Below are 55,375 nucleotides of genomic sequence, written 5' to 3'. Positions count from 1 at the left end.
CCAGCGTGTACCAGAGCGCGTGGCTGCGTGCGCGCTGCGCGCTTTCGCCGCTCTGCGCCAGGCTCAGCACCTTCAGCGAGAGGATCGGCAGCACGCAGGGCATCAGGTTCAGTACCAGGCCACCGGCCAGCGCCAGCAGCAGGACCCAGACGAACGAACGATCAGGATTCGGCGTCGTCACCGGCGGACGCGTGCGCAGCGCATTGTCGCCCTGTGCATCGGTGGCGAATTCACTGCTGGCGGTGGCGCCACCTGCGGCGGCCGGTGCCGCTGCATCCGTGTTGGGCACGGTTGGCAGCAGGCGTAGCGGGGCGCCGTTGGCGGCTTCGCGCGGTGCACCGTTTGCAGCAGGCAGCGGGTTGATCACGTCATTGCGCGCTGGCGCCTGGTCGGCGCTGGCGCTGACCTTGCCGGCCGGAATCGACAGCTTCACCCGGCGGGTCATCGGCGGGTAGCAGATGCCATCGGTCTGGCAGCCCTGGAAGGTCACCACCAGGGTGCTGTCGACGGCATCAGTGACAGCGCGGCGCAGCGGCAGCGGTACTTCCACCTGGTTGAAGTAGACCGAGACATCGCCGAAGTGCTCGTCGCGATGCGATTGCGCGGCTGGCCAGCGCGGCTTGCCGGCCAGCACGCCGGCGCTGCCTTCCAGCTTCAGCGAGGTGCGGTCGCGATACAGGTAATAGCCGGGCGCTGGGCTGAAGCGCAGCAGCAGCGTGTTGCCGTCGCTGGCGATGGCATCGAAGCCGAACGCCTGTTCCGACGGCAGCGGCAGGGCCTGGCTGTTGTTGGCCGCGCCCGGCAGGCGCAGGCCACCGCTGTTGCCGGCACCGGCCAGCGGGTTATTGAACGGGCTGGCCGCACCGGCACGCGCGGCAGGCACCGCCGCCGCACCGGCGCCCGGCAGGGTGACCTGCACCACGCGCTTCTGCGGCGGGTAGCAGACACCGGCATCGGCGCAGCCCTGATAACGCACTTCCAGGCTGATGGTGCCGGCAGCGTCGGTCGGCGTGCCGGGCAGGGTGGCCAGCAGGCGCTCGCGATAGGTCTCGACCTCGCCGAAGAAATCGTCGTGGTGCTTGTCGCCCTTGGGCATCTGCAGCGCGCCGGCATTGAAGGCCGGGTCGGCTTTGACGCTGGTGCGGTGGCGATACAGGTAATAGCCTGGCGCGATCTTGAACTGCAGCTGCACCTGGCCACGTTCGGGGGCAGTGGCGGTCAATGCGAACGCCTGGTCCACCGGCAGCAGGTCTTTCTCATCCAGGGCGAAGGCGGGCAGCGAAAGGCACAACAGGGCGCACAAGGCAGCGCCACGCGCAAACAGAGTCTTCAATCAGTGTCCTCCCGGGTCTGTGCCCGGATCCAATCCAGATACGCCGGCAGGCCGGCCCGGGTTTCGACCGCGATGCACTCCGGGAGTTCATACGGATGCAGTTCGACGATCCGGGCGATTGCGTCATCGACGCGGCTCGCGGTGGTTTTCACCAGCAGCTGCAGCTCGGCGTCGGTGGTCACCTCGCCCTGCCAGCGGTAGGTCGACTGCGCGCCATCGAGGCGGGTCACGCACGCGGCCAGGCGCTCGCCGACCAGCGCGTGCGCGATGCGCTCGGCACTGGCCCGGTCCGGGCAGGTGGTCAACAGCAGCAGGACGGGATCGACGGTCGACATGACCATCGAGTATAGGGCCGCCACCGGGCCAGGGCCCGGCGGCGGCCGTGGACCGCTGCGTTGCGCGGTCAGTTGGCCAGCTGGCAGGTGGCCGGCTTGGCCGAGGTGAACAGGGCCGGGGTGGCCCACTCGGGGTGGTCGATGAACGGGTTGCGGTTGCCCTGGAAGCTGTAGACTACGTCATTGCGCGCACGCTCGGCATCATCCGGCGGGTCGGACAGGTGCCAGTCGATCAGGGTCGACAGCAGGCCCATGTAGGCCGGTGAGCTGCTGGTCTTGACGATCTTGCTGCGGTCGTCGGTCAGCTCCAGGTCCGGCTCGGACTGGCCGGTCGCCGCATCCTTGCCGCCCTCGTAGCGGATCGCCATGTACATCACCGCACGCGCCATGTCGCCCTTGCGCTTGCCCCACACCTCGAAGGTGCCGGTGTTGCCGTCCGGCGTGCGCACCCAGTTGGAGTTGCCCGGATAGCCACCGCTGCCGCCACCCTGGCCGTTGTTGGCCTCGGTGGCGCGCTCGCCGCAGCTGGCGTCGCACTTGCCGAACGGCTTGTTGCCACGATCGGCGTTCCACTGCGCGTCGGTCAGGTACAGCATGTGGGTGTCGGTATACGGGGCGTACGGCAGGCCCTTGTCGCCGGTGGTGGTGGCAAAGCCCAGCGAGTTCGGCCAGGTGTGCTCGCGGTTGTAGGTCAGGCCGCTGCCGGTGCCCGCACGATCACTGACCTTGGCGTAGCTGCGGTTGCGGTAGGCATCGAGGATGCGGTTCGGGTTGTTCGGATCCTCGTCGGCGATTTCCAGGATGGTCCAGGTATTGGTGCCCGAGCCGCTGTACGGGTAGGCGGTATGGCCCTTGATGGTGGCGTGCAGCGAGCAGCGCAGCTGGCTGGGGCTGCTGGTGTTGACCCTGGAGTAGTAGCCGGCCGGCACGCCCGGGTTGCCCGGGTCCGGATTGCCGCCGGTGCTGGCCACGGTGAAGGCGATGCGGCTGTCGGCGGCCGGGTGTGCGCCCTGCAGGTCGGTGATGCGCGCGGCGCGGATGTCGAAGCGGCAGGCTTCACCGGCCACCAGCGCGGTGTTGGTGGACAGCTTCACGCTGCGGCCGCTGGCCGGGAAGGTCAGCGGCACGCTGCCGGAGGTGCCGCAGCTCAGCGCGAACGCGCCGCTGGCCAGGTTCACGGTTTCGCTGAACACCACTTCCAGATCGGCCGCAGCCGGGAAGGTGCTGCTGCCCTGCGCCGGGGTGGTGGTGGACACCGACGGCGGCGTGTTCGGGCCTGGCGTGCCACCGCCGCTGAAAGTCTGGCCGTTGTTGCAGCTGCCGAAGGTCTGGCCGGCCGATTCGGCCCAGGTGAAGTGGGTGTACTGGCTGCCGCTGCCGGTCAGCTGCAACGAGGTGCCCGGCGCGGTGCTGTTGGTCTCGGCTACCGGGATGTTCTGGCTGGTCATGCCGGCGGCGGGGCCACCGGAGGCGGTGATGGCGCCCTCATAGCTGAGGAACTGGACCACTTTGCCACTGGCATCGACCAGGGCGATGCCGTCGGTCGGGCCGTTCTGGATCCCGTTGGTCGGGTAACTGACCACGGCGATGGTGGCGCTGCCGCAGCCGGCGGCGGTGCCGGCCGGGACCGGGTTGTTGGCATAGACGGTGGCGGCGGACGGATTGCTGCCGTTGTAGAGGTACAGGCGGTAGCCGGACAGGTCCTCACCGGCAGTGGCTACGACCTCGATCGCTTCGCCGACGTCACCGGCGGCGGTGCTGTCGTCGTAGTGCAGTTCGTTGATGAAGACCTCGGCCTGGGCCGGCGCAGCGGCCAGCGCCAGCAGGCAGGCTGCGGCAAGCGGGGACAGCAATCGCATCGACTCCTCCTTGTGATTGGGAATGCCGGACCGAGCCTAAGGCCGATCCAGTGACACTTTGTCGTAAATGAACGTCAGATGTCTGACAGTGCGACGCTTGTCACCGAAATTGATCTGGACCGACGCCCTGGCCGAGGCGCGCGGGTGGAAAAATTTTTTCATTCCGCCCTTGAAAGGGGGCGGCGGGGCTCCATCTCTGCCCTGCTCCCGACGTTGTCGGGTTTCTTCACGTGCGGTTCTGGCACTCGCCTGGGGCGAGTGCTAACATCGCCGGACTTTTTTAGACCAATCAATCACTTAAGAGGTCTCCTATGAGCATCAAGCCGCTGCACGACCGCGTTGTGGTCAAGCCGATCGAAGCCGACGAAATCTCCGCCGGTGGCATCGTCATCCCCGACTCGGCCAAGGAAAAGTCCACCAAGGGTGAGGTCGTGGCCGTCGGCCCGGGCAAGCCGCTGGACAACGGCAACGTGCGCGCGCCGTCGCTGAAGGTCGGCGACAAGGTCATCTACGGCCAGTACGCCGGCAGCTCGTACAAGAGCGAAGGCGTCGAATACAAGGTCCTGCGCGAGGACGACGTGCTCGCCGTCATCGGCTGAGCCCCGGCGCGACCTGTTCCATCCCCTGATTCCAACACCCAGCCGCCGGGCATGGCCCGGCGCTACCAGATGAGGTAACTGCACATGGCTGCCAAGGATATCCGTTTCGGTGAAGATGCCCGTTCGCGCATGGTGCGCGGCGTCAACGTTCTCGCCAATGCCGTCAAGGCCACCCTGGGCCCGAAGGGCCGCAACGTCGTGCTGGAAAAGAGCTTCGGCGCCCCGACCATCACCAAGGACGGCGTCTCCGTCGCCAAGGAAATCGAACTGGCTGACAAGTTCGAGAACATGGGCGCGCAGATGGTGAAGGAAGTTGCTTCGCGCACCAACGACGACGCCGGCGACGGCACCACCACCGCCACCGTGCTGGCCCAGGCCCTGATCCGCGAAGGCGCCAAGGCCGTGGCCGCCGGCATGAACCCGATGGACCTCAAGCGCGGTATCGACAAGGCCGTGTCGGCCGCCGTCGCCGAGCTGAAGAACATCTCCAAGCCGACCGCCGACGACAAGGCGATTGCCCAGGTCGGTACCATCTCGGCCAACTCGGACGAGTCGATCGGCCAGATCATCGCTGACGCGATGAAGGAAGTCGGCAAGGAAGGCGTCATCACCGTTGAAGAAGGCTCGGGCCTGGACAACGAGCTGGACGTGGTCAAGGGCATGCAGTTCGACCGCGGCTACCTGTCCCCGTACTTCATCAACAACCAGCAGTCGCAGACCGCTGACCTGGATGACCCGTTCATCCTGCTGCACGACAAGAAGATCTCCAACGTCCGCGACCTGCTGCCGGTGCTGGAAGGCGTCGCCAAGGCCGGCAAGCCGCTGCTGATCGTGGCCGAGGAAGTCGAAGGCGAAGCGCTGGCGACCCTGGTGGTCAACACCATCCGTGGCATCGTCAAGGTCGTGGCCGTCAAGGCCCCGGGCTTCGGCGACCGTCGCAAGGCGATGCTGGAAGACATGGCCGTGCTGACCGGCGGCACCGTGATCTCCGAAGAAGTCGGCCTGTCGCTGGAAAAGGCCACCATCAAGGACCTGGGCCGCGCCAAGAAGGTGCAGGTCTCCAAGGAGAACACCACCATCATCGACGGCGTCGGCGACAAGGCCAACGTTGATGCCCGTGTGGCGCAGATCAAGACCCAGATCCAGGACACCTCCTCCGATTACGACCGCGAGAAGCTGCAGGAACGCGTGGCCAAGCTGGCCGGCGGTGTTGCCGTGATCAAGGTCGGCGCCTCGACCGAAATCGAGATGAAGGAAAAGAAGGACCGCGTCGACGACGCCCTGCACGCCACCCGTGCAGCCGTTGAAGAAGGCGTGGTCCCGGGCGGCGGTGTTGCCCTGGTCCGCGCGATCACCGCGCTGGCCGGTCTGAAGGGCGCCAACGAAGACCAGAACCACGGCATCCAGATTGCCCTGCGTGCGATGGAAGCCCCGCTGCGCGAGATCGTTGCCAACGCCGGTGACGAGCCGTCGGTCATCATCAACAAGGTCAAGGAAGGCACCGGCAGCTTCGGCTACAACGCGGCCACCGGCGAGTTCGGCGACATGCTGCAGTTCGGCATCCTGGACCCGACCAAGGTGACCCGTTCGGCGCTGCAGAACGCCGCCTCGATCGCTGGCCTGATGATCACCACCGAAGCCATGGTGGCCGAAGCTCCGAAGAAGGACGAGCCGGCCATGGGCGGCGCCGGTGGCATGGGCGGCATGGGTGGCATGGGCGGCATGGACTTCTAAGTCCCCGCTGTCACCCTGCAATGAAAAACCCCGCCGGAAGGCGGGGTTTTTTTGTGGCCGGTCGGAATCAAAGTAGATCCACGCCATGCGTGGATGCCGCTCCCAGGCGGGGATCTACGCGCGGCCCTCGCGCCGCTGCAGCCACAGGTGGGCCACCAGCAGGGCCAGTGCGCCTCCCGCGATCATGCCCTGTACCCACGGCAGCTCCGTGATCGACGCAAGCAGCAGGCCCGCCGCCATGCCGATCAGACTGGCGCCGGCTCCCACCCGCTGACGTCGCTGCCGATGTGCCGCCTGGCGATGGCGTGCAGCGATGCACAGACGTCGTGCACCCGGCTTCAACACCGCTTCGGCAATGGCATCGATCTCTGGGCGATTCATCCTGTCTCCTGCATTGCATCCGTGTCTGCATGCTGCACGACTGCGGGACCTGTGTGCAACGGTAACGCTTCGATCATCTGACAAACGCCTTCGCCGCGCCGTACTCCCACTGCCACGGCACGCCGGTGTCGCCCAGCACGAACGCCACCAAGGCCGGGAAGGCCGCCTCTGCCCGCACATCGTTGCCCAGGATCACCACGCAGCGCTGGTGCTGCTCCATGCATACCAGCGTATTGCCCACCGCATCGTCGTGGCCGCCCTTGTAGAAGCCTGCGCCCTGCGGGCCGAGAAACGTCACCACGCCCAGGCCAGCCGCCAGGTCCTTGCGCTGCTGCGCCTTCGGCAGCTCCGGCTGCAGGGTGGGGAACTGGCTGGCGGTGGTGATCTGCAGCTGCGGCCGCACCAGCTCCCTGCGCATCGCCGCTGACAATCCATCGCCGCGCACGTAGCCAGCGGCGAAACGGGCCATATCGGCGATGGTGGTATCCATCGAACCAGCCGCACGCACGCGGCTGCGTTCATCGTGCGGCTCTGTATTGCCTTCGGCGGTCCAGCCATCGGCCAGGTTGCCGGCGAAATCCGCGCGCCACAGCATGCTGGTGCGCGCCATGCCGAAGCGATCGAACACGCGCTGCTGCATCAACGCACCCACATCCTCGCCCAGCCGCCCGCGTTCGATCACGAACTGCAACAGGATCAGTCCTTCTCCGGAATACCCATATCGACTACCCGGATCGAAGTGGAACTTCAGGCGCCCATCGGGCTCCAGAACGCCGAAGTTGGCAAAGCCACTGGAATGGTTGAGCAGCAGGCGCGGGGTGAGCTGGCGCCAGCGGGCATCTCCGGCCAGCACACTGTAGTCGGCGTACTTCTTCGGTTCCGGTGGATAGTCCGGCAGCGGTTTGTCCAGGGCGGTAGCGATGCTGGCATCCAGATCGATCCGCGCGTCCTGCGCCAGCTGTGCGACCAGATGGCCGAAAGCCATCTTGGTCAGTGACGCAGCGTACATCACGGTGTCGGTGCGCAGCGGCTCGCCTGCGGCGTTGCGTTCACCGTAGGCGGCCACATGCACCACCTTGCCGCCATCGATCACCGCCAGAGCCATGCCGCGCGCGTGGGCGGCATGCATCAGGCGCTGGGCTTCGGCATCGATGTGGGCCGGCGTGGGTACCGGGGGCGGCGCGGCCAGCACGGCCAGCGGGAACAGCGTCAGCAACAACAGGGCAACACGGCGCATGCGTGGACCTCCTGGCGGGACGTGGCGCGATGCTACCGCAGCTTCGGCTGCTTCCACCCCTTGTGCCAGGAGCGCGCCCTGCGTGGATCGGCGGCTGGCCCGGCCAGTCTTGCATTCTGTTGTGGCGTGAATATGATTAGGCGCCTAAACAGAACGGAAATCATGATGCTCGAGGCAAAGCATGGCGCCCTTCTGGACGAGGCCCGGCGGCGCGGCCACGCCAATGTCGCCCAGCTGCATCTGTGCTTCCAGTTGCTGTCGCTGTCCTCGACAATCGATCGCGACTGCGCCGCCCGGCTGGCACCACACGGGCTCAGTGAGGGTCGCTTCATCGTGCTGTTCCTGTTGCATGGGGCCGGCGGCACGTTGCCGCCCCACGTGCTGGCCGAGCGCGCAGGCGTGACCCGCGCCACCATCAGTGGCCTGTTGGATGGCCTGCAGCGCGAAGGACTGCTGCAGCGTCGCTGCGATGCCGAGGATGGCCGCCGCCTGCAGATCGTACTGACGGGACCGGGTAAGCGCTTGGCCGAGACGCTGTTCGACCAGCACACGCAGTGGATCGGTGGCCTGTTCAATGGTCTGGACTCCGATGAACAGCAGCACCTGTCGCGATTGCTGCATAAGGTCTGGCAGCACACCGATGCCGGACGAGAGCCTGCGGCATGAGCCCGGCGATTGCGGCGGAACGGCTGCATGCCCTCAACACTGGCAGCGTCGCCGCCACCCATCTGGCCGAATGCCTGGCAGTGGATTTCGCCGCGCTGCTGCAGGTGGTAGCGCCTGCGCTTGCACCGGAAGCGCTGCAACGCATGCAGGATGCTTCAGGCAAGGGCATCACACTGCGCATGGCCTTGGCTGCGCAACTGCTGCGTGAGGCGGGGCAGGGCGATCCCGTGCAATGGCAGGACCATGCGTCCGACACCGTGCGCGGCTGGGCCTGCTACCTGATCGGCAGCGATGCCCGCGCGACGTTGGCAGAGAAGCTGCAGCAGATGCGCACGCTGGCCGACGATCCACACTTCGGTGTGCGCGAATGGGCGTGGCTGGCGCTACGCACGGACATCGTTGCCGCGCCGATGCAGGCGCTTGAGTACCTGCAACCGTGGACACAGGAAACTTCGCCGTACCTGCGCCGCTTCGCCTGCGAAGCACTGCGTCCGCGCGGTGTCTGGGCCACACATATCGCGCTGTTCAAGCAGCACCCTGAACATGCATTGCCGATGCTGGAAGCACTGGCTGACGACCCGGAACGCTACGTGCAGGATTCGGTCGGCAACTGGCTCAATGATGCCGGCAAGACTCAGCCGAAGTGGCTGCGCGTGCTGTGCACGCGTTGGCAGCACGAGCGCCACAGCGACGCCAACGCCTACATCCGCAAACGCGCACTGCGCTCGCTCCGGTAGTGCCGGATGCTGGCCGACAACCCCGCAACCCCGTCAACCTCAAGGAAGAACCACCATGTCGCACACCTTCATCGAGCTCTATACCGCCACGCCGGCCTGGACCACACTGCCGCCCGAGCAGCGGAATGCCTTCTTCGCCCGTATTGGCGCCGGCATGCAGCAGTTCGATCCAGCCCGCATCACGCCGCTGGCGATGGGCCGCATTGCCAGGGACGTACCGCATAGCAGCGATGAACAGTTCTATGCGGTCTGGCGCTGCGCGAGCCGCGAGGAGGTCGATGCGCTGGTGGCTGGCATTGCCGCCACCGGCTGGCATGAGTACTTCACCACCACCCATGCGGTAGGCGCGATGGACAGCATGGCCCAGCACTTGGCCGACCTGGCCGCCTTGTAGCGGGGCGGCAGACGCCGGCAGATCCCGGTCCTCGGCATGGGTGGCACATGCGCCTGTCACCCGGACGCGGTAAACAGGACATTGCCCATGTCCATCCGCAGGGAAGTCGATCATGCAGAGCACGCTCCAGGTCACGCTGTTCGGCCCTCTTGGCGACAGCCCGGCGTTGCAGTTGCCGGGGCTCGAGGGGCCGTCGGTGGCCATCCAGGAATCGGCCCTGCGGCGGTTGGTTTCCGACCTCTACACCGCGCGTTCCCTGCTCAACCCCGAGCAGCTGGACGAGGCCCGGCAGGAACTGGATCGCGTGCTGGAACGCTGGGCCGACATCCATGAGGGCCTGCTGCTGGACGTGGAAGTGCATGGCAAATGAGCGACTTTGCGTGGTTACCGCCGCGTAGGCCGGGCTGGCGCGCATCTCGCTGAACCGCGTCCCCAGTTGCGTATGAAACATTTTGCACTGCGCAAAAGCTGTGCTATCAATAGATCCCATGAACGCAGCCCCCACCAGCTTTTACTGGTATTACTTTCCGAAGCCACCGGCGGAGGAAGGATTGCGCTCACCCTGAAGAAAGCTTCAGACGCATTCCCGAAAGCCGCCAGCGAACCTGGCGGCTTTTTTCATGCCGCCACGCTGGGGACCCCCAACGTTCCGGAGATCTCCCGCAATGCCCCCGCACACCGACGACCTGCGTATCCGCACCATCGAACCGCTGACACCGCCAGCCCAGCTGCTGGCGATGCTGCCCTGTGACGATGAAGCCTCCGACACCGTCAGCGCCTCGCGCGCGGCCCTGCACCAGATCCTGCATGGCCGCGACGACCGCCTGGCAGTGGTGGTAGGCCCGTGCTCGATCCACGACCCGAAGGCCGCCATCGAGTACGCCCAGCGCCTGAAGCCGCTGCGCGACGCGCTGGCCGGTGAACTGGAAATCGTCATGCGCGTGTACTTCGAGAAGCCGCGCACCACGGTGGGCTGGAAGGGCCTGATCAACGATCCGGACCTGGACGGCAGCTTCAGGATCGACAAGGGCCTGCGCATCGCGCGCGGCCTGCTGCGCGACATCAACAAGCTGGGCCTGCCGGCCGGTGTCGAGTTCCTCGATGTGATCTCGCCGCAGTACATCGCCGACCTGGTGGCATGGGGCGCGATCGGCGCACGCACCACCGAAAGCCAGGTACATCGTGAGCTGGCGTCGGGGTTGTCGTGCCCGGTCGGCTTCAAGAATGGCACCGATGGCAACGTGAAGATCGCCGCTGACGCGGTGGGTGCTGCGTCCAATCCGCATCACTTCCTGTCGGTCACCAAGCAGGGCGGCACCGCCATCGTGTCGACCACCGGCAACCCGGATTGCCATGTGATCCTGCGCGGCGGCAAGCAGCCGAACTACGACGCGACCAGTGTCGCCGAGGCCTGCCAGGTGCTGGCCAAGTCCAAGCTGCCGACGCGCCTGATGATCGACGCCAGCCACGCCAACAGCCTGAAGAACTCGGAAAACCAGCCAAAGGTGATCGAGGACATCGCCGTTCAGCTGGAAGACGGCGAACAGCGCATCGTGGGCGTGATGATCGAGAGCCATCTGGTCGGTGGCCGCCAGGAACTGGTGGAAGGCCAACCGCTGGTCTATGGGCAGAGCATCACCGATGGCTGCATCGACTGGGACACCACCGTGACGGTGCTGGAGCGGCTGGCCGCGGCCGTGCGCGCCCGCCGTGAAGTGAAGGTGTCCGAAGCCGCCTGATGGAAGCCGCCTGAGTGCGGCACGTGTGTGGATGGCGGCCAGCGCCTGCGGGGGTGCGGCCGCGATCAGGGCCGGTCGGAGTTGGAGACCGGCCCATCTGCACCGGCGATGCGCCTGGCGCTGCGCATGAGCGACAGCGCCAGGTACATCGCCGGGGTGGTGAGAACGATGGATGGGGCCTTCATGTAGCGTCGAGCCCGCGAAGCGCGGGGCTTTGTAGAAGATCCGCTCCACGTACGCTCCAGGTCACGTCACAATGCCACTTCCTGTTTGGTGGCCGCAGCCATGAAAGAACTGATCATTCCAGAAGCCGCACAGCGCGATGAGGATTCCATCGAGATGATCCGCGTGTGGATTGCCGAACGGGGATTGCATGCTTCGCTGAACGTTGGCCTGTATGGCGATCGTCCTGGCATTCGAGAGGAGCATGCGTGGGGACGCATCCTGGCAGACGTCGCCCAGCATGTCGCAGATGCTCTGGTCGTGAGTGGCGGGATGGACCGCGGCGCGGCGATCAACGCGATCAAGGATGCATTCGATGAAGAGCTGCGGGCGCCGTCCAGTGGGCGCTCGGGGGGATTCGTGGTCCGCCACTGAGGGACCAGATGGGCGCCGTGGCGCTGGAGACAGCGTCCCAACGCAACACGGCAACAAGCGCTGGGCGACGTGGAGAACGCGAACCTCAATGCACTTCGTCGTGATAGACGAACTTCGGCATTTCCCAGCGGTAGTGGATCGCCAGCAGGCGCAACGCGAAGCCGCCGCCGAGGCAGCACAGGATCGCGGTGGCGTCGGCCACGCCCCAGTGCAGCAGCAACAGATACGCCGCGCCGGTCAGCAGCGCGATGATCGCGTACAGCTCCTTCTGGAAGATCAGCGGCACCTCGTTGCAGAGGATGTCGCGCAGCACGCCGCCGAAGGCACCGGTCAGCATGCCGGCGATCAGCACGATCGGCATCGCATGGCCGGCCTCACGCGCGATCGAACACCCGATCAGGGTGAAGGCGATCAGGCCCAGGCCATCGAGCACCAGGAAGGTGCGGCGGAAGTGGTGCATCCAGCGCGCCACCCAGGTGGCGATCAGCGCCGCGCACACGGTGAAACCCAGGTACTCGGGATGCTTCACCCAGCCCAGCGGGTAATGGCCAAGCAGGATGTCGCGCAGTGAACCACCACCGAGGGCAGTGACGCAGGCGATCATGACCACGCCGAACAGGTCCATGCGGCGGCGGCCGGCGGACAGTGCGCCGGTCATGGCTTCGGCGGAAATGGCAATCAGGTAGATGACGGACAGCAGCATGGGACAGGCTCCGGGCGCGGTGGGGCCGGCCATGCGCGACTACCGCCACTGCCTGCGCAATGACGGGATGACGATGACCGGTGCCGCTCCCGCTGTCCTTTTGCCTGAGAGTTCAGCGGCATGGGCCGCGTGCCCCTTCGGCGGATCGTCCCAGGCGTGCCCGGTGACCTCTCTCCAGCTCGGCGAGTCGAATGCATGGTTGGTGGGATTCCAGCCCACCGGCCTGAGCGATCATGGGAGCCTGCGCCTTCGGCGGGCGCCAGCGCGGCGCCTCTCTCCTGCATTCGGGCGCCAGTATATCCGCTGCAGTGCAGCACGGCATAATCCGGGCATGACTCCGTCCCTCCGCCCCTGGTTCCTGTACCTGCTCGAATGCCGCGACGGCAGCTATTACGCTGGCATCAGCACCGACGTGGACGCGCGTTTCGCCGCCCACCAGGCCGGCAAGGGCGCGCGCTACACCCGGGCGCGGCCACCGCTGCGCGTGCTGGCCGTGCGCGAGTACCCGGACCGGGCCGCCGCGTCACGGGCCGAATGGCAGCTCAAGCAGCAGCCGCGCGAACGCAAGCTGGCCTGGCTGCAGGCCCCGGATCCTGCGCTTCTGTAGAGCCGAGCCCACGCTCGGCTCCGGGTTCTGTAGATTCACGCCATGCGTGGATGGGCTGCCGGGCCATGCGATGATCGCTCCGCGCCAAGCGCTGGAGACCCGGATGTCCACCTTTGCTTTTCAGCACGACTGTCGGTCATTGTCGTCGCTGTGGTACCCGAAACCGAAGGCGCCGTGAACGATGCGCGCCGCCGGCAAAGCATGGATCTCCATCGTCGTGCTGGTCGCCGGCATCGCGCTGTTGCCTGGCCTGCTGTACCTGCTCGGGCTGGCATTGGCAGGCGGTCGGCCGAAGCCGGCCGGCCGTGTGCCCAGTGGTGTGGCTGCGTGCAGCAGTGAGCCACGGGCGGGATACCACGCGATGAACCCCTGGCGCTTCACCGCCCAGTTCTTCGACAAGGACGTGATGAAGAAGGTGCCTGAAGTTGAGCGTGAGGCCTTCTGGATTGCCCGGCGCCACCTGTGGCGGCAACCGCAGCGCGGCATGCTGCGCTGGCATCTCAGTAGTACCGCATTGACGATCTGGATCACCCGGCATTGGAGTACCGCGCAGATTGCCGACACCGCGAGGAAGGAGGACCTCTGTCGGACCGGGTCGAAACGGTGGGTGTCCGGTGGCCCGATGAACCGGTAGATCCGACGCCATGCGTGGAGGGTGTTGACGGGGTCAGAATCCTTTCCTGCGGAAAGGGATCCGACCCCGCTGCGTGCAGCCCTACCGCTTCGGCTGCCGGTCGTCGCGGTCATCACCGAAGATGATTCGCGCACTGCGCTGGTAGCTCCAATACGCGACCGCCCAGTTCAGCAGCACCACGATGCGGTTGCGGAAGCCGATCAGGAAGAACACGTGCGCGGCCAGCCAGAACCACCACGCCAGCACGCCCGACAGCTGCAGTCGGCCCAGGTGCACGATCGCGGCCATGCGGCCGATGGTGGCGAGGTTGCCGTAGTCCGCGTACTTGAACGGACCGGGTTCGGGCTTGCCGTGCAGGCGCGCGCGGATGACCTCGGCCACGTACTTGCCCATCTGCTTGGCCGCGGGCGCCACACCGGGTACCGGCTTGCCGTCGGCCTGGCTCAGTGCGGCCAGGTCGCCGGCCACGAACAGCTCTGGGTGATCGGGCAGGGTCAGGTCCGGTTGCACCGGCACGCGGCCCGCGCGGTCCAGCGGCACGTCCAGCGTGCGCGCCAGCGGTGAAGCGGCCACGCCGGCGGCCCAGACCACGGTGCGTGCCGGCACGAACTGGTCACCGAGCGTGAAGCCCTGGCTGCCGATGTCGCTCACCGGGGTACCGGTCAGCACTTCCACCCCCAGCTTCTCCAGCTGCCGACGCGCCTTCAGCGAAAGCACTTCCGGGAACGAGGACAGCACGCGCGGCCCGGCCTCGATCAGCCGCACTTTCGCACTGGCCGGATCAATGTGGCGGAACTCGTTGCGCAGCGTGTGGCGCGCGATCTCGGCCAGCGTGCCGGCCAGTTCGACGCCAGTGGGACCACCACCGACGACGGCGAAACTCAGCCACGCCGCCTTCTTTGCCGGGTCCGGTTCGGCCTCGGCACGCTCGAACGCCAGCAGCAGCTTGCGGCGCAGCGCGATGGCATCGTCCAGCGTCTTCAGGCCGGGCGCATCATCGGCCCATTGGTCGTTGCCGAAGTAGGCGTGGGTGGCACCGGTGGCCAGCAGCAGGCTGTCGTAGTCCAGCGTGCTGCCATCGGCCATGCGGATCTGCCGCGCCTGCTTGTCGATGGCCACCACTTCGCCGAGGCGGACTTCCACATTGCGCTGGTGGCCGAGGATGTGGCGCAGCGGTGCGGCGATATCCGGTGCGGACAGGCCGGCGGTGGCCACCTGGTACAGCAGCGGCTGGAACAGGTGATGGTTACGGCGGTCGACCAGGGTGATGCGTATGCGCTCGCGGGCCAGGGCACGGGTGGCCCAGAGACCGGCAAAACCGCCGCCGACAACGACCAGGTGGGGAACGCGCTCGCGACTCATCGACTCACTCCAGTGGGGGCATCGGGGGAAGCGCCTGGCATCTTCGCACGGCGGCCACCTGTCACGTCAGCGCCTGCCCGGATCGGCGATACTCGGGTTCAGGCAGCCGCCCGTGAGGAGCCCATGAGCGAACCGGAAAAGCGCATCGCCCTGTTGATCGACGCCGACAATGCGCCGGCCTCGAAGATCGACGAGGTCCTGGCCGAAGTCGCCCGCTACGGCGTGGCCAACGTGCGCCGTGCCTACGGCAACTGGAAGAGCCCGCGGTTGAAGGGCTGGGAAGCGGTGCTGCACCGAATATGCGATCCGCCCGATCCAGCAGTTTGCCTACAGCAAGGGCAAGAATGCCTCGGACATGGCGATGGTGATCGATGCCATGGACCTGCTCTACGCACGCAACCTTGATGGCTTCGCCATCGTCTCCAGCGATGCCGATTTCACTCCGATGGTGATGCGTCTGCTCACCGATGGCGTGAAGGTGTACGGCTTCGGCGAGAAGAAAACGCCCGAGCCGTTCGTCAACGCGTGCTCGAAATTCATCTACCTGGAAGCACTGGGCCAGACCCATGCCAGCGTGCCGGATACCGAACAGGCCTCCAGCGAACAGGCATCGAACGAGCCGGTGGCCAACGACGATGCCCGGCCACGCAAGAGCGGTGCGGAAATGCGCAGCGATACCCGGCTGGTGAAGATGCTGCGCCGCGCGGTGTCCTCGGCCGAGGGCGAGGACGGCTGGTCGCATCTGGGGCCGGTTGGCAGCCAGATCGGCAACCAGGCCTCGTTCGATCCGCGCAACTATGGTTACGGGAAGTTGAGTGACCTGTTGGCGGCGATCGGCCTGTTCGAACTGAAGAAGGACGGCAAGTCGTCCTACGTGCGCGCGCTGCCGAAGAAAAACCGGTAGTGCTGGCCGCTGGCCGGCACATCACCCAAACCAATCAGATCACCCGTGCTTCCGAATTCGCATAGCCGTCGGCGAACCCGGTGGCGAAATCCTCAATGCCGTTGAAGGCCAGCAGCAACAGGCCCGCACACAGCAGCAGATTGCGATTGGAGCGGCGGTAGCCCAACACCAGCATCCCCAGCCCTGCTGCCAGCAGAACGTAGTTCAAAGCATCCCATGCAGTCACGTCGTCTCTCCCTGTGGATGGGCGTATCGTAGCGTTTCCGCGCCACCGTGGCGCACTGCTGCAGGCAAGGAAATCCGCAATGTTGAAGATCTGGGGCCGCCGCAATTCCAGTAACGTCCGCAAGGTGCTGTGGTGCGCCGAGGAGATCGGCCTGCCGTATGAATCCATCGAAGTCGGTGGCAGCCACGGCGGCACGCAGACGCCGGAGTACCAGGCGATGAATCCCAATAGCCTGGTGCCGGTGATCGAAGACCATGGCCTGCCGCTGTGGGAATCGAACGCCATCGTGCGCTATCTGAGCGCACGCTACGCATTGGGCACGCTGTACGCCGAAGACCCGATGGAGCGTGCCCAGGCCGAGAAGTGGATGGACTGGAGCACCTCGCGGATGGCGCCGCTGTACAGCGACCTGATCTGGGGCATCATGCGCACCGCCCCGGCCGACCGGGACGAATCGCGGATCAATGCCGCGATCGTGCGCGCCGGCGATTACCTGGCGATGGCCGATGCCACGCTGGCCAAACAGCCGTGGCTGTCGGGCGACAAGTTCGCGATGGGTGATATTCCGCTGGGCTCGCTGATCTACGCCTGGTACGAGCTGCCGATCCAGCGGCCGGAACTGCCGCACCTGGCCGAGTGGTACGCCCGCCTGCGCGAGCGGCCGGCCTACCAGCGCGGCGTGATGTCGCCGCTGACGTAAGCACTGCCCGGTGCTGAAACGCAGCCGAGCATGGCTCGGCTCTACGGTAGTGCCGAGCCATGCTCGGCAGTGCTCTACGGGATCAATACAGGTCCGTTGGATCCACATCCAGCGACCAGCGCACCTTGCGTGCTTCCGGCAGCGCGTACAGCTGTGGCACCAGCTGCGAAAGCACGCCATGCAGTGGCGGCCGCTGCATGGCAGACAGCAGCAGCTGCGTACGCTGGTAGCCAGCGCGGCGTGGCATCGGTGCTGGCATCGGCCCGTAGGCCTCGACCACGTCCTGCTCGCCCAGCAACTGTCGTGCGGCCAGCAGGAACGCATTGGCATGCTCCACCTGCTGCGCTTCGGCGCGCATCAGCGCCAGGTGCGCGAATGGCGGGAATCCTGCGGCTTGCCGCTGATTCAACTCCGCCTGTGCGAACGGGTGGTAGCCACCGCTGACCAGCGTTTCCAGCAGTGGATGCCCGGGGTGATGGGTCTGCAGCCAGACCTCGCCGGGATCACGTGCACGACCCGCACGGCCCGCCACCTGGATCAGCTGCTGCGCCAGCTTCTCGCTGGCGCGGAAGTCAGCGGAGAACAGGCCTTCGTCGATGCCCACCACCACCACCAGGGTCAGCTTCGGCAGGTCGTGGCCCTTGGCCAGTATCTGCGTGCCGACCAGGATGCCGGGCTGGTCGCCCAGTCTCGCCAGCTGCTGTTCCAGTGCATCGCGACGTGACGTGGTGCCGCGGTCGATGCGCACCACAGGGACGTCGGCGAAGGCCGCGGTGAGATGCTCTTCCAGGCGTTCGGTGCCGATGCCCTGCGGTTGCAGCGCCAGGCTGCCGCAGGCCGGGCATGCCAGCGGTGCCGGTTGTCGCGCGCCGCAATGATGGCACTGCAGGCGGCGGCCGCCGCCATGCACGGTCATCGGTGCATCGCAGCGGTTGCACGGTGCGGTCCAGCCGCAGTCGTGGCACAGCAGTACCGGCGCGTAGCCACGCCGGTTCTTGAACACCAGCACCTGTTGGCCGCGCTGCAGGTGCTCGTCGATGCCGGCCAGCACATCAGCCGAGAGGCCATCGTGCAGCGGCCGCTTGCGCACATCGAGGATGCGCACACGCGGTGGCCGCGCATCACCGGCACGCTGCTTCAGGCGCAGGTGGGTGTAGCGCCCGGCGTAGGCATTATGCAGCGTTTCCAGCGAAGGGGTGGCACTGCCGAGCAGCACCGGAATGCCGAGCGCCTTGGCCCGGACCAGAGCGAAATCGCGCGCGTGATAGCGGATGCCGTCCTGCTGCTTGTAGCTGCCGTCGTGTTCCTCGTCGATGATCAGCAGCCCGGCCTGCGGCAATGGCGTGAACACCGCCGAGCGGGTGCCGACGATGACCCGTGCCTCGCCGCGCGAAGCCGCAGCCCAGACGCGCGCGCGCTCGTTGTCGTTCAACCCCGAATGCAATGCGTGCACGGCGATGCCAAGGCGGCCGCGGAAGCGTGCCAGGGTCTGCGGGGTCAGACCGATTTCCGGCACCAGCACCAGCGCCTGCCTGCCCTGCGCCAGGCAGTGGATGATGGCCTGCAGGTACACCTCGGTCTTGCCGCTGCCGGTCACGCCATCCAGCAGGAAGGGCTGGAAGCCTTCGGCGGCATTGATGGCGGCCACCGCTTCGGCCTGGTCCGGGTTGAGGGTGGGGCCGGGCAGCGGCTGCGCATGCTGCGGTGCCACCGTCATCGCCACGCGCTCGGCCAGCGCACGCTTGGCCAGGCTGCGCGCGGCGGTGCGCCAGTCCTCCATGCGTTCGCCCAGTACATCCTCATCCACCACGGCCCCGGCCAGCAGTTCGGCCAACTGCCGCGGGCGGCTGCCGGCGCGCAGCTTCCCGCGCTGGGCATGGCCTTCGGGGGTCAACTGCCAGCCCCAGTGGTGGGTGTCGGGCAGGGCTTCGCCATGACGCAGCGGTCCTGGCAGGGCGGTGCTCAGTACCTCGCCCAGCGGTGCGTGGGTGTAACGCGCCAGCCATTGCAGGCTCTGCCACAGCTCCCCCTGCAGCAGCGGCTGCGGGTCGCACCAGGCCAACGCCTGGCGCAGTCCCCGGCCGTCGTCGGTCTGGCCGTGCCCCACCACCACCCCGACCAGCTCGCGGTTGCCGAACGGCACCTTCAGGCGGCAGCCGACCGCAACCGTGGGGCCATCGCCCTCCGGCGACAGGTAGTCGAACAGACGGGGCAGGGGGACGGGCAGGGCGACCTGCAGGGTCGGAAACGGTGAAAGCATCGGGCCAGTGTACCGGGCCATGCGCGCGCGAATGGCGGGGTGGGAGACGGCGGAGCGACGCCCGTTGAATCATAAATGTCACCTAAATGTCGGTGTCCATTGGAGATTCAGGCTTATCCACATGTTCTGTGGATAACGTTGTGCGTTACCGGTCGACGGGAACGCAGGAGGCCGATGGCGACGAGCTCACGCTTGGGTTGGTCAAAAAATAGCCACACTTAAAAACTATTCAAAATCAACAGCTTAAGTGTGAAACATTGCTGAAACAGAGTGAATTCAGCTGCTTGCCGCAGTTTCCCGCGCCGGGAGCGTGGTGCTGTGCACAACCTGCAGCACGAAGTATCCGTGGGCGCAAGTCCTACGGGCGTCGATTGCCTGCCGCTATCATTCCCCCAGACCTTTGGAGTGACCGATGACGGCTGTGCCCGCCCCTGTTTCCTCGACCGCGGCCGGCGCGCTGTCGGCGTTCCTGCGTGGCGTCGAGCGCCGCGCCCTGGTGGTGGCTGAGCTGCAGTGCGGCGATGCCGCGCGCGCCGAACAGACCCTGGTGGCAGTGATGCGCGCGTTCGCGGCCGTTGCCAGCGACCTGCCGATGGCGCAGTGGCCGACCCGCTTCTGGACCCTGCTGGGCCAGCGCCAGGCCCTGCGCGAGCCGATGGGTGGCCAATGGGCGCCACCGTTGGCCGCGCTGGCTGCGATGTCGCCGCTGCCGCGCCTGGCGCTGCTGCTGCGGGTAGGCGGCAGCCTGGACGAGAGCATCGCCACGCGCGTGCTCGACCAGGACGAGGCCGGCTACCAGCACCTGCTGGCCGATGCCTGCCCGCGCGATGCCCAGGGCCAGCCCGATGCCGCGGCCTGGCGCCAGTTGGCCGAACAGGTACAGGCGCGTATCCGTGAACTGCCGGCCACGCGCCTGCAGCAGCTTCAGCAGCCGGCGGCACCCGCCGCCCACAATGAAGCGCCGACCTCCAGCTGGCGAGCACCGCAGCGGGACGAGCGCGCGGCAGCCCATGGCAAGCGCCGTCGTACGGACGCCAAGCCGCGCTGGCGTGGTCCGCTGATCCTGCTGGTAACCGTGGCGGTGCTGCTGGCCGCTGCGCTGGGTTGGCGCTACCTGCAGGGACGTTCCTTCGGCAACGATGCGCCGCTGCCGGAAGGCGTCGTGGGCGAGGCCGGTCCGGTGACGGTGGAAGCCCTGCCACCGAGCAAGGTCGACGCCACGCCGGATGCAACGCATGCCCAAGCCAATGACGACGCAGCGATGCTGGCCGATCGCGACTACCCGCTGGTTGCCGATGCTGACCTGTACGCATGGACCGCCGCGGGCGGTCCGCTGCCGGTGGACGAATCGCAAGCCAAGCTGAGCCGACCGGAGCCGGCCAGTGCCACGCTGGAAACCGCCGCCGCCGATGAATAAGTCCGTGTTCGCCAGCCTGTTGCTGGCCTTGCCGCTGTCCCTGTCTGCGGCGCCGCAATCGTTGAACGTGCCATTGCCGCCGCCATCGCCGGCCACCCCGGCCGTGCCGCCGGCTTCGACCGCGGCACCGGCTGGCTTTGCCCAGCTCGATCCGCAGCAGCAGCGCCAGCGCCGCGCCGACTACGCCGCCTGGCGCGCATTGCCGGAAGCCGAGCGCGAGCGCATCCGCCAGGCCGCCGCGCGCTTCAATGCGCTGCCGGCCGATCAACAGCAGCGCATGCGGCAGCAGTTCCAGGCACAGGACCAGGCGTTCCGCGACGGATGGCGGCTGGGCCCGCAGCTGGGCCTGGAGTTCCCCAAGCTGCACGGACTGTTCGGATTCGTGCCGCCGGAGCAACGCGAGTCGGCGCTGGCCGTGCTGCGCCAACTCAGCCCGGCGCAGCTGGCCCAGCTGACCCTGGTCGCGCAGCGCACGCCGCCGCAGGAACGCGATGCGGTACGCAGCGCCTTCCTCGCGGTACCCGCCGCCGAACGCGACAGCTGGCTCAAGCGCCAGGCCGGGCAGTAGAAAAAGGGGACGGAGGGGATTAAGTCGCATTCGGCACTGACTGGCCTGATACGACTTAATCCCCTCCGTCCCCTTTTTGCTTGGGGCAGCCGCAACCCGGCATTCACGCCATGTCATGGGAATGCACGCGCTGCCCGCGTAAGATGGGCGCCCGCAACCCGGTGCCTGTGCCCTTCGCGCGCAACCGCAGTTCGCGTCAAGCACCTTATGTCTACTGCAACCTCCACGCCGCGCTTCAGCAAGGAAGTCGGCGCCACCGGTCTGCTCGCCCTGCCGCTCGTGCTGGGCCATGTGTCCACCGGTCTGATCTCCTTCGTCGACAACGTGATTGCCGGCCACCACGCCACGGCCACCCTTGCCGCAGTCACCATCGGTACCGCCCTGCTGTGGCTGCCGATGCTGATTCCGATCGGCACCCTGATCTCGCTCACCGCCTCGGTGTCGCAGCTGCACGGCGCTGGCCGCGAGCGCGAGATCGGCCCGCTGTTCCGCCAGGCGCTGTGGCTGGCGTTGGGCTTGGGCCTGATCATGTTCACCTTCCTTACGGTGGTGCCGCCGCTGCTGCCGGCCTTCGGCATCGCACCGGACATCGTGCCGGGGGCGACTGCGTTCCTGCATGCGGTGCGCTGGGGCGGCCCGGCGCTGACCCTGTACTTCTGCATGCGCTACCTCAGCGAAGGCATGCACTGGACACTGCCCACCATGCTGCTTGGCTTCGGTGGCCTGCTGGTGCTGGCGCCGCTGGGCTATGTGCTGGCCAATGGCAAGCTCGGTTTCCCGGAACTGGGTGCGGAAGGCCTGGGCATCGCTTCGGCGGTGATGATGTGGCTGCAGGCCACGGCGTTTGCCCTCTATCTGTGGCGCACCAAGCGCTTTGCCCACCTGCAGCTGTTCTCGCATTTCGAAGGGCCGCGCTGGAAGGCGATCTGGGAGCTGCTGCGCACCGGCCTGCCGATCGGCATCACCGTGCTGATGGAAGGTGGCTTGTTCATCGTCACCGCGTTGCTGATCGGTCGCCTGGGTGCCAATGAAGCGGCGGCGCACCAGATCGCGATCAACGTCGCGCAGCTGTGCTTCATGATTCCGATGGGCGTGGCCGAGGCCACCACCGTGCGCGTCGGCCATGCGGTCGGCCGTGGCGATGGCTTCGGCGTGCGACGCGCGGCCTGGGCCGGTTACGCGATCATCATGGGCACGCAGACGCTGTCGGCGGCGGTGCTGCTGTTCGGCCACGACGCCATCGTCGGCGTGTACACCAACGACCTGGCGGTGGCCGGGCTGGCCTCGACCCTGCTGCTGTACGCGGCCACCTTCCAGTTCCCGGACGGCATCCAGGTACTGTCGGCCGGTGCGCTGCGCGGCCTGAAGGACACCCGCGTGCCGATGTTCATCGCCATGTTCGCGTACTGGGGCCTGGGCATGCCGCTCGGCGCCGGGCTCGGCCTGGGGCTGGGCATGGGCCCGCAGGGCATGTGGATCGGCCTGATCGTCGGCCTGACTGCCGCTGCCATCCTGATGGGCTGGCGCCTGCGCCGCAGCAGCCTGCGCATCGGCCAGTCGATGCTGTCCTGATCGTCCCGCCCGCCTGCCCACCCATGGCGGGCGATCCCCTGACTTGTGTCCGATGCCGCATCACGCGGCAACGGCTATGCTGGTACCACGGCAAGAAGCCATCCGGAGCGTTCCATGAATCACCCCGTGCCCCCGCTGCCCCCGGCGCGTCGCAATCCCGTCGCCAGTTTCTTCATCGGGCTGTGGGACGTCATGAACTTCACCCGCCGGTTGATCCTCAACCTGGTGTTCTTCGGCCTGCTGTTCCTGCTGCTGGTGATGTTCGTCATCGCCGCCGGCATGGGCGCCGGTGCCAGCAAGTCGCTGCAGGACCGCACCACCCTGGTGATCGCGCCGGAAGGCCGCCTGGTCGAGCAGTTCAGCGCCGACCCGGTCAGCCGCGCGCTGGCCAAGGCGGTGGGTGACAACGGTGCCGAAGAGATCCAGCTGCGCGACCTGCTGCGGGTGATCGAGTCGGCCAAGGAAGACAAGAAGATCGAGCGCGTGGTGCTGGAACTGGACAAGCTGCAGCCGTCCGGCTTCGCCTCGCTGCGTGAAGTGGCCGCCGCGCTGCAGGACCTGCGTGCGTCCGGCAAGCAGCTGGTGGCCTACAGCGAGAGCATGGGCCAGTCGCAGTACCTGCTGGCCGCGCAGGCCGACGAGGTCTACCTGGACCCGATGGGCTCGGTCGTGCTCGAGGGCCTCGGCCGCTACCGCCAGTATTTCCGCACCGGCCTGCAGGACAAGCTGGGCGTGGACGTGCACCTGTTCAAGGTGGGCGAGTACAAGTCCGCGGCCGAGCCGTACGTGCTCGACGCGGCGTCACCGGCCTCCAAGGAAGCCGACCTGTTCTGGATGAACGACGTCTGGCAGCGTTACCTGGGCGACATCGCCAAGGCCCGCCGCCTGGATCCGGCACAGCTGGCCGCCGGCATCGACACGCTGCCGGAAGGCATCGCTGCTGCTGGTGGTGATCTGGCCAAGTTCGCCCTGCAGCAGAAGCTGGTGACCGCGCTGAAGACCCGCGAAGAGTTCGAGGACCTGATGATCGAGCGCGGCGTGGCCGACGAAGATGCCGACGGTGGCTTCCGCAACGTCGACTTCGGCACCTACCTGGGCCAGCTTGATGCGCGCCGCAAACCGGTCGACAACCGTCCGCAGGTGGCAGTGGTGGTGGCGTCCGGCGAGATCAGCGGCGGTGACCTGCCGGCCGGCCGCATCGGTGGCGAATCGACGTCGGCGCTGCTGCGTGCCGCGCGCGACGACGACGATGTCAAGGCGGTCGTGCTGCGCGTGGATTCGCCGGGCGGAGAAGTGTTCGCTTCCGAGCAGATCCGCCGTGAAGTGGTCGCCCTGCAGGCCGCCGGCAAGCCGGTGGTCGTATCGATGGGCGACCTGGCCGCCTCCGGTGGCTACTGGATCAGCATGAACGCCGATCGCATCTACGCCGATCCGTCGACGATCACCGGTTCGATCGGCATCTTCGGCATGGTGCCGAACTTCAGCCGCGCGCTGGACAAGATCGGCGTGCACACCGATGGCGTCGGCACCACCCGCTTCGCCGGTGCGTTCGATGTCACCCGGCCGATGGATCCGGCCGTGGGCCAGGTCATCCAGTCGGTGATCAACAAGGGCTACGCCGACTTCACCGGTCGCGTCGCCGACGCCCGCAAGAAGCCTGTCGAGGCCGTCGACGAAGTGGCCCGTGGCCGCGTGTGGAGCGGTGCGCAGGCCAAGGAACGTGGCCTGGTCGATGCCTTCGGTGGGCTGAAGGATGCCGTGGCCGACGCCGCCAGCCGTGCCAAGCTGGGCAAGGCTGACGCTTATCGCGTGCGCTACATCGAGAAGGCGGCCACGCCGTTCGCGCAGTTCGTCAGCGGTTTCGCCGGCAGCCGCGCTGGTGCCTGGATGCTGTCCGATTCGGGCATGGCGCGGATGCTGCTGGCGCGCACGATGCCGGAAGTGGATACGCAGCTGCGCTTTGTCGAGAACGCGGCCCGCGAAAAGGGCAATGGCGCACCGGTGAAGGCGCTGGCGTACTGCTTCTGCGGGTTCTGACCGGAGCACATCCACGCATGGCGTGGATCTACTGTAAACGCCCGGCTTCGGCCGGGCGTTCTCGTTGGTGGGGTCGGATCCCTTTGCCCGCAAAGGGTTCTGACCCCACAGGTCACTGCGTCGCGTCGGCCTCGGCCTTGCGCTCGCCCGCAGCGGCGTCATCGACGGATTTCTGCGCGCCCTTGGCGCGGTCCAGCGGCCCCTGCATCGCGCGCGCCATCGCCTTGGGCACCGGTGGCTTCTCCGGGTTCGGCGTTGGCGGGCGCTGGCAGGCGGACAGCAGCACGGTGGCCAGCAGGGACGTGGACAGGACCAGGATGCGCATGGCGGCACTCCGTGATGGGCGTGCGGGCAGTGTCGCATCCTCGGCAGGGGGCGGCCGTGAGCGCGTATCCTTGTTGCATCGAAACACAGCGGGCGCGGCCCCGGAGGACTCATGACCCAGCAACGGTGGCGGCTGGACGGCCAGACTGCCCTGATCACCGGCGCCAGTGCCGGCATCGGCCTGGCCATCGCGCATGAACTGGCCGGGTTCGGTGCCGACCTGATGATCGTCGGCCGCGATATCGACATGCTGGAGACCGCGCGCGACGAGTTGCTGGATGTGTATCCGCAGATGCAGGTGCATGCGCTGGCCGCCGATGTTTCCGACGACGAGGACCGCCGCCAGATCCTGGACTGGGTGGAGGACCACAGCGATGGCCTGCATATCCTGGTAAACAACGCCGGCGGCAACGTCACCAAGGCGGCCACCGAGTACTCCGAAGACGAGTGGCGCAAGATCTTCGAGACCAACCTGTTCTCGGCGTTCGAGCTGTCGCGCTACGCACATCCGCTGCTGGCACGCCACGCGTCGTCGTCCATCGTCAACGTCGGCAGCGTGTCCGGCCTGACCCATGTGCGCAGTGGCGTGGTCTACGGCATGACCAAGGCGGCGATGCACCAGATGACCCGCAACCTGGCCGTCGAGTGGGCCGAAGATGGCATCCGCGTCAACGCAGTGGCACCGTGGTACATCCGTACCCGGCGCACGTCCGGCCCGTTGTCGGACCCGGACTACTACGAGGAAGTGATCGATCGCACGCCGATGCGTCGTATCGGCGAGCCGGAGGAAGTGGCTGCGGCCGTGGGCTTCCTGTGCCTGCCGGCAGCCAGCTACGTTACCGGCGAGTGCATCGCGGTGGACGGCGGCTTCCTGCGCTACGGGTTCTGATCTTCGGAAGGGTAGTGCCGGCCGCTGGCCGGCAACCACAGGATATTCAGTTGATTGCAGTTGCCGGCCAGCGGCCGGCACTACCGGACGGCGGTCACCCCGGCACCGGGCAGTTGCTGGCCTCCAGCACACCCTGCAACCGCTCGCGGTCCTTGCGCGCGCTGTCGCGGTTCTCGGGCGCGGCGAAGCGCTCCCGGCCGCGGGCATCGCGGAAGCGCTGCTGCCAGGCACCGCAGCGCTGCGCTTCGGGAAGCGCTTCGCACTGATCGCGCACCACTTCACAGCTGGCGGCATTCACCGGCGTCACTCCGCCAAGGCCCTGTACTGTCATCAGCTCGCAGCGACCTGGCGCAGCCTCGTACTCGTACAGGTAGCCGCCGCCCTGGCTGTCGGTGCACTGGAAGATAGGAGGAAGCGGCGGCTTCGGTGAACCGTCACTTCCAGCAGCACGGGCCTCGGCATCGCGACGCAGCGTCGCGCTGTCAAGGATCTGGTCGTCTCCTTCGTGTTCGACCATGCCTGCTTCCATGATCGTGCGTCCTTCGTCCGCGCGTCGGGCCGCAGGCGCAACACCCCGGTTGGCCGGCAGCGGCGCGGGTGTTTCCACCGGGGTGGGGGTAGGTTCAGCGGCCACAGGGGCAGCGGCGGCCGGCTGCGCGTTGCCCTTGCCGGGTATGCGCAGCACCTGCTGCTTGCTGCCAGTGGGGCACGGCGTGCGCTGCAGGGTAGGGATGTCACTGCTGCTGGAGGTACAGCGGTAGATCACGCCCTCTTCGGCCAATGCGCTTCCAGGCAGCAGCACCAGGAGCAGCCAGATCACTCGGTTCATGCGTACAGCGTACAGGCTGCGACGGCTTGCTGCGGTCAGCGTTCGCAATCGCGCGACAGGCGCGCATCGATGCCGCGCTGTTCGTTGCTGATGGCGGTGCGTTCACTCTGCAGCGCACTGTTGTACCGGCGATCCAGTTCCCAGCGGCGATCACGCAGTCGCGCACAGACTTCCTGCGGCGGCAACGCATGGCAGCTGTCGCGGACCAGCACGCTGCCGGCCGGAACCTGCACGCCCATGCCGATCGAGGGGGGACGATAACCCGCGCCTTCGCCGATCGGCGTGCCGGTGGCCGGGCGCGGTCCGGGGTAGGCCGGGCCGTGATGGGCGTGTGGCAGCCAGACACTGGTCCACAACGGCACCCAGCGCGGATTGCCTTCGTTGTTGTCGCTGGTATACCGTCGGCCATCATCGCTCACGCATTCGTACATCGGCTGCGGCGGCTGGATGTAGACGTGGCGGACTTCGCGCTCGCGGATGACCGGGGTTTCGCCGGGCGGCGCAGGCGGGGCATCACTGCGCACCACCCGTGGAGCGGGATCGCGCGGGCGCTGCAGGTCGCGAACCTGCTGGCGGCCGCTGTTGCAGGGCGTGTCCTGCAGGGCCACGGCCCCGTTGCTGGAAACGCAGCGGTACACCCGCACGTCTTCGGCTGCGGACGCCGTCCACGGCAGCAGCAGGCACAGGCTGAAGGTGGCGCGCAGCAGGCTCATGGCGGCAGCGTCCGTGATTGTCCGCGGCAGTGCAATCGGCGGCTCAGGAGCGCAGCACGTTGCCGCTGAGCGCGTCGCGTATGGGGGTGGGTTGGGCCAGGCCACCGGTCTGTCCGTCAAGGATGCCGTCGAGCAGGCGCAGCAGGCGCGGATCCAGCTCTTCGCGGCTGCGCGCCGGTGGTTCGCCGGCCAGATTGGCGCTGGTGGAGACCAGCGGGCCGCCCCAGGCGCGGCAGAGTTCGGCCACCAGCGGGTGCGCGCTGATGCGCACCGCAATGCCGCTGTGTTCGCCGGTGACCCAGGGCTGCGCGCGCGGGCCAGCGGGCAGGATCCAGGTGTTGGCGCCGGGCCAGCTGGCCAGTACCGCGCGCTGGCGGGCGTCGGGCAGCGCCTGCAGGCGCACCCAGCCTTCCAGCTGCGCCAGCTCGGCCGCGACCAGGATCATGCCTTTCTCGATCGGTCGCTGCTTCAGCCGCAGCACCATGTGCACTGCCGCTTCCTGCGAGGGATCACAGCCCAGGCCCCAGACCGCTTCGGTCGGGTAGGCGATCACGCCGCCGGCGCGGAGCGTGGCGACAGCAGAGTCCAGGGTGAGTTCTTTCATGGCGGCGACCGGCCCGGCGTGGGCCTCCATTATCCCCCTGCTGCGTGCAGAAGGGGTGGTCGGCGCGGACGGTAGGTGCGGACCGTTGGTCCGCACACCTTGCCCCTCATCCACGCATGGCGTGGATCTACTTCTTCGCAGCGGCCTTCTTGACGGCTTTCTTCGCCGGGGCCTTCTTCACCGCCTTCTTTGCCGGCGCCTTCTTGGCAGCAGCCTTCTTCGGCGCCGCTTCCTTCTTCACTGCCGCCTTCTTGGCCGGTGCCTTTTTCGCTGCCGCCTTCTTGGCGCCGAAGCCCTTGCGCACCGGCTTGCCGGTTTCTTCCATCAGCTGCTGCACTTCGGCCAGGGTCAGCGATGCCGGCTCGCGGTCCTTGGGGATCTTGCCGTTCATCTTGCCGTCGCTGATATACGGGCCGAAGCGGCCGTTCAGCACCTGGATGTCGCTGCCCTCGAATTCCTTGATGATCCGGTTGCGCGCGATCTCTTCCTTCTCTTCGATCAGGAACACGGCACGGGCCAGGTCGATGGTGTACGGGTCGTCTTCCTTCTTCAGCGAGGCGTAGGTGCTGCCACGCTTGGCGAACGGCCCGAAGCGGCCAATCCCGACGCTGACCGGCTCGCCCTTGTCCTCACCCAGCGCGCGCGGCATCAGGAACAGCTCCAGCGCGTCTTCCAGGGAGATGGTGTGCATCGACTGGCCAGGGCGCAGCGAGGCGAACTTCGGCTTCTCCTCGGCGTCCTCGGCGGTGCTGCCGATGGCGGCATACGGCCCGAAGCGGCCCAGACGCACGCTGACCGGCTTGCCTGTCTTCGGATCGGTGCCAAGCTCGCGCGCGCCACTGGCCTCGGCGCGGTCGACCGATTCCTTCTTGTCTTCCACCAGTTCCTTGAACGGCTCCCAGAAGCGAGCCATCAGCGGAATCCACTCTTCTTCGCCACGGGAAACGGCATCAAGCTCGTCTTCGAGCTTGGCCGTGAAGTCGTAGTCCACGTACTGGGTGAAGTGGCTGGACAGGAACTTGGACACCGCGCGGCCGACGTCGGACGGGCGGAAGCTGCGGCCTTCCATTTCCACGTACTTGCGGAACAGCAGGGTCTGGATGATCGAGGCGTAGGTCGAGGGACGACCGATGCCGTACTCTTCCAGCGCCTTCACCAGCGCCGCTTCGGTGTAGCGCGGCGGCGGCTGGGTGAAATGCTGTTCGGCCTGGATGCGTTCCAGCGGCACGCGGTCGCCCGGCTTCATCGCCGGCAGCTTGCGGCCTTCGTCCTCGTCCTCGGCGCTCTTGCTGTCCTTGCCTTCCTCGTACACGGCCAGGAAGCCGGGCACCACCACCGTGGTGCCGCTGGCACGGAACACGTGCTCGCTGCCGGCGGACAGGTCGACGCTGACGGTATTGAGCGTGGCCGGGATCATCTGGCAGGCGACGGCGCGCTTCCAGATCAGTTCGTACAGGCGGCGCTCGTCGTCGGTGAGGAAGCGTGCGACCTGGGCCGGGGTGCGCAGGGCCGAGGTCGGGCGCACCGCTTCGTGCGCTTCCTGGGCGTTCTTCGACTTGGTCTGGTAGGTGTTGGGCTGGTCCGGCAGCGAGGCGATGCCGTAGTCGCGGGCGATCACGTCGCGGATTTCCGCCAGCGCGTCCTGCGACAGGTTCACCGAGTCGGTACGCATGTACGAAATCAGGCCGACGGTGCCTTCGTCGCCGATGGCCACGCCCTCATACAGCTTCTGCGCAACCTGCATGGTCTTGCGGGTGGTGAAGCCGAGCTTGCGCGAGGCTTCCTGCTGCAGGGTCGAGGTGGTGAACGGTGGCGCGGGACGGCGCTTGCGCTCCTTGCTGGCCACGTCGGTGACATGCAACGAGCCCTGCGCGGCCTGCTGGATACGCAGGCGGGCGGCTTCGGCGGTGTCACCGTCGGTGATGGTGAACTGCTCGAACTTCTGCCCGTCCAGCTTGACCAGCTTGGCGTTGAAGTGCTGCGACGGGTGCGCGCATTCGGCCGCGATCGACCAGTATTCGCGGGCGACGAAGGCTTCGATCTCTTCCTCGCGCTCGACGATCATGCGCAGCGCCGGGCTCTGCACGCGGCCTGCGGACAGGCCGCGCTGGACCTTGCGCCACAGCACCGGCGACAGGTTGAAGCCGACCAGGTAGTCCAGCGCGCGGCGCGCCTGCTGGGCATCGACCAGGTCGCTGGCGATCGCGCGCGGCTGGCTGATCGCTTCCTTGATGGCGCGCGGGGTGATCTCGGTGAACACCACGCGCTGCATCGGCTTGTCCTTGACCAGCCCGCGTTCCTTCAGGATCTCGGCGATGTGCCAGCTGATCGCTTCACCTTCGCGATCCGGGTCGGTTGCCAGCAGGATGTCGTCGGCACCCTTGGCGGCCTTGGCGATCGCATCGACATGCTTTTCGTTCTTGTCGATCACGTCGTAGTGCATGGCGAACCCGTTGTCCGGGTCGACCGCGCCTTCCTTCGGGATCAGGTCACGCACATGCCCATACGAGGCCAGGACGGTGTAGTCCTTGCCGAGGTATTTGTTGATCGTCTTGGCCTTGGCTGGCGATTCGACGATGAGCAGGTGCTTGGGCATGTCGGGAGAGGTCTGTGGGCGGACCGGGAGAAGGGGCCGCTAGGGTGGAGCAAACGGCCGCATTAGTGAAGCGGCCACGGGCAAATCCATAAACTGAACGCCCGGTAATGTGCCGGGCGTTCAGGTTTCACCTTATTAGAGGAATCACGCCCGGCCGGCCCGTGTCAAGCAGCCAGGCGTGAGGATGGCCGTTCACGAGGCCATCTTGGCGATGAAGCCTACCGCGAACACCAGCAGGGCCAGGCCGACCAGAGACAGCAGGCCGGTCAGCACGAGCACCAGTACGGTTACCGTGCCCAGCTCCCGGCGTTGCAGCTGCGGCTGGTCGGTGTAGGCCCAGCGGTCGACCACGAGGGTGTCGCAGACCATGTCGTGCAGGCCCTGCTTGCGTTCGGTGAAGGCGGCCATCAGGAAACCGATGCCGAGCGTGAAGCTGCTCAGCAGCATGGCCCAGTAGCGACCAAATGCGCGGGCCTTGGTCAGGCGTTCGCCGTTGCCGCGCACCACCTTGATACCGACTGCCATCTTGCCCAGCGTGGCGCCGCCCTGCGAGGCATGGAACCAGGTGTAGTAGGCCATGCCGATGCCGAGGTTGATCAGGGCGCTGGCCAGCTGGGCAACGATCTCGATGGCCGATTCGCCGCTGCCCACCGCGCCCATGCTGGCGCCGAGTATCGCACCAAGAATGGCACCGATGATGCTGCCGGGGACGACCAGCACGAAGTAATCGATCATGTAGGCCGCCACACGCTTCCAGAAGCCTGCGTAGACCACTTCACCGCCAACCACCGGCTGCGCGTGGCCACCGCTGCTGGTGGTCGCTGGAGCGCTGTAAGGCGAGCTGCTGAGCGCGCCGGTGCCGGGCAGCGGTGCGGTGCCGCTGTCGATGGCGGCGTAGTCGCTGCGCAGGTCGAACCCGCCGCTGCTGCTGGCAGTGCTGGCATCGGCCAGCGTCTGCAGGCCGAGCTCGTCGACCATCTGCCGCAGCGCAGCCCACTGGGCCATGCCCTCCCGCCAGACCAGGGTGTCCAGGTTGAGCTGGCCGCGCTGGAAGCGCTGGCGGATCTCCTGGACCGGCAGCGGGCCCTGGCGTTGCTGTCCTTCGGCGTAGTACCACTCAGTCATTGCATGTTCCCTGTTGAATCATCCTTGGAGGTGCTGGCGTGCGCGCGGTTCAGCCGCGGCACGACGGCGGCAGGTACTTGTCGTTGCTCTCGCCGCTGCATTCCCAGCGGCCGCTGTCGCGATCGTATTCCAGCCACAGCAGATCGCCATCGAGGCTCTTGCCGGGCAGCGCCAGGGTGGCTTCGATGCCGCAGTGGCCGTTGTTGAAGCGACCGATGTTCACCGCTGACAGCCCTGCATGGGCGAAATCACCCGGGGCCGGGAAGCCGGCGTCGTTGCCACCCGGGCAGCGGCCTTCGTCATCGGCGAAATGCTGCACCTGGTCCTTCAGCGGCTGCAGTGCGGTCACTGCGCCGGCGACCTTGGCGCGAAGGGTGTAGTCGTTGTAGGCGGGCAGCGCGATGGCGGCCAGGATGGCCACGATCGGTACCAGCACCAGCAGCAGGCCGCCGCCGATGATGGCGGTCAGGGCGCAGCCGGACAGCTTCTTCTTCGGCGTCGGCAGGGCGCTGGCCGCTGCGCTGGTGGCGTAGGGCGTGGACGGTGGCAGCACCGGTGGCTGCGGCGGAGGCGGTGCTGCCGGCTCCGGTTCGGGTTCCACGGGCGGTGCAGCGGCGTCCAGCGCCGGCACGATCAGGCCGAGCTCGTCGACCACGGTGCGCAACGGCTGCCATTGCGGCAGGCCGTCGCGCCAGACCAGGGTGTCCAGGGAGATCTGGTTGTTGCGGAACAACTCGACCAACTGTTCCGCCGGCAGCGGGCCTTGCTGCCGGTTGCCTTCTGCATGGAACCACTCGCTCACGGGGACGCTCCTGAATGCGCTATGCCCCCAAGTGTACGGTCAGTGCAGGGGTTCTGGCTCGTCCATGAACATCTGCGTCTCCATCCAGGCATACGCCGCCTCGGAGCCGGGCTGGTTGAACAACACCATCAGCACGACCCACTTCAGGTCGTCCAGGTCCAGTTCGTCCTGGTCCAGGGCCATTGCCCGGTCCAGCACCAGCTCGCGCTGGTCGGCATCGAGGATGCCGTGCTGTTCCAGGTACAGCAGGAACCCGCGGCATTCCACGTCCAGCTTGTCCAGCTCGGGGCCGTGGTACACGCGCACGGGGCCATCGACCCGAGCCTGGGCCACGCTCGGCCGCTGCGCGGCCAGGGCATCGAGCCAGTCGAACGCCTTGTTGATCTCGGTTGGGCTGAAACCGGCCTGGATCAGGCCGTTCTGGAGCGAATCGCGGTCACGGATCAGGTCCGCATCTTCGCTGAAATAGTGTTCAAACAGGTACAGCAGTACATCCAGGATGCTCTCTTTCATTGCCCCTCGGCCTGCGTCGCGCGACGCTGTGGAGGTGAAGAAACTAGGGAGTTCGACAGTAGCGGCCGTGTACGCACACCACGATTCCCGCCAGTTCCATGGCCAGCAGCATGGAGGACACCTGGGGCGCCGTCAATCCACAGCGTGTGATCAGTGAATCCATACTGCTTGGGTTGTGCTCCAGCGCCCGCCACAAGCACTGGTAGTCAGGGTCGTCGGCCCAGTGCGCCGGCAGGCGTGCAGGCGGTGCCTGTTCAGTGGGGGTGGCCAGCCGTGATTGCAAGCCCGGCAGCTGCTGGCGGAGGGCGGGGGCCAGCAGTTCGAGGACCTCCTCCGGGCGCTCGACCAGTGCGGCACCCTCGCGGATCAGCCTGTGGCAGCCCGCAGCGCGCGGATTGAGCACCGAGCCGGGCAGGGCGCAGACCTCGCGGCCGGCCTCGGCGGCCAGGCGTGCGGTGATCAGGGCACCCGAGCGTTGGGCGGCCTCGACCACCACCGTGGCCAGGGCCAGCCCGGCTACCAGCCGGTTGCGGGCAGGAAAGTGGCCGGGGCGTGCGGGCGTGCCGGGCAGGTACTCGCTGAGCACCACGCCTTCGGCGGCGATGCGCGCCTGCAGCCGGGCGTGGCTGTCCGGATAGGCGCGGTCCGGTCCGGTGCCGATCACCGCCACGGTGCAGCCCCCCGCGTCCAGCGTGGCCTGGTGGGCGGCGGCATCGATGCCCGCCGCCAGGCCGCTGGTCACCGCCAGCCCGGCGTCGACGAAGCAGCCGGCAAACCGGGCTGCCAGCGCGCGTCCGCCCGGCGTTGGCGAGCGGCTGCCGACCAGCGCAACCGATGGGCGCCAGGCCCGGCTGGGGTCGCCGGCGATGAACAGCGCAAGGGGGGGATTGGGGACATCCAGCAGGGGCGGGGGGAAGGTCGGATCGGTGAAGGCCAGCAGGTGCTGGTTGTCGTCTTCCAGCCAGCGCCGTGCCACGGCCAAGGCCCGGGCGTCGGGGCGGTCCAGTGCGGCGCACTGCTCTGGCGTGCAACCGTGCGCGCGCCAGTTCGCGGCACCCTGCGCGATCGCGATTTCCGCCCTGCCTGCGGCCTGCAGCAGGGCCCGCCGTGGTGCCAGCGCGCCGCCTGCCATCAACAGGCGCAGCAGCGCCTCGTCAGCTTGGTTGGTCATCCCCCCACTATCGAGCGCATGCAACAAAGGCGCCCTAGGGCGCCTTCGCATGTGGCTGTCAGACTTTGCCGGAGACCGCCCCTGTAGAGTCGACTGTCAGTCGACTACCGCGCGCAGCGCGGGCGCTTTCGGGGGGCGGTGAAGAGCAGTCGACTAACAGTCGACTCTACCGCGCATCCGGGTGCAGTGCGTTGTATCCCACGCGCACCGGCTTCACGCCCTGCATCACCAGTGCGTAGCTGACGTTGTCGAAGGTACGGAACACCATGGCGTGTGCGGCGTATTCGTCCGGCAGCGAGACGCGGCCGGCGCCGGTGCTGAGCGAATCATCCATGCGCGAGGAGTTCGGGTACTTCATGCGGTGCGCCACGTGGCGGCCCGGGCGCCACAGCGAGAACACGGTGCCGTTGTCCACGCCCTGCGCGCGGCCTGCGGAGATCGCGATCACGTCGCGCGGCCCACCAGCGGTGAACATGTCGGCAACGGCCAGCACGCGCACGTCGACGCCCTCGACACCGGCGGCCGGGACATGGGGGATGAACTGCAGGTCGTAGGGCCTGGCCTCGACCGGGACCAGGCGGTCGCCCGCACGTACCTCGCGGCCGCCCTCGTTCTTGTCCAGCACCAGGGTGGACACCTCGACCTTGCCGCCGGCGACGTGGGTGATGGTGCCGGTGGCGACCTGGGCCAGCTCATAGCCAAGCACGCCGCGGCGGTGGTTGGGGGCGTTGTAGGCCCGCCACAGGTTGCCGCTGCCCGGGGTGACGTCGCCGTTGGCGGTCAGGTCCTCGGTCGGCTTGGGCTGGGCGTAGCGCACGGTCGGGCGGACCACGGCCCAGCGCTGGCCCAGCTGGGCGTCGGCCAGGCGCACGTACACCGCGCTGCCGCTGGTGACGCGCAGGCGCTCTTCTTCCAGGCCGGCCACGTAGGGCAGCTGGTCGATGCTGTCGACCACGCTCAGCTGCTTCAGGAACGGCTCGACCTGGGCCAGCGGAATGGCATCGATCGGGGCTTCCTGGCGCGGGCCGGGCTTGGCAGCGACGGTCACCCGGTCCAGGTAGGCCAGGCTGAGCACGTCACCGGGATAGATCAGGTGCGGATTGGCGATCTGTGGATTGGCCTGCCAGATCTCCGGCCACAGCCAGGGCTTCTGCAGGAAACGTGCGGCGATATCCCACAACGTATCCCCTTTTCGGACCACATAGGTGTCCGGGTGCCCGCCATTCACTTCCACGGCGGTAGCATAGGCAGCCACGGTCAGCATCGCCGCGGCGACGACCGTACGAAAACGAAGCAACATAGGTGTGAAGCCCTGATTCCCCAACAGGTCCGCGCACTATAGTCCAGAAACCGGGGCGCAAGGCAAGCGTTGGAGCTAGAATCTGCGACGTATGCCGGCGTGCCGGCCCATTACCCGGAAACAGCCATGGCCCTTCTCCCCATTCTCGAGTTCCCCGATCCGCGCCTGCGTACCAAGGCCGCGTTGATCGACGCTGCTGAAGTCACCACGCCGGCCTTCCAGGAACTGATCGACAACATGTTCCAGACCATGTACGACGCGCCGGGCATCGGCCTGGCTGCCACCCAGGTGGACGTGCACAAGCGCTTCATGGTCATCGACGTCAGCGAAGAAAAGAATGAACCGCAGGTGTTCATCAACCCGGAGATCGTCGCCAAGGACGGGGGCCGGGTGTACCAGGAAGGCTGCCTGTCGGTTCCGGGCATCTTCGCTGACGTCACCCGTGCCGATACCATCACCGTGAAATACCTGGACCGCAACGGCCAGGAACAGCAGATGGAAGCCGGCGAAGTGCTGGCCACCTGCATCCAGCATGAGATGGATCACCTGGACGGCAAGCTGTTCATCGACTATCTGTCGCCGCTCAAGCGCGAGATGGTGCGCAAGAAGCTGGCCAAGCAGCGCAAGCACGTGGCGTGATCGCCAATCCGGGCCACCCTTCGGGTGGCCCGCGCCTGCGCGGCAAGCGCGGGCTGTACGGCGCCGGCCGACGGCGCCGTTTTCTTTCCTGCACGAATCCATCCTGCAAGTGGGGTAGCCATGAGGATTGTCTTTGCCGGTACGCCGGAATTCGCGGTGTCATCGCTGCGCGCGGCTGCGCGCCATCATGAGGTCGTGGCCGTCTACACCCAGCCTGATCGTCCGGCCGGCCGTGGCCGTGGCCTGGCGCCGTCGCCGGTCAAGCTGGAAGCCGTGGCCCGTGGCATTCCGGTCTACCAGCCGGAGTCGCTGAAGGACGCGGCCGCCCAGCAGCAGCTGCGCGACCTGCAGCCGGATCTGATGGTGGTAGTGGCCTATGGCCTGATCCTGCCCAAGGCGGTGCTGGCCATTCCGACCCATGGCTGCTGGAACGTGCATGCCTCGCTGCTGCCGCGCTGGCGCGGTGCCGCGCCGATCCAGCGTGCGATCCAGGCCGGCGATGCGAAGACCGGCGTCTGCCTCATGCAGATGGAGGCCGGCCTGGACACCGGCCCGGTGCTGCTGCACCAGGAACTGCCGATCGCGGCCACCGATACCGGCGGCCAGCTGCATGACAAGCTGGCCGAGCTTGGTGCCCAGGTGTTGTCCGATGGCCTGGGCCTGCTGCGCGCGGGCATCAAGCCGATCGCGCGGCCGCAGCCGGAACAGGGCGTGACGTATGCGCACAAGCTGGACAAGGCCGAAGCCAGGCTGGACTGGGCGCAGGACGCCGGCGCGCTGGCGCGTACCGTGCGCGCGTTCAATCCGTGGCCGATCGCCGAGGCAACGCTGGCCGGCGAACGCGTGCGCATCCATGGCGCGGTGGCACTGGAGGCAGACCACGGCCAGGCGCCGGGCACGGTGCTGGCCGCCGGCCGTGATGGCATCGACATCGCCTGTGGCCAGGGCGCACTGCGCCTGCGTGTACTGCAGCGGGAAGGTGGCAAGGCGATTACTGCGGCCGACTACCTCAACGCCCGCCGCGATCTGCGCGTGGGAGCATAAGCGGTGTCGAAGCAGAACGATTTCTCCGTCGCCAAGGCGGCGCCGGGAGCGGCCACGCGCATGCTGGCCGCACGCGTGCTGGCACAGGTGTTCACCCGTGGCCGGTCGCTGAAGGCCGAACTGGCCTGGGCGCTGCCGAAGCTGGCCGACAGCCGCGACCGCGCGCTGCTGGAAGCGCTGTGCTTCGCCGTCCTGCGCCGCCGCAGTACCTATGACGCGGCGCTGCAGTCGTGGATGCAGAAGCCGCTGTCGGCGCGTGATGCCGACCTGCGCACGCTGCTGATGGTCGGGTTCGCCCAACTGGACGTGCTGGCGTTGCCGGCGCACGCGGCGTTGTCGGCCACGGTCGATGCCGCGCGTGCCCTGGGTCGTGAGCGCCAGGCGGGCCTGGTCAATGCGATCCTGCGCCGCGCGCAGCGCGAAGGTTTCCCGGAACAGCCTGCGCGCGATGCCTTCCCGGCGTGGCTGGCCGATGCCGTCGAGCGCGACTGGCCGGCCCAGGCCGAGGCGATCTTTGCCGCCAGCCTGCAGCCGGCGCCGTTGTGGTTGCGCGCTAACCGCCAGCAGGGCGGCCGCGACAAGGCACTGGCGACGCTGGCCGAAGCTGGCATTACCGCGCAAGCCAGTCCGCTCAGCGCCGACGCGTTGCGCCTGGCCTCGCCGGTTGCCGTGAATCAGCTGCCCGGCTTCGCCGAAGGCGCCATCTCGGTGCAGGACCTGTCGGCGCAGTGTGCGGCCGACGCGCTGGCCCCGGCGGCCGGTGCCCGCGTGCTGGACGCCTGTGCGGCCCCCGGTGGCAAGTCGGCGCACCTGCTGGAGCGCGACCCCGGCCTGCGCCTGCTAGCGCTGGATATCGACGCGCGCCGCCTGGCCCGTGCACGTGACACCTACGTTCGCACTGGCGTGGGCGAGCATGCGCAGACCCTGGCTGCCGATGCCAGTGATCCGGGTGCCTGGTGGGATGGCGTGCCGTTCGACGCGATCCTGCTCGATGCCCCGTGCTCGGCCACCGGCGTGATCCGGCGGCAGCCGGATGTGATGTTCCACCGACGTGCCGAGGATATCGATGCGCTGGTCGGTGTGCAGGCCCGCCTGCTGGAGGCCTGCTGGTCGATGCTGCGTCCGGGCGGCGTGCTGCTGTATGCCACCTGCTCGATCCTGCGTGCGGAGAACATCGACCAGGTGCGGGCGTTCCTGAAATGGCACCCGGACGCGGTGGCAGAGCCGCTGGATGACCGATTCGGCCTGGACTGCGAGGGAATCGCGCGCCAGCGACTGCCGGGTGACAGCGATGCTGACGGATTCTTTTACGCGCGTCTGCTAAAAACAGCCTGACCCCCGCTGACGTTCCGAGTCCCATGCTGAATTCCCGCGCGTCGCGCGAGACGTGGTTGTTCGTGGCGATGGCCCTGCTGCTGCTGGGGGCCGGGCTGGGCCTTCGTGATCCGTGGCCATCGGACGAGCCGCGCTTTGCGCTGGTGGCCAAGCAGATGGTCGACAGCGGCCACTGGCTGTTCCCGCACCGCGGTACCGAGTTGTATTCGGACAAGCCGCCGATGCTGATGTGGTGGCAGGCTACGCTGTACGGCCTGGTCGGGCAGTGGCGCGTGGCCTTCCTGCTGCCGTCGCTGCTGGCGGTACTGGGTACGCTGTGGTGCGTGGTCGACCTCGGGCGGCGGCTGTGGACACGGCGGGTGGGGCTTTACGCCGGCTGGGCGCTGCTGTTCGCGCTGCAGTTCACCTTCCAGGCGAAGAAGGCGCAGATCGATCCACTGCTGCTGCTGTTCATCACCCTGGCCAACTACGGCCTGCTGCGCCACCTGTTGCTGGGACCAGGCTGGCGCTGGTGGTGGCTGGGCTGGTTCTTCGCTGGCATCGGCGTGATCACCAAGGGCGTGGGCATGCTGGCGCTGCTGATGATCGTGCCGGCGGTGACCGCTGCGGTACTGCAATGGCCACGGGTGGCACTGCACGCGCGCGATGCCCGCTTCTGGCTGGCGCCGCTGGCCTTCCTGCTGGCGGTGTCGTTGTGGCTGGCGCCGATGCTGCTGGCCGGTTTTGCCACCGGTTCGGACGAATACCGCGCGTACATGGACGACATCCTGTTCCAGCAGACGGCGCGTCGCTATACGCACTCGTGGGACCACCACCAGCCCTGGTGGTACTTCCTGGCGATCATGCCGTCGATGTGGATCCCCGCGTTCCTGCTGCTGCCGTGGGCGCTTCCGGCTTGGTTGCGGCGGCTGCGCCGGCGCGATCCGCGCTATCTGCTGCCGCTGTCCTGGTGGTTGATGGTGGTGCTGTTCTTCTCGATCCCCGACGGCAAGCGCGATGTCTACATCCTGCCGGCGCTGCCGATGTTCTGCCTGGCGCTGGCGCCGTTGCTGCCGGGGCTGCTGAAGCGGCGCGATGTGCAGGCCGTGGTGGGAGTGTTCACTGGCCTGCTGTCACTGGGCCTGGTCCTGGCTGGCGCGATGGCGGTGCTGGGCGACCCGGCCTTCGAGCTGCGCCTGACCCACAGCCGCGGACTGGCGCCCGGCGCCGTCGACGCGCTGGCCTGGACGATCCTGGCGATGGGCGTGTGGGGCGCATTGAGCCTGCTGGCCTGCGGTCGTCGCCGGCATCTGGCGCTGGTGTCGACCCTGGCGATGGTCTGGGTGCTGTACAGCCTGGTCGGCTACCCGCTGCTGAACGATTCCAGTTCCGCCCGCGGCCTGATGCGCACGGTTGGTACACGGCTGGGCCCGGATGCCGAGCTTGGGCTGGTGGCCTGGAAGGAACAGCATCTGCTGCTGGCCGACCGCCCCGCAGCGACCTTCGGTTTCGAGTCGGACTGGGACGAGCAGCTGATTGCGGCCACGCGCTGGCAGCGGCTTGCGCCCGAACGCCGTTGGTTGCTGGTCCACGAGTACGCAATGCTGTCGTGCGTCGACCGCAGCCGCTCTGAACTGGCCGGCGTAGCCAACCGGCGGCGCTGGTGGCTGGTGCCGGCGACGGCGGTGAAGGTGCCCTGCGTGGTCACCGCAGAGGAGCGGGAACGTGAACGGCGTCTGCAGGAACATGACTAGTCCCCCCCTTCCTGCTTGTCCAGTCTGCCCAAGCGGGACCAAAGGCAGTAAAACAGCAGGCCGGGATGGCCTGCACCGCCCCTTCCCGTTCTTTCCAGCCGATTGCAGCGATACTTCCCGACGTGCCAGCTTCACCGGACAACCTGAACCTCATGGCCGGCGATCCGCTGGGCGTTCCCGCTGGCGGACGTCAGCGGGTGGCGCATGGGCTGGCCCAACTGGGCCTGTTCTGCCTGCCGGCACTGGTGCTGACCGTGCCCATCAACCTGTTGCCGTATGGCCTGCTGCTGCTGCTGAGCACGCTGCTGGCGCCGGAGCTGCTGTGGCGCGCGCGCGGGATGGCCGGCCAGCCGGTGAAAGTGCTGGCCTGGCTGATGCTGGCGGTGCTGGCGCTCGGCCTAATGTCGGTAGTGTTGTTCGAGCAGGGCCTGCGTGACGTCGACAACCGGTCGCGGTTCGTGGTGATCCCGTGGATCGCGCTGTGGGTCTGCGCGCTGCGTCCCGACGTGCGGTGGCTCTGGTACGGATCATTGACCGGCCTGCTCGCCGCCTTCTCGATGTCACTGTGGCAGGTGCTGGGTGGCGCCCCGCGCGCAGAGTTGTTCACCAACGCCATCGTGCTGGCCGACATCGTGATGGTTTTGATGGTGCTGCTGGTGTTCTGTCGCCCGTCGCGGCGCTGGTCGCTGGTGATCCTCGGCATGGCGGCCGGCTGCGGCACCATCGTGCTGACCGGCAGCCGCGGTGTGTTCGCCGCCTTGCTGGCGCTGCTGGTGGTGCTGACGTTGAGCCTGCGCTGGCGCACCGGCGCGGCGCGCCTGTCGGTGCTGGCAGGCATGCTGGCGATCGGTGCGACCCTGCTGCTGTCGGTACCGGAACTGCGCCACCAGGTCCGCCTGAGCGAGCTGCACAGTGACGTGCAGCGGATGGAGTTGGGCGACAGTGATTCTTCCGCCGGTGCCCGCGTGGAACGCCTGCAGGTGGCCTGGGAGACCTTCCTCGACCACCCGCTGGTGGGTGTTGGCATCGGTCATTTCGACAGCGCGATGCTGCGCGTGCCGGTCTGCCGTGAGAACCCGGAAGAGTTGCGTTGCCACCTGGGGCATGCGCACAACGATGTTGCCGAATGGGCAGCGACCCAGGGCGTACCGGGCCTGCTGCTGTTGCTGGCGGTGTATGGCATCCCGCTCTGGTTGTTCGTGCGCCTGCATCGCCGCAGCGGACGGTCGACCTTCCGGGGGCCGGCCGCAGCCGGCATCATGCTGGTGATCACCTACGCACTGTGCGGCTTGACCCAGTCGATGTTCGCGCACCAGATGACAGCCAGTTTCTACGTGACCCTGGTCGGCCTGCTGACCGGCCTGTCGATCGTCGAGGGCGCGCGCCACCGGGCAATCACCGGGGCGTGATCCAGCGGCGCCCCGGACAGGGCCGGGCGATCAGGGGGTCGGCGGGTCAGCCACGGCCTGGCCGTTGCCCAGCATCCACAGCATGATGGTTTTCTGCCGCACGTAGTTGGCGCGTACGTAGGCATAGACCAGTCCATGCCAGCCGTCGCGGAAGCCGCCACGGAACAGGAAGCCGCGCCAGAACCGCCAGGCCGGCGCCAGCACCAGCTTGCCCAGCGTGGCCCGCTTGCCGCGTGCGAACTCGTGCTCGGCCATCATCCGCGCGTATTTCTCGGTCTTGGCCAGCTGTTGCTGCAAGGAGCGGTAGGGATAGTGGACCAGGTCGCCGCGCAGGGTACCGACGCTGCCGTCGACGCTGGCAGCCTCGTGGATCTCGCGCTTGCCGCGCCAGCCGCCCTGGCGGCGGTCGAACAGGCGCAACACTCGGTCCGGGTAGGCGTTGCCATGGCGCAGGAACCTGCCGAAATACTCCGACAGGCGGGCGAAACGGTAGCCGGCATGGCCGCTGAAGCCACTGTCGCGGGCCTGTTCGATGGCCGCGCGCAGTTCCGGACTGATCCGTTCGTCGGCATCCAGGCACAGTACCCAGTCGTGGCGGGCCTGCTCGACGCAGAATGCCTTCTGGCTGCGGAAACCGTCGAACCGGCGCTGCAGAACACGGGCGCCGGCAGCTTCGGCGATGGCGACGGTGGCATCGGTGGAGTACGAGTCCACCACCACGATCTCATCGCAGAACGCCAGCGAGGCCAGGCAGTCGCCGATGCGCCCGGCCTCGTTGAACGCGATAATGCACGCCGAAATGCGAGGCCGTTCGATGGGAGCGGTCGTGGAGGACATGATGGCCGGGTACCTGTTGTTTGCGACGGAGCGCTATGCGCTGCCTATTCTCGCCCCGTTGGCGCAGGCCTTGCACGCATCCGGGCAGGAGGTGGCGGCCTGGTTCGAGGACGGCGCGGCCGGCAGCAGCCTGCCGGGGGTGCCCAACGTGGGCCTGAAGCAGGCCCTGGCCCTGCGTCCGCGGGCGGTGTTCAGCGCGGCCAACTGGGTGCCGACGTTCCTTTCGGGCGCCAAGGTGCAGCTGTTCCATGGCTTCAACGTGGAGAAGCGGGACAGCGCGCGCGGCCACTTCCGGGTGCGCGGCATGTTCGACCTGTACTGCACGCAGGGGCCGGCCACCACCGCGCCGTTTCGTGAGATCGCGGCCCTGCAGGGCCACTTCGCGGTGGCCGAGACGGGCTGGCCGAAGCTGGATCCGCTGTTCCGCGACGATGGTGGCGAGAGCGCCGCGCTGCGCGCCGCCGCTGGAGGACGCCCGGTGATCCTGTTCGGTTCGACCTTCACCGAGCGCCTGAGCGCAGCGCCGCACCTGCACCCGCAGATCGCCGCCGATATCGCCGCCGGTGACCATTACTGGCTTCTCACCCTGCACCCGAAGTGCCCGCAGGACCTGTTCGAACGCTACCGCGCGCTGGCCGGCGCCAATGCCCGCTTCATCGAGCCGGAGCAGGTGATGGCCGCGCAGCGCGCCGCCGACGTGCTGGTGTCGGATACCTCGTCGATCGTTTCGGAGTTCATCGTGCAGCACAAGCCGGTGGTGACCTTCCGCAACCGCGTGCCCAAGCCACACATGATCGACTTCAATGATCCTGCGCAGCTGCAGGCGATGCTGACGCGTGCGCTGCACCCGGACGCGGCGCTGCAGGCGGCGATCGTGCGCTATGCCGACGCCATCCACCCGTACCGCGATGGCTTGTCCAGTGAGCGCGTGATCACGGCGACCGAGGATTTCCTGTCTGGTGAAATGGGCGCGCTGCGGCGCAAGCCGTTCGGCAGCTGGATGCGTGATCTGCAGATCCGCAGGGACCTGGGCTATTGGGGCCCGTCGCAGCGGTAAGCCGAGCATTGGCTCGGCTCTAGAGTAGATCCATGCCATGCGTGGATGCGCGCCCCCGCTCGCGGTAGTGCCGGCCGCTGGCCGGCAAGCTCGGGGATGTCTGCGGTTGCCGGCCAGCGGCCGGCACTACCTACCAGCGCAGCTTGCGCCGCGCCAGCGCCGCAGCCAGCTGATCCATCACCTGCTGCGCCTGTGCCTGCGGCAGATGGTGCAGGGTCAATGCCACATCGCCATGCGCGCCGGCAGTATCCAGCTGCAGGCTGCTGGTGCCCAACAGCTTGTCCAGCGGCGAGCGCAGCAGGCGCAGGCCCTGCACCTTGTCCAGTTCGGCCCAGCGCCACCAGCGCTTCCACCAACCGCCACGCACTGCCACGTAGTGCTCGTCCAGGTGCCAGGCCATGCGTGCCATCTGCCGATGAGCGACCAGCAGCGCCACCGGCAGCCACGCCAGCACCAGCAGGCCCCATGGCCCCCAGCGCCAGTACGCGGCTGCGGCCAGCAGGGGTACCAGCAGCAGCGTTCCCAAGCACAGCCGCCACCAGCCACGCTGCGGAATGGAGTGCCATTGCGTCGGCGGCCACTGCAGCTGAGGCAACAGGTGCTGCACCAGCTGCTCGCAGCGCGTCGCCTGGGCCAGTGGTGCCAGCTCGCGCAGGGCGCGGTCCTCATCGCGCGCAGGGCCACCGGCAGCGCTGTCGATGCGCAGCTGGCGCAGGCCGAACCAGCGATGCAGGGTGGTTTCGCGCAGCGTCCAGGCCTGGATGCGGCGACGCGCGACACTGCTGCGGGTGCGGCTGAGCAGACCGGCCGAGACGGTCAGGCGGCGATCCTGCTCGCTGAGGGTAAAGCCGTGATAGCGCAGCAGGGTCAGTACCACCGACAGCACGCGCAGCGCCAGCCAGCCCAGCAGCAGTGCGGCGGCCAGCAGCAGGAAAGCGCCTGCCACGCCGGGGTGCAGGTGGCTGGCGTAACCGAAAGCCTCGCGGCCACCACGTTGGATGGCTTCGTCCATCACCGGCCGCGGCACGGTCTGGAACAGCACGCCGAAGGCGGCAACCGCCAGTGCCCAGCCCCGATTGGAGAGCAGGCCCATGCGCATCACGTCCCAGCTGGACAGGCGCCGCAGGACGTGTTCGGTGTCGGCCACGGTGACCGCAGGCGCGGGGACAGCGTCGGCGGCCTGTGGTGCCTGCCCGCGCTGGCGCACGAGACGTTCCAGCGCCAGCGCCTGGTCCAGCTTCAGCACTCGCATTTCCGCTTCGGGGCGCACGCCGCCGGCCGACTCCAGGCGCAGCTCGGCCACGCCGAACAGCCGGTGCAGCGGATTCTGCCGCACTTCCACGTTGTGGATGCGGGCGAACGGAATCTCGCGCCGGTTGCGCGCAAGCAGACCGCTGCGCACGGTGATCGCATCGCTGCCGATGCGGTAACGGTAGCTGAGGTACTGCAGCACCGAGACCAGGACCAGCGCGGCGATCGCCGACAGTGGGATCAACTGCGCCCACATCGGATCGTGGTCGCCGCGCTGACCGAATACCAGCAGTGCGACCAGCGGCAGGAAGTAGTGGCGCAGCTGCATCAGCAGCACGAACAGCCATGACCACGGGTGCAGGCGGTGGTCCTCGCCACCGGCGCGCAGTGCTGCAGGCAGAGGCGGTGGCAGGCTCACAGGGCGTCAGCGTCCTGGTCGAGCTGGTGCGAAAGGGTGTCGCGCAGACGCTCGGCGTCGGTTTCATCCAGGCCGCTCACGGTTACCGCGCTCATGCGGGTGCCGGCGGTATGCACGATCAGCGTGGCAAGTCCTGCACGGCGTTCCAGCGGGCCCCTGCGCAGGTCCAGGTGTTGTACGCGCGAAATGGGAATACGGGTTTCCAGCTGCCACATCAGGTCTCGCCGCAGGCCCAGGCCCTGTGCGTCCAGCCGCCAACGGGTGCGGACCAGGCGGCGGTGGCTGAGCCATGCGCCACATGCAGCCCCTGCCAGCAGCCCGAGGGCGGCGACCCACGCGCCGCCGGGTAGATCGAAGAACCACCATGCGGCCGCCAGCGGCAGGCCTGGCACAAACAGGCCGCCGAAAGCGCCTTCCAATGCCGCCAGCCGCGCGGCGCGGCGCGGCAGCGACTGCCACGCGTCGGCGGGCGGAGCGGTCAGGGAGATGTCGGTCACGCGGGCTCCGTCAGGTGGCAGGGCGAGCGGTGGCGGCGGTAGCCGCATCGCGCAGACGGTAGCAGGTCGGCTGCGTTACTGGGCAGCCTGGATCAGCGCATCCACGTCCAGCAGATGTCCTGCGCGATCGGCCTTGGTGCGCAGGTAGTGCTCGTTCTCGGCGGTGATCTCGCCGGTGACCGGAATGCAGTCCAGTACCTCGATGCCGGCATTGCGCAGGCGCTGTGCCTTGGTCGGGTTGTTGCTGAGCAGCGCCACGCGCGAAATGCCAAGGCCGTGCAGCATGGCCACCGCACTGCCGTAGCGGCGCTCGTCGGCGCCGAAGCCGAGCTGCGCATCGGCGTCGATGGTGTCCAGGCCGTCGTGCTGGTAGCCGTAGGCACGCATCTTGGCTGCGATGCCGGTGCCACGGCCTTCCTGGTCCAGGTACAGCAACACGCCGCCGCCCAGCTCCTTCAGCTTGCGCAGGCCGCGCCGCAGCTGGTCACCACAGTCGCACTTGAGCGAACCGAACAGGTCGCCGGTTAGGCATGAGGAGTGCACGCGCACCGGCACCACCGCCGACAGGTCCGGTTCGCCGACGATGATCGCGACCTGGTCGCGCTGGGCCACGCCGCCGCGGAACACCGCGAAGGTGGTCATGCCGACGTCGCGCAGCGGCACCGGCGAACGCGCCACCAGTTCGTAGTCGTGGGCCGCATGTGCTGCGCCTTCGGCCAGGTCGCACAGGGCCACCTCGGCGGCACCCTCGAAGGTGCGGTCATCAACGTCCAGGCGTACCGCCACCATCGCCGGCAGCAACAGGCCCAGGCGGGCCAGCTCCACCGCGCCGGCATCGAAGGCATCGCCCGCCGTCCAGCCGTCGGGCATCGGGCCCGGCTCGCGCAGGTAGCCCAGCGAGGGGAGGGCATCGAAGGCAACGCCGGCCAGCGGCAGGCGTGCGCCTTGCGGGGCCTCCACGCCGAGCACGCGGGCGCGGGTGGCGGTCAGGAACAGGTAATGCCGCTCGCGGGCGGCATTGGCGAAGGCAGCGAAGCTGCTGGCCGTGGCGCTGTCCAGCGCGATCACCGCCAGGCGCTGGCCGTGGCCATCGTGGAGCAGCACCGGGCGACCGGCGCGCAGTTCGGCCACCGCGCGCTCACAGCGGATCGCGGCCGGATCGCCGAACAGGGAAGAAGCAGCAGGCATGGCAGGATCGGGGGAGGCGGACATCGCAGTCTCTATGGGGGCGACGGCGTCGTATTCAACGTGGTGCGGCCAGTGGTCGCAGGCGGCCGTCAGTGGGGGTGTTCCTCAGTTGCGTACGGGTCTTCCTCGCCGCTGCCCGGCGGCCGCAACGTATAGCGCTTGTAGGTCCACTGGTACTGCGCCGGGTCGCGGCGGGCGATGCGCTCGATGCCGGCGTTGAGCGCGGTGGCGGCCACCTGCGGGTCCGGGTCGGCCACGGCCGGGTCGGTCGGTTCGATGTGCAGGGCGAATTGCATGTCCGGCCCGATGCGCTCGCACCAGCCGTACAGCACGGTGGCGCCGGTGCGCTCGGCCAGCCGGTTGACCAGGGTCATGGTCAGCGCCTGCACGCCGAAGAACGGCACGAACACGCCGTCGCCGGCCTTGGGCTGCTGGTCGGGCAGGATGCCGGTGGCACCGCCGTCCTTGAGCACCTTGAACAGCTGGCGCACGGCCGGACCCTCGGCGCGCACCTGCTGCACGTTCTGGCCGCCGCGCACCAGCTGCAGGAAGGCATCGCTGGCCTCGTCCTCCGGCGGCTTGTAGACGATGGCGATCTGCCCGCGCGAGGCCAGCCACTGGTTCAGCAGCTCCCAGTTGCCGAAGTGCGGCGCGGCCACGATCACGCCCTTGCCGCTGGCCAGGGCTGCGTCGTACAGGGCCTCGCCGCGGCGCTGCTTCAGATGCAGGCGCAGGTTGTCGGCCGGCCTCTGGCTCCACAGCCGCAGGGTCTCGATGGCCTGCAGCGCGGTCGAGCGCAGCAGATCGCGGTGCAGGCGGTCCCGCGCGGCACTGTCCAGGTCGGGGTAGGCCAGTTCGAGGTTGCGCCGGGTGACACGGCTCTCACGGGCATTGAGACGGATCCAGGCCCACGCCAGGGTGCGCGCGAACGCCCGCAGCAGCGGCCAGGGCAGGCGGGCGAACAGGGTGGTGGCGCGGTGGACCAGCCGGGCTTTGCGTTGCGGATTCATTGGCGCCAGTTTAGCCAAGGGCGCTGCTATCGTGGCCGGCCCTGTTCATTGGAAGCCCAGATGCTCGTCCTGATCCAGCGTGTCAGCCAGGCTGCTGTCCATGTAGATGATGAAACCGTGGGCCAGATCGGACCAGGCCTGCTGGCGCTGGTGGGCATGGAGCCGGGCGATACCGAGGCCCAGCTGCGACGGATGGCCGAGCGCCTGCTGGGCTACCGGGTGTTCGCCGACGAGGCCGGGAAAATGAACCGGTCGCTGCGTGACACCGGCGGCGGCCTGTTGCTGGTCAGCCAGTTCACCCTGGCCGCTGACACCCGTTCGGGCATGCGGCCGAGCTTCACCAGCGCCGCAGCGCCGGAGGAGGCTGAACGCGGGTTCAATCAATTTGTCGAGATCTGCCGTGAAAATCACGCGCCAGGGGTGGAAACAGGCCGGTTTGGTGCCCATATGGTCGTCAGCCTGGTCAATGACGGTCCTGTGACCTTCCTTCTCCGGCCCTGAGCCTGCGGGACCACCGCCCGGCAGGCGGGGCCCCGGGCTGGTATAATGCTACGTTCCCTATTTCCTACCCAGCCGGTGGCGCGAGCACTACATGGCCAACGAACGTCCTGCCCAATCCGAAATCAAGCAACTGATCAGCAAGGGCCTGGAACAGGGCTACCTGACCTACGCCGAAGTCAATGACCATCTGCCGGACGACATGGTCGACCCGGAACAGATCGAAGACATCATCGGCATGATCAACGGCATGGGCATCGATGTCCATGAAGTTGCGCCGGATGTGGAAACCCTGCTTCTCAACGACGGCAACACCGGCAACCGCGAAGTCGATGACACCGCGGCCGAAGAAGCTGCCGCCGCGCTGAGCGCGCTCGACACCGAAGGTGGCCGTACCACCGACCCGGTGCGCATGTACATGCGCGAAATGGGCACCGTCGAGCTGCTGACCCGCGAAGGCGAAATCGCCATCGCCAAGCGCATCGAGGAAGGCCTCTCCCAGGTCCAGGCCGCCCTCGGCCAGTTCCCGGTCTCGGTCGAGTCGCTGCTGAACGACTACGAAGCCCACAAGGAAGGCAAGAAGCGCCTGGCCGAAGTGATCGTCGGGTTCAATGATCTGGTCGACGAAGAGCCGGCGCCGCCGGCGGTCGCTGCCGATGACAGCAGCGATGCCGACGCCGAAGGCGACGAGGACGAGGACGATGATGTCGAGGGTGGCGAGGAAGAAGCCGCACCGACCGGTCCGGACCCGGAGGAAGTCGCCGCGCGCATGCAGGCGCTGAGCGATGCCTTCAATGCGTTCAAGAAAGCCGCGACCAAGGGCGACAAGAAGAACCTGCCGCGCCTGCGCGAAGAGATGTCGGCGGTGTTCGTCACCCTGAAGCTGCCGCTGCCGCTGACCGACGTGCTGACCAAGCAGCTGCGCGACACCATGGCCGACATCAAGTCGCATGAGCGCCGTGTGCTGAACCTGGCCACCGTAACCGCGCGCATGCCGCGCAAGGACTTCATCCGTTCCTGGGAAGGCAACCAGACCAACCTGGAATGGGTGGAAGACGCACTGAAGCGCAAGCAGAAGTGGTCGTCGGCCCTGCGCGAAGTGAAGGACCAGATCATTGCCGAACAGCAGGCGACGATCGACATCGAGAAGCTGACCCAGCTGGACCTGGAAGAGCTGAAGGAAATCAGCCGTGCCATGGCCTACGGTGAAGCCAAGGCGCGCAAGGCCAAGAAGGAAATGGTCGAGGCCAACCTGCGCCTGGTGATCTCGATTGCCAAGAAGTACACCAACCGCGGCCTGCAGTTCCTGGACCTGATCCAGGAAGGCAACATCGGCCTGATGAAGGCGGTGGACAAGTTCGAATACCGCCGCGGCTACAAGTTCTCGACCTACGCCACCTGGTGGATCCGCCAGGCGATCACCCGCTCGATCGCCGACCAGGCGCGCACCATCCGTATCCCGGTGCACATGATCGAGACGATCAACAAGTTGAACCGCATTTCCCGCCAGATGCTCCAGCAGTACGGCCGCGAGGCCACGCCGGAGGAGCTGGCCAAGGAAATGGACATGCCGGAAGACAAGATCCGCAAGGTGATGAAGATCGCCAAGGAGCCGATCTCGATGGAAACCCCGATCGGTGACGACGAGGATTCCCATCTGGGCGACTTCATCGAGGACACCAACGTGGAGTCCCCGATCGAGAACACCACCAACATCAACTTGTCTGAAACCGTGCGCGACGTGCTGGCCGGCCTCACCCCGAGGGAAGCCAAGGTGCTGCGCATGCGCTTCGGCATCGACATGAACACCGACCACACGCTGGAAGAGGTCGGCAAGCAGTTCGACGTGACCCGCGAGCGCATCCGCCAGATCGAAGCGAAGGCCCTGCGCAAGCTGCGTCACCCGAGCCGCTCGGAGCAGCTGCGCAGCTTCCTGGATATCGATTGATATCCGGCGATGGCTGATGTGTTGAGAGAAACCCCGCTTCGGCGGGGTTTTTCTTTGCCACCACATCCCTGTAACGCCCCGCCAGTGCTCGGCAGGGCCATATAATTACGTAACAAATAATGTAACAAAGATCCGCATCGAAGCTGGCGCTTCGTGGATATGTCCATTATTTTCAGGCTCATAGATGCAAGATCGTGCTTGCAGTCCCGTTTTTTTGATGCTAATTACGTAACAAGTTTCGTATTACGTAATGCACATGCCACGCGCTCAACGCCCACAGGTATTGGATCTGATCGCTCAGCTGGCCCCCGGCCAGCCGCTACCAGCCGCGGCGCTGGCCGAGCGTCTGGGGGTGGACCGGATGGCGCTCAGTCGGCTGGTGGCCGCCAGTGGCCCGCAGGTGGTGCGCATGGGCAGAACGCGGGCAACCGCCTATGCGCTGCGGCGGCCCACCCGGGCAGGCAGCGAATGGCCGCTGTACCGGCTGCGCGAAGATGCGACGCTGGAGGAGCTGGGGCGGGTAATTGCGCTGGTAGGAGGCGGCTTCCATGTCGACGCCGGGCCTGACTGCCCGAACCTGCGACGCGCGCCCGAAGGTGACGTTGCTGCCTTCTTTCCTGACTTACCGTGGTACCTGGATGACCTGCGACCGCAGGGATTTCTTGGTCGCAGCTTCGCCCATGGCCGTGGGCAGGCGCTCGGCCTGCCGAAGGACCTCAAGGGCTGGCAACCGGACGATGTGTTGATGGCCCTGGTAACCGCTGGCGGGACTGAAGCGGGCGATCTGCTGCTCGGTATCGCTGCTGTGGAGGCGGCGATGGAGACGTTGCAGGCGCCGATCGATCGGGTTGCGGCCGACGATCGTCTTGCACAGTATCGCGAGCGTGCGCGTGCTGCGCTGGACGGAGAGGATGTGGGCTCCTCGCCGGGTGGCGAGCAACCCAAGTTCACCGCCACCGTGGAGGTCCACGGCAGGCGCCGCTCGGTGCTGGTCAAGTTCGCGCAGCCCGATGAAGGCGCCGCCGCCCAGCGCTGGAGCGATCTGCTGGTCTGCGAACATCTGGCGCTTGAGGCCCTGCGCCAGTCCGGACAAGCCGCGGCGTCCAGTGAACTGCTGCAGTCGCCCACGCACACCTTCCTGGAAATCGAGCGCTTCGACCGCACGCCCGATCTGCTGGGGCGGCGAGGCCTGGTCTCGCTGCTGTCGCTATCGTCCGCGTTCACCGGCGAGGTCACCCCAGCGTGGCCGGTTGCAGGCGCCGAACTGCGTGATCAAGGCTGGCTGACGGCCGACACCGTGCAGGCGATGGGCCGACGCCACGCGTTCGGGCGGCTGATCGGCAACAGCGACATGCACCACGGCAACATCGCCTTCCACTTCGTTGATCGCGGCCCGCTGCCGTTGGCGCCGGTCTACGACATGCTGCCGATGTCGCTGGCGCCGTCAAAGCTGGGCGTGTTGCGCGCGGACGAGCCGCTGTCGCCGGTCGCACCGCTGGGCAGTGGTGATCTGCAGCATCTGCGCTGGGCGGCACCGGTGGCTGAAGCATTCTGGCAGTGCGTGGCTGTTGATGGGCGGATCCAGTCGCCAGCAATGCGGTCATTGGCGGGGGCGAACGCCGAGCGGGTGCGGGAGATGGGCGCGCGGTTTGGGTGAGCCAGCTGTTGCGCAAGCCTGGGCGCGCGGCGTTGCGCAGCGATGGCTGAGGGTTTTCCAGTGTGTCTTGGCGCCGGCGGGTAGCCGGTTGAGCGCAGGCTCCACTACACTGTGGCGCTGCGCCGGGCCTATAGCTCAACGGTTAGAGCAGGGGACTCATAATCCCTTGGTTCCAGGTTCGAATCCTGGTGGGCCCACCACATTGACGTCCAGCGAAGTCCAGAGACGACGCCCCGATGGCGTCTGGCTGGTGCGTCAGGGGCGCCAAGGGCAGCACCTTGCGGCGATGCCCTTTCATTGTGGTGCCCTCAGGATCGTGGCAGATTCTCGATAGGACCAACGCGACCGGGCGGCGGCGGCTGACAGTTGCCGAAGCACCCGCCACCACCGGGGAACCAGCCGCCGATCCCGCCACCACCGCCAGTGCTGCCACCACCACCACCGCCAGACGGGGGCGTCGAGGCGAAGCTGTCCTCGGTGCCGCCTGACTCTTCTGCCGACTTCCCGCACGGCTTGCTGACGGTGATCATGCTTGAGCCGGTCATCATCATGATTTTTGTTTTGTACATGACGTTGCCGACGAAGGACGTGTTGCGCCATGCATCCGCACCGAACGTCCTTTCAGCGGTCTCATCCAGCTTCTTCAGGAATGCCCGGTTGGGCGCATCTGCGGATGAGGCACCGGCTTGCTTGGCCGCCGCGATATCCTTCAGGTCGACCGATATCGAGAACGGGAGCATTGGAAGAACGGTGCAGGCCAGAGCAACACCGGTAACGGTGAAAGCAGCGGTGGCCAGGACGAATTTACTTGCAGGTTTCATTGCCATCCTTGCGAGTTGTCAACGGGGAACGGGCGGTAATCGGGAACGAACGGGACGCCGGTTCGTTCCTGGTAGAGCTGGTTGAATGTGGCATTCAGCCGAAGCGCTTCGGCCTCCCCCTGCATCCGCTCTTCGATAGTGAGCGGTGCAGAGAACATGATTTCCCTGCCAAGCGCGGCGGAAGGGTCTGCGCGCATCTCCAGGACGCGCGAAACCGCGTATGCGTTGATGTTTCCCGCTCGACCGGTGGATGCGAAATGAGTCGCAAGCAGTTGCAGTGCAAAGTAGTTGCCGTCCACTGCGGACGACATCATCCGGTCCAAGGCGGTTCGATCGGGCAGCTTTCGCGAGTCCAGCATGGTGCGCGCAAGCTTGTCGCCGCCGTGGGCGGCTTGTTCCAGCAACGCATCGGGCGCGCTGGAATAGGAAGCCCACTGCGCGGTATTCGGATAGCCGTGTTCATCCAGCCAGCGTTGCTCCTCGCGGCTACGCCCATCAAATGGATCATCGTCCTTGGGTTCCATTCCATCGCGATTCTGCGGAACACCAGGAAACAGCATGCTCGTGCTGTTGGCAGGCCGTAACGCGGGTGACGCAGCCGAGGGTGTCGGCGCAGAAGGATCCTTGCGCTGCCCGCCCGCCTGTTCAACATTCGGTGCCGTTTGCGAGGACTGTGGCGTGGGGCGAAGGAGGAGAAGGGCCGCCACCGCTCCCGTGGCGAGTACGGCAACGACGAGTGCTGCAGCGAATTTCTGCGATGAACTTCTGTATTCCATGAGGGTGGTGCAGTTTCCTTGCGACTAACACTGGGTCGGGTAGGCGACGCAACAACGTTGGAGCTGCTCGCGCAACTGAAACGGAGTGCATGCAAGTCCCCAGAGATGGACTCGATCGTCTTGTGCACATCTGCATCGCCCGCAGAGAACGGAAAAGTGGTGCAGCCTCCCCCGGTCCGCCTTGGTTCGTATTCAGTCCTTGTTTACGTTCTGGTCCGTCACGCGCTTCGGACCCGGTGCCGGGCGACCCGTTGCACATCACCGACGACTGGTCACGACCAGAGCTCCGGGAACCGCCACAGGCCTACTGGAGCGAGTGCCGCGCCTTTGTTGCGGCGCAGGGAATCCGCTTGCCGCTCTCTCCGGGCTGAGGCCTGCGCAGCCGGCGAAGGTGCAGCACTGTCGATCACCGCACTCTGTGCCGAATGACACATGCCCCGCCATTTCTGCTGGCGGGAAGATGGCGGCATCCCGAAGTGGAGTGATCTGATGCCTGGTACGCTCAGTCGTCGCGCCTTCCTGGCCAACGCTGCTGCCGTTCCGGCGGCCACGCTCATGGCCACCGGCGTTGCTGCGGTGGCGCAGCCAACCGTCACCACCGGGAGCCTGATCGACGCGGAACGCGGCGTGGTCCGCTCGGCCATGGACGGCAGCGGCATCGGTGCCGCTGCCGTCTGCCTGGTCGAAGGCGGGCAGGTGCGCTGGACTGAAGGCTTCGGTCACGTATCAGGCCAGGGCAGCGCGGCCGTAGACGCCAGCACGATGTTCAGCATCCAGTCCACCTCGAAGAATTTCGCGGCGGTGGCGGTGCTGTTGGCCGTGCAGGACGGCATCCTTGATCTGGACGCGCCCATTACCCGCTATCTGCCGTCGTTCACGGTGCGCAGCCGCTTCGAGCATGATCCACAGGAGCGCATCAGCCTGCGCCTGCTGCTTGCCAATCGCGCGGGATTCACGCACGAGGCGCCACTGGGCAACAACTACGAACCGGCGTCGCCGGGCTTTGATGCGCACGTCCGCAGCATCTCGCAGACATGGCTGCGCTTTCCAGTGGGTACGCGCTATCGCTACTCCAACCTGGGCTTCGACCTTGCCGGTCATGTCATTGAGCAGGTTGCGGGCATCAGCTATCCGGCCTGGCTGCAGCGCCGGATCTTCGAGCCGCTGGGAATGCACGACAGTACGGCCGATGCCTCGATCTACCTGGCAAGCAAGGGGCGGGCACTGGGAACCCAGGAAGGCCATGCGCAGGTACCGCCGGTGACGCCGCTGGTGGTGTCGGGAGGCGTCTGGACCAGTGCCGCCGACATGGCGAAGTATCTTGGCTTCCTGCTCGATGGCGGTCGATCCGGTGCGCAGCAACTGCTCGAGCCTCACCTTTGGGACGAGATGCATGGTTTCGGCCTGGGCGGTGACTACGGGCTCGGTGTCATGCGCAGCGAACGCCTCTATGGCAGTACATCGGTGAGGCTGCTGCACCACCGCGGTGGGGGCTTCGGGTTCGGGTGCGTGTTCACCTACTGCAGGCAGGCAAACGCTGGATTTGCCGCGATGTTCAATCGCGCGACGTCTGCGGGGTACGGCATTGGCGAGCGTCTGCTCGATCAGCTGTTGTCGGCGCGTTTCGGGCCTCGTCAGCCGCGTGTGCCCCTGTCTTCCCTGGCGCCGATCAGGTTGATCCAGGACCAGGTGCAGCGGATGGCGGGAAGCTGGATCGGGCGCAGCGGCAAGGCGAAGATCGTGGTTGCCGGAAGCGGTGAACTGCAACTGCATCGTGGGGCGCAAGCTGT

Annotated in this window: 52 protein-coding genes, 1 tRNA gene, 1 pseudogene and 2 riboswitches (2 of these 56 running past the window's edge); of the genes and pseudogenes, 28 read left to right on the top strand and 26 right to left on the bottom strand. The window is 67.2% G+C overall.

Going from position 1 to position 55,375, the window contains the following annotated elements; all coding sequences use genetic code 11:
* The 3 genes from AC5P8J_RS13300 to AC5P8J_RS13290 form a co-directional block, all read right to left on the bottom strand.
* On the bottom strand, positions 1-1,333 hold the 5' portion of the coding sequence (locus AC5P8J_RS13300; RefSeq protein ID WP_227852508.1) for a protein-disulfide reductase DsbD family protein. The gene continues 1,049 nt to the left of window position 1, outside the view; the window shows 1,333 of its 2,382 coding nt (coding positions 1-1,333); it begins with the start codon at positions 1,331-1,333; its stop codon lies beyond the left edge, outside the window.
* Positions 1,330-1,668, bottom strand: coding sequence for a divalent-cation tolerance protein CutA (cutA, locus tag AC5P8J_RS13295; protein ID WP_010481118.1), 339 nt, complete (start codon positions 1,666-1,668; stop codon positions 1,330-1,332). The genes AC5P8J_RS13300 and cutA overlap by 4 nt, the downstream gene beginning before the upstream one ends.
* A 68-nt stretch (positions 1,669-1,736) precedes the next feature.
* The gene (locus tag AC5P8J_RS13290) at positions 1,737-3,527 is read right to left on the bottom strand and encodes an endonuclease (protein WP_111097641.1); all 1,791 of its coding nucleotides are present in this window, start codon (positions 3,525-3,527) and stop codon (positions 1,737-1,739) included.
* 311 nt (positions 3,528-3,838) lie between these two features.
* On the opposite strand from AC5P8J_RS13290, the gene AC5P8J_RS13285 reads away from it, so the two are divergent.
* The gene (locus AC5P8J_RS13285; protein WP_005411227.1) at positions 3,839-4,126 is read left to right on the top strand and encodes a co-chaperone GroES; all 288 of its coding nucleotides are present in this window, start codon (positions 3,839-3,841) and stop codon (positions 4,124-4,126) included.
* Between the two features lie 84 nt (positions 4,127-4,210).
* Entirely contained in the window at positions 4,211-5,860 is a 1,650-nt protein-coding gene (gene groL, locus AC5P8J_RS13280; protein ID WP_005411226.1) for a chaperonin GroEL, read from the top strand.
* A 114-nt stretch (positions 5,861-5,974) separates the two neighbouring features.
* Here groL and AC5P8J_RS13275 read toward each other — a convergent pair whose 3' ends face one another.
* Both AC5P8J_RS13275 and AC5P8J_RS13270 read right to left on the bottom strand, forming a co-directional pair.
* Positions 5,975-6,241 (bottom strand): hypothetical protein, encoded by a 267-nt coding sequence (locus AC5P8J_RS13275; RefSeq protein ID WP_206621887.1) that lies wholly within the window; start codon positions 6,239-6,241, stop codon positions 5,975-5,977.
* Positions 6,242-6,314: 73 nt separating this feature from the next.
* Positions 6,315-7,478 (bottom strand): serine hydrolase domain-containing protein, encoded by a 1,164-nt coding sequence (locus AC5P8J_RS13270; protein ID WP_206621886.1) that lies wholly within the window; start codon positions 7,476-7,478, stop codon positions 6,315-6,317.
* 165 nt (positions 7,479-7,643) lie between these two features.
* Here AC5P8J_RS13270 and AC5P8J_RS13265 point away from each other — a divergent pair, with 165 nt between their 5' ends.
* From AC5P8J_RS13265 to AC5P8J_RS13240, 6 genes are all read left to right on the top strand, one after another.
* Positions 7,644-8,144, top strand: coding sequence for a MarR family winged helix-turn-helix transcriptional regulator (locus tag AC5P8J_RS13265; RefSeq protein WP_021203217.1), 501 nt, complete (start codon positions 7,644-7,646; stop codon positions 8,142-8,144).
* Positions 8,141-8,881, top strand: coding sequence for a DNA alkylation repair protein (locus AC5P8J_RS13260; RefSeq protein ID WP_021203218.1), 741 nt, complete (start codon positions 8,141-8,143; stop codon positions 8,879-8,881). The genes AC5P8J_RS13265 and AC5P8J_RS13260 overlap by 4 nt, the downstream gene beginning before the upstream one ends.
* Before the next feature lie 55 nt (positions 8,882-8,936).
* The gene (locus AC5P8J_RS13255) at positions 8,937-9,275 is read left to right on the top strand and encodes a DUF6616 family protein (protein WP_010481139.1); all 339 of its coding nucleotides are present in this window, start codon (positions 8,937-8,939) and stop codon (positions 9,273-9,275) included.
* Between the two features lie 112 nt (positions 9,276-9,387).
* A complete protein-coding gene (locus AC5P8J_RS13250; RefSeq protein WP_005411217.1) occupies positions 9,388-9,645 on the top strand; it encodes a hypothetical protein in 258 nt (85 codons plus the stop codon).
* 295 nt (positions 9,646-9,940) lie between these two features.
* Positions 9,941-11,014, top strand: a complete 1,074-nt coding sequence (locus AC5P8J_RS13245) for a 3-deoxy-7-phosphoheptulonate synthase (protein ID WP_478405477.1) — start codon at positions 9,941-9,943, stop codon at positions 11,012-11,014.
* Positions 11,015-11,299: 285 nt separating this feature from the next.
* Complete coding sequence (locus AC5P8J_RS13240; RefSeq protein WP_010481144.1) at positions 11,300-11,611, top strand: DUF5076 domain-containing protein; 312 nt, start codon at positions 11,300-11,302, stop codon at positions 11,609-11,611.
* 85 nt (positions 11,612-11,696) lie between these two features.
* Here AC5P8J_RS13240 and AC5P8J_RS13235 read toward each other — a convergent pair whose 3' ends face one another.
* Complete coding sequence (locus AC5P8J_RS13235) at positions 11,697-12,314, bottom strand: trimeric intracellular cation channel family protein (RefSeq protein WP_019338935.1); 618 nt, start codon at positions 12,312-12,314, stop codon at positions 11,697-11,699.
* 82 nt (positions 12,315-12,396) lie between these two features.
* Positions 12,397-12,502, bottom strand: a riboswitch (glycine riboswitch).
* 13 nt (positions 12,503-12,515) lie between these two features.
* A riboswitch (glycine riboswitch) is annotated at positions 12,516-12,605 on the bottom strand.
* 40 nt (positions 12,606-12,645) lie between these two features.
* Here AC5P8J_RS13235 and AC5P8J_RS13230 point away from each other — a divergent pair.
* Both AC5P8J_RS13230 and AC5P8J_RS13225 read left to right on the top strand, forming a co-directional pair.
* A complete protein-coding gene (locus AC5P8J_RS13230; protein ID WP_021203220.1) occupies positions 12,646-12,921 on the top strand; it encodes a GIY-YIG nuclease family protein in 276 nt (91 codons plus the stop codon).
* A gap of 181 nt (positions 12,922-13,102) precedes the next feature.
* Complete coding sequence (locus AC5P8J_RS13225; RefSeq protein WP_021203221.1) at positions 13,103-13,555, top strand: hypothetical protein; 453 nt, start codon at positions 13,103-13,105, stop codon at positions 13,553-13,555.
* A gap of 81 nt (positions 13,556-13,636) precedes the next feature.
* Here AC5P8J_RS13225 and AC5P8J_RS13220 read toward each other — a convergent pair whose 3' ends face one another.
* Positions 13,637-14,917: an NAD(P)/FAD-dependent oxidoreductase gene (locus tag AC5P8J_RS13220; protein ID WP_346483955.1), complete on the bottom strand. Its 1,281-nt coding sequence runs from the start codon at positions 14,915-14,917 to the stop codon at positions 13,637-13,639.
* Between the two features lie 123 nt (positions 14,918-15,040).
* Here AC5P8J_RS13220 and AC5P8J_RS13215 point away from each other — a divergent pair.
* Positions 15,041-15,821, top strand: a pseudogene (locus AC5P8J_RS13215) (NYN domain-containing protein).
* A 34-nt stretch (positions 15,822-15,855) separates the two neighbouring features.
* On the opposite strand, the gene AC5P8J_RS13210 reads toward AC5P8J_RS13215, so the two are convergent.
* The gene (locus AC5P8J_RS13210) at positions 15,856-16,047 is read right to left on the bottom strand and encodes a hypothetical protein (protein WP_146256769.1); all 192 of its coding nucleotides are present in this window, start codon (positions 16,045-16,047) and stop codon (positions 15,856-15,858) included.
* Between the two features lie 79 nt (positions 16,048-16,126).
* Between AC5P8J_RS13210 and AC5P8J_RS13205 the strand changes: the two genes are divergently transcribed.
* Positions 16,127-16,747: a glutathione S-transferase family protein gene (locus AC5P8J_RS13205; protein ID WP_019660796.1), complete on the top strand. Its 621-nt coding sequence runs from the start codon at positions 16,127-16,129 to the stop codon at positions 16,745-16,747.
* An 82-nt stretch (positions 16,748-16,829) separates the two neighbouring features.
* Here the strand turns inward: AC5P8J_RS13205 and AC5P8J_RS13200 are convergent, their stop codons facing one another.
* The gene (locus tag AC5P8J_RS13200) at positions 16,830-19,007 is read right to left on the bottom strand and encodes a primosomal protein N' (protein ID WP_111097647.1); all 2,178 of its coding nucleotides are present in this window, start codon (positions 19,005-19,007) and stop codon (positions 16,830-16,832) included.
* 412 nt (positions 19,008-19,419) lie between these two features.
* Here AC5P8J_RS13200 and AC5P8J_RS13195 point away from each other — a divergent pair, with 412 nt between their 5' ends.
* The 4 genes from AC5P8J_RS13195 (at position 19,420) to sppA (ending at position 24,601) form a co-directional block, all read left to right on the top strand.
* Positions 19,420-20,424 carry a hypothetical protein gene (locus AC5P8J_RS13195; RefSeq protein ID WP_478405475.1) on the top strand — a complete coding sequence of 335 codons (1,005 nt, stop codon included), beginning with the start codon at positions 19,420-19,422 and terminating at the stop codon, positions 20,422-20,424.
* The gene (locus AC5P8J_RS13190; protein WP_111097649.1) at positions 20,417-20,992 is read left to right on the top strand and encodes a DUF3106 domain-containing protein; all 576 of its coding nucleotides are present in this window, start codon (positions 20,417-20,419) and stop codon (positions 20,990-20,992) included. Before AC5P8J_RS13195 ends, AC5P8J_RS13190 begins: the two co-directional genes overlap by 8 nt.
* Positions 20,993-21,199: 207 nt before the next feature.
* Positions 21,200-22,564 carry an MATE family efflux transporter gene (locus tag AC5P8J_RS13185; RefSeq protein WP_021203227.1) on the top strand — a complete coding sequence of 455 codons (1,365 nt, stop codon included), beginning with the start codon at positions 21,200-21,202 and terminating at the stop codon, positions 22,562-22,564.
* A gap of 114 nt (positions 22,565-22,678) precedes the next feature.
* Positions 22,679-24,601 (top strand): signal peptide peptidase SppA, encoded by a 1,923-nt coding sequence (gene sppA, locus AC5P8J_RS13180; RefSeq protein ID WP_021203228.1) that lies wholly within the window; start codon positions 22,679-22,681, stop codon positions 24,599-24,601.
* Positions 24,602-24,713: 112 nt separating this feature from the next.
* Here sppA and AC5P8J_RS13175 read toward each other — a convergent pair whose 3' ends face one another.
* Entirely contained in the window at positions 24,714-24,926 is a 213-nt protein-coding gene (locus AC5P8J_RS13175; protein ID WP_111097651.1) for a hypothetical protein, read from the bottom strand.
* Positions 24,927-25,037: 111 nt separating this feature from the next.
* On the opposite strand from AC5P8J_RS13175, the gene AC5P8J_RS13170 reads away from it, so the two are divergent.
* Positions 25,038-25,814, top strand: a complete 777-nt coding sequence (locus AC5P8J_RS13170) for an SDR family oxidoreductase (protein WP_021203230.1) — start codon at positions 25,038-25,040, stop codon at positions 25,812-25,814.
* Between the two features lie 94 nt (positions 25,815-25,908).
* Here AC5P8J_RS13170 and AC5P8J_RS13165 read toward each other — a convergent pair whose 3' ends face one another.
* The 9 genes from AC5P8J_RS13165 to AC5P8J_RS13125 form a co-directional block, all read right to left on the bottom strand.
* Positions 25,909-26,643, bottom strand: a complete 735-nt coding sequence (locus tag AC5P8J_RS13165) for a hypothetical protein (protein ID WP_459389931.1) — start codon at positions 26,641-26,643, stop codon at positions 25,909-25,911.
* Positions 26,644-26,678: 35 nt separating this feature from the next.
* Positions 26,679-27,356 (bottom strand): DUF4124 domain-containing protein, encoded by a 678-nt coding sequence (locus AC5P8J_RS13160; protein ID WP_021203232.1) that lies wholly within the window; start codon positions 27,354-27,356, stop codon positions 26,679-26,681.
* Positions 27,357-27,399: 43 nt separating this feature from the next.
* Positions 27,400-27,990: an L-threonylcarbamoyladenylate synthase type 1 TsaC gene (tsaC, locus tag AC5P8J_RS13155; RefSeq protein ID WP_019660786.1), complete on the bottom strand. Its 591-nt coding sequence runs from the start codon at positions 27,988-27,990 to the stop codon at positions 27,400-27,402.
* Positions 27,991-28,087: 97 nt separating this feature from the next.
* A complete protein-coding gene (locus AC5P8J_RS13150; RefSeq protein ID WP_134730046.1) occupies positions 28,088-30,556 on the bottom strand; it encodes a DNA topoisomerase I in 2,469 nt (822 codons plus the stop codon).
* 192 nt (positions 30,557-30,748) lie between these two features.
* On the bottom strand, positions 30,749-31,681 hold the full coding sequence (locus AC5P8J_RS13145) for an RDD family protein (protein WP_134730044.1): 933 nt from the start codon (positions 31,679-31,681) through the stop codon (positions 30,749-30,751).
* Between the two features lie 49 nt (positions 31,682-31,730).
* On the bottom strand, positions 31,731-32,483 hold the full coding sequence (locus AC5P8J_RS13140; RefSeq protein WP_021203235.1) for a pilin: 753 nt from the start codon (positions 32,481-32,483) through the stop codon (positions 31,731-31,733).
* 39 nt (positions 32,484-32,522) lie between these two features.
* A complete protein-coding gene (locus tag AC5P8J_RS13135) occupies positions 32,523-32,996 on the bottom strand; it encodes a DUF494 family protein (RefSeq protein ID WP_005411195.1) in 474 nt (157 codons plus the stop codon).
* 43 nt (positions 32,997-33,039) lie between these two features.
* Positions 33,040-34,167 (bottom strand): DNA-processing protein DprA, encoded by a 1,128-nt coding sequence (gene dprA, locus AC5P8J_RS13130; protein ID WP_134735064.1) that lies wholly within the window; start codon positions 34,165-34,167, stop codon positions 33,040-33,042.
* Between the two features lie 166 nt (positions 34,168-34,333).
* Positions 34,334-35,467, bottom strand: coding sequence for a LysM peptidoglycan-binding domain-containing protein (locus AC5P8J_RS13125; RefSeq protein ID WP_111101734.1), 1,134 nt, complete (start codon positions 35,465-35,467; stop codon positions 34,334-34,336).
* Between the two features lie 126 nt (positions 35,468-35,593).
* Here AC5P8J_RS13125 and def point away from each other — a divergent pair, with 126 nt between their 5' ends.
* The 5 genes from def (at position 35,594) to AC5P8J_RS13100 (ending at position 41,627) form a co-directional block, all read left to right on the top strand.
* Positions 35,594-36,106 (top strand): peptide deformylase, encoded by a 513-nt coding sequence (gene def / locus AC5P8J_RS13120; protein WP_111101735.1) that lies wholly within the window; start codon positions 35,594-35,596, stop codon positions 36,104-36,106.
* Between the two features lie 120 nt (positions 36,107-36,226).
* Positions 36,227-37,150 carry a methionyl-tRNA formyltransferase gene (fmt, locus tag AC5P8J_RS13115; protein ID WP_111113035.1) on the top strand — a complete coding sequence of 308 codons (924 nt, stop codon included), beginning with the start codon at positions 36,227-36,229 and terminating at the stop codon, positions 37,148-37,150.
* A 3-nt stretch (positions 37,151-37,153) separates the two neighbouring features.
* Positions 37,154-38,485: a 16S rRNA (cytosine(967)-C(5))-methyltransferase RsmB gene (gene rsmB, locus AC5P8J_RS13110; RefSeq protein WP_021203239.1), complete on the top strand. Its 1,332-nt coding sequence runs from the start codon at positions 37,154-37,156 to the stop codon at positions 38,483-38,485.
* 23 nt (positions 38,486-38,508) lie between these two features.
* Positions 38,509-40,218 carry a glycosyltransferase family 39 protein gene (locus tag AC5P8J_RS13105; RefSeq protein ID WP_495216857.1) on the top strand — a complete coding sequence of 570 codons (1,710 nt, stop codon included), beginning with the start codon at positions 38,509-38,511 and terminating at the stop codon, positions 40,216-40,218.
* A 152-nt stretch (positions 40,219-40,370) separates the two neighbouring features.
* Entirely contained in the window at positions 40,371-41,627 is a 1,257-nt protein-coding gene (locus tag AC5P8J_RS13100) for an O-antigen ligase family protein (protein ID WP_155030469.1), read from the top strand.
* Positions 41,628-41,657: 30 nt separating this feature from the next.
* Here the strand turns inward: AC5P8J_RS13100 and AC5P8J_RS13095 are convergent, their stop codons facing one another.
* On the bottom strand, positions 41,658-42,464 hold the full coding sequence (locus AC5P8J_RS13095; protein WP_483017592.1) for a glycosyltransferase family 2 protein: 807 nt from the start codon (positions 42,462-42,464) through the stop codon (positions 41,658-41,660).
* Between AC5P8J_RS13095 and AC5P8J_RS13090 the strand changes: the two genes are divergently transcribed.
* Positions 42,463-43,521 (top strand): CDP-glycerol glycerophosphotransferase family protein, encoded by a 1,059-nt coding sequence (locus AC5P8J_RS13090; protein WP_134735059.1) that lies wholly within the window; start codon positions 42,463-42,465, stop codon positions 43,519-43,521. The two genes, AC5P8J_RS13095 and AC5P8J_RS13090, sit on opposite strands and share 2 nt — an antisense overlap.
* A 130-nt stretch (positions 43,522-43,651) precedes the next feature.
* Here AC5P8J_RS13090 and AC5P8J_RS13085 read toward each other — a convergent pair whose 3' ends face one another.
* The 4 genes from AC5P8J_RS13085 to AC5P8J_RS13070 all read right to left on the bottom strand — a co-directional run bounded on the left by AC5P8J_RS13085 (position 43,652) and on the right by AC5P8J_RS13070 (position 47,885).
* Complete coding sequence (locus tag AC5P8J_RS13085) at positions 43,652-45,190, bottom strand: PH domain-containing protein (RefSeq protein WP_495216856.1); 1,539 nt, start codon at positions 45,188-45,190, stop codon at positions 43,652-43,654.
* Positions 45,187-45,687, bottom strand: coding sequence for a PH domain-containing protein (locus AC5P8J_RS13080; RefSeq protein WP_021203244.1), 501 nt, complete (start codon positions 45,685-45,687; stop codon positions 45,187-45,189). The genes AC5P8J_RS13085 and AC5P8J_RS13080 overlap by 4 nt, the downstream gene beginning before the upstream one ends.
* A gap of 75 nt (positions 45,688-45,762) precedes the next feature.
* Entirely contained in the window at positions 45,763-46,899 is a 1,137-nt protein-coding gene (ribA, locus tag AC5P8J_RS13075) for a GTP cyclohydrolase II RibA (protein ID WP_134735057.1), read from the bottom strand.
* Between the two features lie 65 nt (positions 46,900-46,964).
* Positions 46,965-47,885 (bottom strand): lauroyl acyltransferase, encoded by a 921-nt coding sequence (locus AC5P8J_RS13070; RefSeq protein WP_134735056.1) that lies wholly within the window; start codon positions 47,883-47,885, stop codon positions 46,965-46,967.
* A 60-nt stretch (positions 47,886-47,945) separates the two neighbouring features.
* Here AC5P8J_RS13070 and dtd point away from each other — a divergent pair, with 60 nt between their 5' ends.
* From dtd to AC5P8J_RS13050, 4 genes are all read left to right on the top strand, one after another.
* Entirely contained in the window at positions 47,946-48,386 is a 441-nt protein-coding gene (gene dtd, locus AC5P8J_RS13065; RefSeq protein ID WP_019660769.1) for a D-aminoacyl-tRNA deacylase, read from the top strand.
* 91 nt (positions 48,387-48,477) lie between these two features.
* Positions 48,478-50,331, top strand: coding sequence for an RNA polymerase sigma factor RpoD (rpoD, locus tag AC5P8J_RS13060; RefSeq protein WP_019660768.1), 1,854 nt, complete (start codon positions 48,478-48,480; stop codon positions 50,329-50,331).
* Positions 50,332-50,614: 283 nt separating this feature from the next.
* The gene (yjjJ, locus tag AC5P8J_RS13055) at positions 50,615-51,988 is read left to right on the top strand and encodes a type II toxin-antitoxin system HipA family toxin YjjJ (protein WP_229301575.1); all 1,374 of its coding nucleotides are present in this window, start codon (positions 50,615-50,617) and stop codon (positions 51,986-51,988) included.
* 124 nt (positions 51,989-52,112) lie between these two features.
* Positions 52,113-52,188, top strand: a tRNA-Ile gene (locus AC5P8J_RS13050).
* A 108-nt stretch (positions 52,189-52,296) separates the two neighbouring features.
* On the opposite strand, the gene AC5P8J_RS13045 is transcribed toward AC5P8J_RS13050, so the two are convergent.
* Positions 52,297-52,809, bottom strand: coding sequence for a hypothetical protein (locus AC5P8J_RS13045; protein ID WP_155030172.1), 513 nt, complete (start codon positions 52,807-52,809; stop codon positions 52,297-52,299).
* Positions 52,806-53,585: a hypothetical protein gene (locus AC5P8J_RS13040; protein WP_146268397.1), complete on the bottom strand. Its 780-nt coding sequence runs from the start codon at positions 53,583-53,585 to the stop codon at positions 52,806-52,808. The genes AC5P8J_RS13045 and AC5P8J_RS13040 overlap by 4 nt, the downstream gene beginning before the upstream one ends.
* A gap of 555 nt (positions 53,586-54,140) precedes the next feature.
* Here AC5P8J_RS13040 and AC5P8J_RS13035 point away from each other — a divergent pair.
* A protein-coding gene (locus AC5P8J_RS13035; RefSeq protein WP_495216855.1) for a serine hydrolase domain-containing protein crosses the window boundary here: on the top strand, positions 54,141-55,375 show its 5' portion. The gene runs 418 nt beyond the window's last position; 1,235 of the gene's 1,653 nt are visible here — the first part of the coding sequence; the start codon lies at positions 54,141-54,143; its stop codon lies beyond the right edge, outside the window.

The organism is Stenotrophomonas sp. YJH_SMC_37, assembly GCF_059370035.1.
Note: the sequence above shows the minus strand (reverse complement) of the source record. Positions and strands in the feature narration are given on the sequence as shown.

What these genes read in the sequence shown, in the direction of transcription:
- cutA (WP_010481118.1), bottom strand. Translation starts at nt 1,668, where the DNA reads ATGTCGACCGTCGATCCCGTCCTGCTGCTGTTGACCACCTGCCCGGAC.
- AC5P8J_RS13290 (WP_111097641.1), bottom strand. Translation starts at nt 3,527, where the DNA reads ATGCGATTGCTGTCCCCGCTTGCCGCAGCCTGCCTGCTGGCGCTGGCC.
- AC5P8J_RS13285 (WP_005411227.1), top strand. Translation starts at nt 3,839, where the DNA reads ATGAGCATCAAGCCGCTGCACGACCGCGTTGTGGTCAAGCCGATCGAA.
- groL (WP_005411226.1), top strand. Translation starts at nt 4,211, where the DNA reads ATGGCTGCCAAGGATATCCGTTTCGGTGAAGATGCCCGTTCGCGCATG.
- AC5P8J_RS13275 (WP_206621887.1), bottom strand. Translation starts at nt 6,241, where the DNA reads ATGAATCGCCCAGAGATCGATGCCATTGCCGAAGCGGTGTTGAAGCCG.
- AC5P8J_RS13270 (WP_206621886.1), bottom strand. Translation starts at nt 7,478, where the DNA reads ATGCGCCGTGTTGCCCTGTTGTTGCTGACGCTGTTCCCGCTGGCCGTG.
- AC5P8J_RS13265 (WP_021203217.1), top strand. Translation starts at nt 7,644, where the DNA reads ATGCTCGAGGCAAAGCATGGCGCCCTTCTGGACGAGGCCCGGCGGCGC.
- AC5P8J_RS13260 (WP_021203218.1), top strand. Translation starts at nt 8,141, where the DNA reads ATGAGCCCGGCGATTGCGGCGGAACGGCTGCATGCCCTCAACACTGGC.
- AC5P8J_RS13255 (WP_010481139.1), top strand. Translation starts at nt 8,937, where the DNA reads ATGTCGCACACCTTCATCGAGCTCTATACCGCCACGCCGGCCTGGACC.
- AC5P8J_RS13250 (WP_005411217.1), top strand. Translation starts at nt 9,388, where the DNA reads ATGCAGAGCACGCTCCAGGTCACGCTGTTCGGCCCTCTTGGCGACAGC.
- AC5P8J_RS13245 (WP_478405477.1), top strand. Translation starts at nt 9,941, where the DNA reads ATGCCCCCGCACACCGACGACCTGCGTATCCGCACCATCGAACCGCTG.
- AC5P8J_RS13240 (WP_010481144.1), top strand. Translation starts at nt 11,300, where the DNA reads ATGAAAGAACTGATCATTCCAGAAGCCGCACAGCGCGATGAGGATTCC.
- AC5P8J_RS13235 (WP_019338935.1), bottom strand. Translation starts at nt 12,314, where the DNA reads ATGCTGCTGTCCGTCATCTACCTGATTGCCATTTCCGCCGAAGCCATG.
- AC5P8J_RS13230 (WP_021203220.1), top strand. Translation starts at nt 12,646, where the DNA reads ATGACTCCGTCCCTCCGCCCCTGGTTCCTGTACCTGCTCGAATGCCGC.
- AC5P8J_RS13225 (WP_021203221.1), top strand. Translation starts at nt 13,103, where the DNA reads ATGCGCGCCGCCGGCAAAGCATGGATCTCCATCGTCGTGCTGGTCGCC.
- AC5P8J_RS13220 (WP_346483955.1), bottom strand. Translation starts at nt 14,917, where the DNA reads ATGAGTCGCGAGCGCGTTCCCCACCTGGTCGTTGTCGGCGGCGGTTTT.
- AC5P8J_RS13205 (WP_019660796.1), top strand. Translation starts at nt 16,127, where the DNA reads ATGTTGAAGATCTGGGGCCGCCGCAATTCCAGTAACGTCCGCAAGGTG.
- AC5P8J_RS13200 (WP_111097647.1), bottom strand. Translation starts at nt 19,007, where the DNA reads ATGCTTTCACCGTTTCCGACCCTGCAGGTCGCCCTGCCCGTCCCCCTG.
- AC5P8J_RS13195 (WP_478405475.1), top strand. Translation starts at nt 19,420, where the DNA reads ATGACGGCTGTGCCCGCCCCTGTTTCCTCGACCGCGGCCGGCGCGCTG.
- AC5P8J_RS13190 (WP_111097649.1), top strand. Translation starts at nt 20,417, where the DNA reads ATGAATAAGTCCGTGTTCGCCAGCCTGTTGCTGGCCTTGCCGCTGTCC.
- AC5P8J_RS13185 (WP_021203227.1), top strand. Translation starts at nt 21,200, where the DNA reads ATGTCTACTGCAACCTCCACGCCGCGCTTCAGCAAGGAAGTCGGCGCC.
- sppA (WP_021203228.1), top strand. Translation starts at nt 22,679, where the DNA reads ATGAATCACCCCGTGCCCCCGCTGCCCCCGGCGCGTCGCAATCCCGTC.
- AC5P8J_RS13175 (WP_111097651.1), bottom strand. Translation starts at nt 24,926, where the DNA reads ATGCGCATCCTGGTCCTGTCCACGTCCCTGCTGGCCACCGTGCTGCTG.
- AC5P8J_RS13170 (WP_021203230.1), top strand. Translation starts at nt 25,038, where the DNA reads ATGACCCAGCAACGGTGGCGGCTGGACGGCCAGACTGCCCTGATCACC.
- AC5P8J_RS13165 (WP_459389931.1), bottom strand. Translation starts at nt 26,643, where the DNA reads ATGAACCGAGTGATCTGGCTGCTCCTGGTGCTGCTGCCTGGAAGCGCA.
- AC5P8J_RS13160 (WP_021203232.1), bottom strand. Translation starts at nt 27,356, where the DNA reads ATGAGCCTGCTGCGCGCCACCTTCAGCCTGTGCCTGCTGCTGCCGTGG.
- tsaC (WP_019660786.1), bottom strand. Translation starts at nt 27,990, where the DNA reads ATGGAGGCCCACGCCGGGCCGGTCGCCGCCATGAAAGAACTCACCCTG.
- AC5P8J_RS13150 (WP_134730046.1), bottom strand. Translation starts at nt 30,556, where the DNA reads ATGCCCAAGCACCTGCTCATCGTCGAATCGCCAGCCAAGGCCAAGACG.
- AC5P8J_RS13145 (WP_134730044.1), bottom strand. Translation starts at nt 31,681, where the DNA reads ATGACTGAGTGGTACTACGCCGAAGGACAGCAACGCCAGGGCCCGCTG.
- AC5P8J_RS13135 (WP_005411195.1), bottom strand. Translation starts at nt 32,996, where the DNA reads ATGAAAGAGAGCATCCTGGATGTACTGCTGTACCTGTTTGAACACTAT.
- dprA (WP_134735064.1), bottom strand. Translation starts at nt 34,167, where the DNA reads ATGACCAACCAAGCTGACGAGGCGCTGCTGCGCCTGTTGATGGCAGGC.
- AC5P8J_RS13125 (WP_111101734.1), bottom strand. Translation starts at nt 35,467, where the DNA reads ATGTTGCTTCGTTTTCGTACGGTCGTCGCCGCGGCGATGCTGACCGTG.
- def (WP_111101735.1), top strand. Translation starts at nt 35,594, where the DNA reads ATGGCCCTTCTCCCCATTCTCGAGTTCCCCGATCCGCGCCTGCGTACC.
- fmt (WP_111113035.1), top strand. Translation starts at nt 36,227, where the DNA reads ATGAGGATTGTCTTTGCCGGTACGCCGGAATTCGCGGTGTCATCGCTG.
- AC5P8J_RS13105 (WP_495216857.1), top strand. Translation starts at nt 38,509, where the DNA reads ATGCTGAATTCCCGCGCGTCGCGCGAGACGTGGTTGTTCGTGGCGATG.
- AC5P8J_RS13100 (WP_155030469.1), top strand. Translation starts at nt 40,371, where the DNA reads ATGGCCGGCGATCCGCTGGGCGTTCCCGCTGGCGGACGTCAGCGGGTG.
- AC5P8J_RS13090 (WP_134735059.1), top strand. Translation starts at nt 42,463, where the DNA reads ATGATGGCCGGGTACCTGTTGTTTGCGACGGAGCGCTATGCGCTGCCT.
- AC5P8J_RS13095 (WP_483017592.1), bottom strand. Translation starts at nt 42,464, where the DNA reads ATGTCCTCCACGACCGCTCCCATCGAACGGCCTCGCATTTCGGCGTGC.
- ribA (WP_134735057.1), bottom strand. Translation starts at nt 46,899, where the DNA reads ATGTCCGCCTCCCCCGATCCTGCCATGCCTGCTGCTTCTTCCCTGTTC.
- AC5P8J_RS13070 (WP_134735056.1), bottom strand. Translation starts at nt 47,885, where the DNA reads ATGAATCCGCAACGCAAAGCCCGGCTGGTCCACCGCGCCACCACCCTG.
- dtd (WP_019660769.1), top strand. Translation starts at nt 47,946, where the DNA reads ATGCTCGTCCTGATCCAGCGTGTCAGCCAGGCTGCTGTCCATGTAGAT.
- rpoD (WP_019660768.1), top strand. Translation starts at nt 48,478, where the DNA reads ATGGCCAACGAACGTCCTGCCCAATCCGAAATCAAGCAACTGATCAGC.
- AC5P8J_RS13045 (WP_155030172.1), bottom strand. Translation starts at nt 52,809, where the DNA reads ATGAAACCTGCAAGTAAATTCGTCCTGGCCACCGCTGCTTTCACCGTT.
- AC5P8J_RS13040 (WP_146268397.1), bottom strand. Translation starts at nt 53,585, where the DNA reads ATGGAATACAGAAGTTCATCGCAGAAATTCGCTGCAGCACTCGTCGTT.